Here is a 55243-nt window from a genome sequence, read left to right as displayed (position 1 = left end):
CTCGGTGGCGGAGGACTGCGTCCACGTCAGGGTGACATCCCCGGTGTTGTCCTTGGGTTTGGCCTGATTATAGGTGCCATCGTAAACAGTGGTGTTTGTTGTAACCGCACTTGCACCAGTAACGGAGGACAGGGTGCCCGTTGCCGTAATTGTTGTGGTCTGTGTGGGCCGGAAGGTGACGTTGGCAACGTTGATCTGGGTTACGCTGGATGTGTCCAGCGCGCCGGTCGTGGCGTCCACCATATAGCCATCAAGGTAGTAGCCGCTGGTGTTTTCGAGGTACCCGTCCTTGTCCTCATAGAATTCACCGTTGCGGGTGTAATACTGTTCAGAAGCAAAGTCGGCACCAGCCGAAGTGACCGCACCGGTCTTTTTGGAGACGTTGAACAGCCCGTTGCCCGAGATGGACATGGCCAGCCCGTCCGTGCTGGAGGAGGCGGTGCCCTGGGAGTTGACGTGCTGCACGGTTACGGCGGCCACGGAGTTGGCCACACCCTGTGCGAACGAGCCGGAGGTGGAGCCTGCGCCGGCCACAAAGTCCTGGAACGCGGTGGTGTCGGCCTTGTAGCCAACCGTCTGGCTGTTGGCGATGTTGTTGCTGAGGTTGGTAAACGCGGTGGACTGAGCGTTAATCCCGCTGACAGCCGTGGTAAGGGAGTTAAAAATAGACATGTGTCGTCCCTGCCTTGTGGATGCGCAGTTTTCTTACGCTGGCTGTCTGTGCCGTTCTGGGGCACGCGCATCAGCCACGGGGTTAATGGCGAACAGACTCAAGGGGCTTAAACCCGCCCCACCATTATGGCCTGCGCCTAAGTTACCCAACTGAGTAGCATGTAGGGCGTGGAACGCAAGTTTTTCCTGCATGAAAGAACTGTAAACCGCCGTTTTCGGGCGTTTAGCGCCGGAGCCGTGGCGCTTGCTGCGGGGGCTGCTGCACGGGGGGAGGGGCCGCACGCGCGCCGGGGGTCTTGAGCTTCATGACATAGGCAATAATGGCGGCTACGGGCTGGAAGTATTCGGCCGGAATTTCCGAATCCAGTGGCAGGGTGTACAGCGCGCGCGCCAGGGGCGGGTTGGGCACAATGGGTACGCGTGCTTCTTCCGCGGCCTCACGCATACGCGCGGCCAGTTCATCCGTGCCTTTGGCAACAATTTTGGGCGCGCTGTTTATCCCGTTTTCATATTGCAGGGCCACGGCGTAGTGGGTCGGGTTGGTAATGACCACGGTGGCCTCGTCCCTGACCGCCTGCACCATGCGGCGGCGGCGGCGCATGCGTATCTGCCGCTGGCGGGCCTTTACTTTGGGGTCCCCGTCCATTTCCTTGGTTTCGTCTTTGATTTCCTGAAAACTCATGCGCAGTTTCTGCAGCCGGTTCCAGCGTGTCCACACGTCATCAAGCACGGCAATAACGGCCTGCACCACCAGCACCACCAGTGTTGCGTACACAAACCACGAGACAAGTTCGTGCGTAAGGTGCAGCACACTCCACCGTTCGGAAACGGGGGCCACGCGAAGGGTTTCCTTGGCGACCCCAAACAGGACGCAGCCAAACACCACCAGCTTGATAAGGCTTTTGGCGGTTTCTACCAGATTGTTCTTGCTGAACAGGCGCGAGATCCCCTTGGCGGGGGACAGGCGCGTAATGTCGGGCATAATGGCCTTGGGGCGGAACAGGAACCCGCTCTGGACCACGCCAAAGGCCAGTGTAACCAACACCCCCGTACCCACCAGAGGGGCCGCCAGCCAGACCCCCTCCAGCGATGCCTGAACCGAGGCGCGGTAGAGGGAGGCACGGTCGAAGGGAATACTGTCAAAATGGGCCATGAGCCCATACATGTGCTTGGTAAACCGGTAAGCAGACAGGCCGGTGCTGGTGGTAAAAACAATCAGGAAGCCGCTCAGGATAATCAGGAGCTGCACCTCGCGCGACTGGGCAATATTGCCTTCCTCACGCGCGGTTTCCAGCCGTTTTCCGGTTGGGGCTTGGCTCTTTTCGCCTGAACTGTCGTCGGCCATGCGCGCTCGCTCCTAGTGGTGCGCGGGGGTGGTGCCAATACCGGGCAGGCCCAGCAGCATGTCGCCCGCACGCTCCTGCCATACACCACTCATGACCTGAATAAGAATGGCCAGCAGCAGCACGCCGCCCAGCAGCTGGGCAGGCATGGCCATGGAATAGACCTGAATGGACGGCATAAGCCGGTTGAGCACCCCCAGCATGGCAGGCCACAGGGTGCCGATCAGCACAAATGGGGCCGAAAGCTGGAAGGCCAGCATAAAGGTCTGGGACGTAACCTGCGTTACGCTGCGCGCCATATCCCCCACCATGGGAACATGGCCGGGAGGGAACACGCTGTAGGAGCCGGTAATGGCAGCCAGCGGCAGCGCATACAGCCCCGTGGACAGAAAAATAACCGGCACCAGAAAAGAGGCCATATGGCTGATGGCAGTACTGCCGGCACCCAGGTCCGGGTCGGGCTGGAGCACGCTGGCAAGGCCGGTAAAAATGGCCACGAACTGCATGGAAATACCCAGTGCAAGCGAGATCAGCCGCGCCAGCCAGCCAATAAAAATACCGTAAAGCAGTTCGCCCGCAATAATGGCAATGGCGCGGGCTGGCATGTGCAGCGCCTGCCCCGACACGTCCTTGAGTGCGTTCTGCTCAAGCGGCAGAATGGCAACGGTAATGCACAGGGCAATCCCTGCGCGGACCACCATGGGGGATGTGCTCTCCCCCAGACCGGGGGAGGCCATGACCAGCGCGCTCACCCGGCACAGCACCAGCAGGAACGTGGCGGCCAGCACCTGAATGGACCCGCCGGGGAACAGCAGGTAGTCGGTCATGCCCACGGGGTGGTGTGGGGGCCGGTCATGACCCGCCAACCATAATGACCTGGTCAAAAATGGTGCGGGCATAGGTGTTCAGGGTCGCGGCCATGTAGGAGCCGGTCAGCAGCAGGGCGGCCATGGCGGCCACAAACTTGGGCACGAAGGAGAGCGTGGCTTCGCTCACCTGTGTCATGGCCTGAAAGAGCGATACCAGAACACCCGCCACCAGCGAGGCCAGCAGGGAGGGTGCCCCCAGCTTGACCGCCACAAACAGTGTCTGGCGCAGAATGTCGTGGATATCGACCGTGTTATGCATGCGATGGGTCTTAGATCGACATTTTCATGACGTCCTGGTAGGCCTGCACCATACGGTCGCGCACGGTGGTTACGGTTTGCAGGGTCAGTTTGGCTTCTTCGACCGAGGTGGCGATATCGCTCATGTTGCCCTTGCCGGACAGGCCGGTTGCCGTCTGGGTTTCTGCCGTTTTGCCGGTCTGGATGGCGCCTTTGAGTGCGTTGTCCAGCGCGGACGTAAAGCCGGAAACAATATCGGCCCCTCCGGTGGAACCCGTGCCCTGCCCATCCGTTGTGGACTGCATGCTCTTCTGGGTCTGTCCGTAGGCGTTGAGCGCGTCGAGGCTGCGTGTGGTGATATCGCTGGTCATTGTGGCCCTGTCTGGCGCGGAGGGGGCATGCCGCCATGAGAGTGGTCTGGAACGTGGGGCTACTGTAATCCATTTGGCCCCTGCAAGGCCAGTGGCTTTTACGCCTGCCCGCCCAATCTTTGCGGATTACAGCACGTCCATTTTGGTGGCGGGGGAAATTACGTTAATGCCCCGTGTCACCGGCAGACTTGTCTCGCGCGAGGCGGGGGTGGCGCTGTGCGTGCTCATGCGCGCACCAAGGGGGATGAACGCCTGCTCGTTCAGCCTGTAGCCAATGCCCCACTGGGTTATAAATGGGTCGATAATACCAAAATCGCGCAGTTTCTTGCGGATTTTGCACACCATTACATCAATGATCTTGGCGTGTGGTTCTTCTTGCCCGGCATACAGGTTGTCCAGCAGGGCTTCCTTGCTGAGCACCTGTGTCTTGCGCAGGGTCAGCAGTTCCACCACGTCGTACTCGCGCGGGGTTAAGGGGAGGGGGCGGTCATCTATCAGGACCTGCCTGCGGTCCACGTTGACCACCATACGGCCGACATGCAGGCTCAGGCTGTCATGCCCGCCGGTGCGGCGCACAATGGCGCGCAGGCGGGCAAGCAGCTCCACCGGCTCTATGGCGGCACTGACGCAGTCATCCGCACCAATGGACAGGGTTTCCGCCACTTCCTGCGGGGTGGACGTGCGCACGATCATGATGATCGGGGTGGGAATGCGGGAATTGCGGATATGCCGCAGCAGGCGCGTATCGGGCCGGGCCTGCTGGATAACCGCAATATCGTACTGCGAGCGGCGCAGGGTTTCCACCACCCCTTCCGGGCCGGACATGGTCAGGGACAGCGCCCCCTCCACTGCGGCTTCCGCCAGGCCACGGTATGGGCGGATATCCCCCTGGGTCGAGGTGTCTCCGATACACAACAGGCGCATGTTTTTTTCCGTCTATCGGTTCTGTCGAATGCGTGTGCTTGATGCCGCAGGGAACTGCGGTGGACCAGCCCTGTCCGGCAGGCCGATGCACGGTGCTGGTCGGGTATTTGGGGTGCATTGGGGGCTGCGCAAGGGCAGACTCCAAAAAACACCTTGGCTAAGGCATGGCCATCCCATAATCTGAGCGCAAGATTTTTTCTTCCGGTTTGCATGCGGCGCTGCGGTGCGGCATACCGGCTTTGTGTTTCCTGTAAGCCCTGAAGAGGTTCCATACACATGGCAGATACCACGGTTGCCGCCCAGCTTGCCTCCAGCATGCGTACGGCTACGGCCAACATGGCTCAGGCGGCTCACCGCTCGGTCCAGCCCGAGCATATTGCCTCCAGCGCGCTCAAGGTTGCGTCCACCGGCCAGGACGGCTCTTCCTCCTCCATGCAGTTTGATGCCACGGGGCAGGTTGTGCCTTCAGGCAATACGCACAACAAGCATTCCGGTTCGGCAAGCTTCATCAACCTTCTGGCCTGATTGCGCATCGGGCCGGGTCTGCCCCGGCCCCATTGGGCAACAGGCCGGGACAGGGTCCTTATTTAACGCATGATGCTTCAGGGTATTGATGAGTGCGCAGCAGCGGCAGTGTCCGTTCTGGTCCTGCATGGCTGAGGGGTTCGTGTTTACTGCTCTGGCAGGCGGGCCGGTCAGCCACAGTTCTTCTGCACCCGCTACCATATGTGCAGAAGAGTCCCGCCCCATGGCAGGGCCATTGATCGTTCAGGATTAACCAGACGTGTATTTTAGCAGATCCGTTTGCATGAGACGCTGCCTTCTTCCCCTTGCCCTGCTTCTGTCCTGCTCCGCCATGACAACCGTGGCCGATGCGGCGCGGCGCACCCACGCGCCCCGCACCACTCAGGCGGCGCCCCCAAAGGGCAAAGGGCTTAACGCGGCAACGGCTGCAACCGCTGCCGCAGCAGCAGGCGTGGCCGCCACGGCTGGTGCCGCTGCTGCAACACCCGCCACCCCGGCCGACCCCGGCACCGCAGCAGATGCCGACCTGCTTAAAGGCCTGCCCGCACCGTGGAAAGCCACAGTGCTGGACGTGCCACTCCCCCCGCCAGCCCCCGCGCCGCAAACAGCAGGCAAGGGGCGTAAGCCGGGGCAAAAGGCAGGGCAGCCCGGTGGTTCCGGCTCCAGCGTTGCCGGGGGTGGTGGCTCCATTAACGTGCCCGCCACATCCACCAGCCGCGTGCTTATTCCCATATCCCCGCGCATGGGGCTGGCCGCCTTCCGCAGTGGCGACAGCTTTGTGATTGTGGTGGATAATGCTGAACCCATGGATACCAGCGCCCTGCACGGGGACGGTGTTTTTTCTACCCTGACCGTTACAACCCTGCCGGGTGCCACCCTGTTGCAGATCAAACTGCCCGACACGCGTGAGTTCTTTTTGTCCCAGCAGGCAGAAGGCTGGATACTGGGGGACAAGCCCCCGCCGGGTAATGTTTATGGCGACCGGCGCGTGATCAACCCGATTGTGGCAGATGGGGGGATTCTCTACCCCATGCGCAAGCCCGGCCGGGTGCTCAGCATTACGGACCCCGCATCCGGGCAGAAGCTGTTTGTTGGCACCTCCACCACGGATGACGGGGGGATTCTCTCCTTCCGTCATGGGGATGGGTATGACATCTGGCCCACGACCGAGGGCGTGGTTGTGGCCGCCAACTCGCCCGATGTGGGGCTACGCGCAACGCCTGAAGGCGCGTTGTTGACATCGGGTGAAAGCCCGCTCCCCGACAGCAAGGTGGCCGTGTACGCCAACACGGTTGATCTGGACTGGCTGGGCCTGCAAAAACTGCCCAATGAGCAGTTGGAAGCCCGCCTGCACAAAGCCCTGCTGGCCGCAGCCGATTCCGACCCCGCCCAGCGCTTTGCCGCCCGGCTGGAGGAAGCCCGCGCGGCCTTTGGCGTTGGTGCTTTTCTGGAAGCCCGCGGAATCCTGACCGTCGCGTTGGAAGATGACCCCGAAGAGGCCGTGCGGCCGGAGGTCAGCTTTCTGCTCGCTGCATCCGAACTGCTGAGCGGCAACATGGATGGCGCGTTCCTGCTTGAAGGCCCATGGCCCGATAACGAACAGCGTGCCACGCAGCTCTGGCGCGGTCTTTACCTTGCCTCCAAGGGTGGGCACGAGGCCGAGGCCGCCCACCTGCTGGCGCGCGACTTTACCCGGCTGGATAATTACCCCACCAGCGTACGCAGCGTGCTGCTGCCTTTTGCCGCCGAGCAGGTTGGCCGTTACGGCACGGCAGAGGACCTGAGCGTGCTGGACAAGCTGCCCGCAGGGTCCGTGTACAAGCTGGCCTCTGCCTTCCGCGACCTGCGTACGGGCAAGCGCACGCAGGCGTATGATGCGTTTAATGCGCTCTCGGTTGATCCGGACCCCGTGGTGGCGGAAAAGGCTCTGGAGCAGAAAATCTCGCTCGACATGTCCGATGGCAAGCTGACCCCGGTTGCCGCCGCGGAAATGTTTAACGGCCTTATGCCCGATGCCCGCCTTGCCGGGCGCGAGGCCACAGTGCGGCTGTTGCAGGCCGATGCCTACATGCGTGCGCGCAAATGGCCCGAAGCACTGGCCACGCTGGATATGGTCAAGGACACGCCCGAGCAGGTGTCCGAGCCTGTTCTGTCGCCCATGCTGTTCCAAACCCTTGCCGCTGTGGCCTCCGAAGTGGTCAAGGATACGGACCGCGATTCCATTCTGCATGGTGCGGCCATGCTGCGTGCCCACCTGTCTGCCCTGCAACCGGGCACCAAAAAGGGCGAAATCCTGATGGCTTACGGCAAGATGCTGCTGGGCCTTGGGCTGGCGGATGAGGCGCAGGAAGCGTTCTCCGATGCCGTGCCCATGCTGGATTCGCCCGAGCTCAAGGCACTCGCGGGGCAGGGACTGGCTGAATCCTACATTGCACTCAAGGACCTTGCGAGCGCGACCGACGTGCTCCAGCGCACGGACAGCCCCGACCTGCCGGATGACATGAAGGCCTCGCGCCGCCGCCTGCAGGCCCGCATTACGCTGGCCAAAGGCGACCAGACCGCCGCACTGGGCCTGCTGAACGGGGATAGTTTTTCCGACTCGTTGGATATGGCCGCCCGTATTCATGAAAGCCGGGGCGAATGGCCTGCCGCCGTAGCCAATGTGCGCAAAATGGCCGAGGCAGAGATTCCGCCCCAAGGCCCGCTGAGTGCTGCCCAGCAGACACTCGCCCTGCGTCTGGCCTCCGATGCGTCTCAGGCGTCGGATGCGCAGACGCTGGCATGGCTCGCCCAGCTGGTAGGGGACCGGAGCATGGATGGTGAGAGCGGGCGCGTCTTCCGCCTGCTGACACAGGTCGGGGGGCCAAAACCCGGTGCTGCCACGGCCGCCAAGCCCGCTACGGCGGCTGCCAAACCCTGATCTGCCAGTGTTGCCCCGGCCTGTATGGCTGGGGTTTGCTGCTTACGGGTGTTCTGCCCCGCCGGGTTAACCGCCCAGCAGAAACTGCACCCAGTGGGGCAGGGCGGGGCTGTTGCGGAGCAAAAATACCATTAGTAGCCCCACGGCGCAGGGCAAGGCTGTGGGGTAACGCCATACAGGCCGCGTGGCGGAGCAGACTGCTGCCTGCACCATGGGGGCACGCGTGCTGCGCCGCACTCCGCGCACGGCCCAGAGCCCAGCCCCAGCAAGCAGCAGAAAAGCCCAGAACCCACCCAGCCCTACCCATGCCCCGCATGCGCCAAACAACAGCACATCGGCCGCGGACATAAAATTACCCCGCCGGGTAATGGACAGGCCAAACAGGCCAGCCCCCCCCAGCACCCAGCCTGCACAGGCCCCCCCAATGGCGCTGCCCGCATAACCCAGAGCAGCCCCTGCCAGCAGGCCGCATAAGAGCATGGGCATGAGTATGGCGTTGGGTAGCCAGCCTTCGCGCCGGTCAAACTGTACCAGCAGGTTGGCAAGGTGGAGGGCCACTGCGTAAGCCAGCGTGACGAAGGGTGGGGTATAAATCAGCAGGGTGAGCGAGCAGGCCGCCACCAGCAGGCACCCAGCTACCAGCTCGTGCTGCTGTTGTGGGGGTGGTGCCTCCACATGGGGGCGCACGCCCGCTGCTACAGGGAGCCAGCGCAGCGCAAGTGCGCAAACCCGGACGGAAAGAGGGAACAGCAGGGCAATGCACATACCGGCAAGGGCTGCGGGTGCGGTGCGCGCCAGCAGGCTCCACGCCAGCATGGCCAGTGTTGCCCCGGCCTGAATGGTTGCATCGGTCATTCTGGGTGTGCGCATGCTCTGCTCGCTCTGGCAAAGGCGTGGTGTGCCGTACGGACCATGCCATAACGCCGTGCCGGGCGTCTGTCATGGGGCATTGGGTGGGGCTGGAAGGGGGGAGGCCAATAAATCTGTGGCAATCGGGGGGAAGGAACGCTATTTATGGTTGAACTGCCGTGAGCAGAGGAGGTCCAACCTACCCCTACGGCACCGCACAAACACAAGGGAGCTGGCATTTTCATGCTGGAGGCACTGTCATCCCAGACCGCGCTGACCCATAGCGGGACTGACCTGTTTTCATTGGCAGAGCGGCGCTTGCAGTGGCTGGAGTCGCGCCAGTCCGTTCTGGCAGGCAACGTAGCCAACGCCAATACACCGGGTTACGTCTCCAAGGATGTGGCACCGTTTGCAGGCGTGTTGCAGAACCAGATGACCATGGCCATGGTGCAGACCGAGCCAGGGCATATGGCCGGGCCGGGTAATATCGCCCTTGCGCGCAAAACCACGGGCGGCAACACATCCATTGATGGTAACGAGGTCCGGCTGGAAGATGAGCTGGGCAAAATAGCCGATACCAACGACCAGCAGCGCTTTGCCACCACGGTTTACACCCGTTACATGGGCATGTTCTCCACCGCGCTGGGCACCAGTTCGTAAGGACGGAAGCAGCAGATGGACTTTACCAATACAATTGGGATTTCCGCCGATGGCATGCGCACACAGGCCGAACGCCTGCGCGTGTCGGCCGAAAACCTTGCCAACAAGGATACAACCGGCTCCACCCCCGGTGCGGACCCATACCGCCGCAAAACCATTACCTTCCAGACAACGCTGGATCAGGCCACGGGCGCATCCAGCGTTAAGGTCAAGTCCATCGGGCAGGACCACACGCCGTTTGAAACACGCTACGACCCCTCCCACCCTGCGGCAGATGCCAAAGGGTACGTGAAGGTGCCGAACGTGAACACCATGGTCGAGATTATGGACACGCATGACGCCCAGCATTCGTACGAAGCGAATCTGAACACCATGCAGATCACCCGCTCCATGCTGACGCGCACCATCAATCTGATGAAATAAAGTCGGTCAGTAGAATATTTGAGTGTTTTGTCTATTCCAGTGCTTTGCACTTCTATGGTCTGTGGCACTTTGTATTGGTTCTGCCCCCGGCTGTAGCCGAGTATAAACATGAACGCTTTTGGTTTGTCCCCGCTCCTGCGGCAGTCCCTGCATGGGCAGGATATTACGCATTACCGGACTGAACTGCTCCAAAAGGCCGCGCAGGCTCCAACGGCGCAAACACTGCTCGATCTGGCGCTGGTCATGCAGTTGACCTTTGAGCCGGAGCAAGCCGAGGCGTTCTTGACCGAAGCACTCAAGGTGCAGCAGGTTTTTAACCTCGCGCATGCAGGGCGGGATGCTTTGCGCCTGCTGGTGGTTAAAACCCCCGGAGACCTGACCGCCAACACCCCCATAGAATGTATTCTGGAAAATGCACCCGTTCATATGGATGTGGTGTATGTTGGCCCCGGTCTGGCATGGCCGCAGACACTCCCCCCGCATGACCTCGTGTTTGTCGCGGTTGGGGAGGGGGACACCCATACCCCCGTATTGGCGCAACTGGCACAGGTGCTGGCACACAGCCCGGTGCCGGTGCTGAACAAGCCCCAGTATATTCCCCAGCTCTCCCGCTCTGCGGCGTTTGACCTGCTGCACACTGTGCCGGGCTTGCACATGGCACAGACATACCGGGTCGAGCGCGCTGCACTGGAGCGGTTAAGCACCGGGCATAATACGCTGGAATCTCTGGGCCTTAATCTGGCTTACCCGTTTATTGTGCGCCCCCTTGGGCTGCATGGCGGTATTGGCTTGAGCCGGATAGACCAACCGCAGGACCTTGCCGCCTATCTGGCGGATATTGGGGCAGAGCTGTTTTTTGTCGCCAATTTTGTCAACTACGCATCGGACGACCAGCTTTACCGCAAATACCGCGTGGTGATGGTGGAGGGTAAAGCCTATCTGGCACATATGGGTATTTCCACCCACTGGATGGTGCATTACCCCTACAGGGAAATGAAGGAGTTTGCCGCCCGCCGTGGGGAGGAAGCCCACGCCATGCTCCACTTTGATCAGGAGTTTGGCCAGCGGCATGCTGTGGCCCTGAACGGTATTTATGATGCGGTCAAGCTGGACTATTTTGGCTTTGACTGTGCCGAAACCAGAGATGGCAAACTGCTGGTGTTTGAACTGTCCAACGCGCTGATCATTCATGCCTGTGATGATCAGGCTGTTTTCCCCTACAAAATTCCCCAGATGCACAAAATCTTTTCGGCATTTTATGCCATGCTGCGCAACACGGTGGCGGTGCAGACAGCCTTCTGATGCGCTGGCTGGGGAGGCGTGGCCCATAACCGGGCCTGCCGCCCGGCCCACTTTGCTGCCTTGGGCAGCTAATCCAGCAAATACACCCCATGCACGCGTGATCGCGCACCGTCTGCTCTGGCAGGGGGATTGCGTGTTTTGGGTGGGAAGTGGAAGGCCCGTGGCCACCAAGGGTGCGGGTGTTTCCGTACGCCGTAGGGGCAGGCTGGCCTGCGTACCTTACGGGTTAGCCCAAGGACCAGTGCGTTGCGGTCCGGGCAAAAAAATACCCCCGGCTTTCGCCGAGGGCACTTTTCGTCAACTGTATCAGTAGGATTACTGGAACAGGGACAGGATGTTCTGGGACTGGCCGTTGGCGATCGAGAGGGACTTGATTGCCAGGGACTGCTTGGTCTGCAGGGAGGTCAGCTTTGCGCTTTCTGCGGACATGTCAGCATCGGTCAGGGCGCCAACGCCGGTCGTCAGGTTGTCAGAAACCGTCTGGCCGAAGGTGGTCATGTTGGCGATGTTCTTGGTGTTCTGACCCAGTTCAGAGGTCACGTTCGTCATAGCCGTGATGGCTTTCTGAACGGCTGCAATGGCTTTCGTCAGGTCGAAGGAGCCAGATGCGCCACCCCAGGAAGCAGCAAGGCTGCCATCGGTGGTGAGGAAGCCGTTGGCGGTTGCCAGGCCGTTGGTGTCAACGCCGGTGGACAGACCCAGAGCTTCGGACAGGGACGCGGTGGAACCCGTGCCGGTCACGCCGCTCACGCCGTTGATGATGTTGAACAGGTTGCTGATGGTAGCCGTGCTGCCCTGCAGACCGGTTACGTAAACAACGCTTGCAGCCGTGATGCCGTTGAAGGAACCCGTGGTGGATGCGCTAGCGGAGCTGACCAGCAGGTTCACGCCGTTGGTGGTGGCGTTGGTTGCAATGGTGTCGATCTGCTTCAGGTAACCCGTGATTTCGGTGTTGATCTGAGCGAGGGAGGTGGAGCTACCTTCGTTGCTGCCGATCGTGGTCACAGCAGCCTGAACTTCAGCCAGAACGGAAAGGATCTGGTTGGCGGCGCTGTTGGTGGAGCTGACAACGGTGGAAGCGAAGGACAGGCCGTCGTTCACTGCGCCCTGACCGGCAATGTTGCCGTTCATCTGAGAAGCAATACCGAAAGCAGCCGGGCTGTCAGAAGCGTTAGCAACTTTTTTGCCGGTGGAAACTGCGTTTTCGGTGGCGCTCAGCTGGGTCTGGGTCGCGTTCAGCGTTTCCAGAGCAACCATTGCAGAGGTGTTGGTGTTAATAGAAAGGCTCACGTTGTGATCTCCATTTCGAGTGGGCTTAGTGCCCGTGTTCAAGGATGAATAAACCCCCGAACGGCTAAGAGAAGGTTAACGCGATCATTTTTTTTTGAGGGGTGGGTAAAAAAAATCCACCACCGGGCCAGAACATGGTCACAAAAAGCAGATGGTGGTGGGGGGAATGGCAGTTATCCGCCAGTTTTTGCTTATTCTCCGCAAGGCATAAAAAAAGCCTCCGCCCATTAAAGGGAGGAGGCTTTGGCTGGAATCGGATGGAACTTTCTGCCGGAACGTTAATATCGGCCCTTAAACGTTAAGCACTTTCACGCTCGGGCGGGGTGCTCTGGCCCTTGCCAAGGGCGCGCAGGTAAGGCCGCTCTTTGGTCAGGGTTGCGGGCATGGGCATGTCCAGCGTGTCTGCAAACTGTGTGGGGGCAGGCTGGTCCGGCGTTGTGGATGACTGCTGCTCCACCGCCTTGGCTATGGCACTTTGCGCAGCCGTTGCACTCTCCAGCGCCGACTGCACAAGTTCCTGCGCGGTCTGCTGGGCTGTCTGGCTGGCCTGTTGCAGCTTTTCCAGCGTTTCCTCTATGGCCAGCCGTGCGGTTTCGGCCTGTTCGATCAGGCTTTCCATCCGCCGCTCCTGCGAGGGCACCTGTGTCAGCACCGAATCCAGCCGGTCGGCTACCGAATCGGCTTTAGTGGCCATGTCGTCCAGCTCGCTGCCGGTAACCTTGGCCTGTTCGATCATGCGGCTCAGGGGGCGGCCGCTGACCTCCCCTGCCACGCGCAGCTTGTCCACGCCTTCTTCGGCCTGGTTAACGCTGTTTTCAAGCTTGTCCACCAGTTCCAGCAGGCTGGTCCGGTCGCGCTTGAGGTTGCCCAGTACCCGCCCGAGGTAAAAACTGTAGATAATACCAAGGAACAGAAAGACGGAGAGCGTGATCTCAATGATCATCTGGATCTGTGTGAACATCATTCAGGAGATCCTCCAGTCTGATCCGGTGTGGGGTTTGCTGCGGGTGGGTGGGGTGGCTGCGGGGGCACGCCAAGGGGCGGTGGCAGGTGGTGTTCTTCCGGCGGGACCAGCCTGCGCTGGATCTTGACCGCGTTCTTGTTGCCCAGCTTGCCCAGACGGCCATCAAACAGTGGGGTCTGCCCGCATTGCAGGCGGATGGGGAAGGGCGCGCCCTGCTTGTGCGGGAAGGTCATGAGCGAGCCGATCTTGAGGTTCAGCACCTCGGAGAGTGGGACGATCTTTTCATCAAACACGGCAGAAACCTGGGCATCTGTTTCCAGAATCTCGGAAAACAGGTGGTCTTCCCAGATGGAGTCGCGGCCAAATTTTTCGCCCATGAACTGCTGCGAAAGCTGGTCGCGCACCGGTTCCAGCGTGGCGTAGGGAATGATCAGGTCCATGTTGCCGGTGCGGTCCTCCATATCAATATGGAGTTTGGCCAGCACCACAGCGTTGGAAGCGCGGGCAATGGCGGCAAACCGGGAACTGACTTCCAGCCGCTCAAACGTAAGGTCCACATTGCAGACCGGGTTGAACGCAATGGACAGGTCGTTGAGCGTGAGGGTGATCAGCTTTTCAATCAGCGCGCGTTCAATGGCGGTGTGGGGGCGTGTTTCCACCCCTGCATGCCCAACGCCGCGCGGCCCACCCATAAGAATGTCGATAATGGAGTAGGACATGGCCGAGTCCACAACGACCAGACCGTAGTTGTCCCACTGTACGGCCTTGAACACTGCAAACATGGAGGAGGAGGGAACCGCCCCCATGTAGTCCCCAAAACGTAGGGAGCGAATGCCCTCGATCGTTATTTCAACGTTATCATTGGTGAAGTTACGCAAGGTAGCGGAGAGGATGCGCACAAGCCGGTCAAAGACAATTTCCAGCATGGGCAGGCGTTCATAGGCCACGAACCCGGCCTTGATAACGCGCTCCATGCCGGTTTCTTCCGGCTCTTCAAACCCGCCAAAGGTGTGGCCGAGCAGATTGTCGATTTCCGACTGGTCCAGCAGGTGGCTGCCAAACGGGTCTTCCTCGGGGGTGGCTTCATGCTCGCCCTGTTCACCCTGTTCCGCGTGGGTGTCCTGCGCATCATGGGCGGTGGCATCGTCCTGCGCGTGGGCGTCTGCCGTGCCGGGTTCTGGCGCGGGGTCCGTGTGCTCAGCCGTTGTGTCGGCTGAGGCATCGGGTGTGTGATCCTCGGGTGCGGCACCACTTTCAGGCGCACTGGCCTGGGTGGCCTGCTCCTGTGCGGGGTCGTGCGCCTCCTCCGTATGCGGGGCGTCCGGTGCGGCGTCTGCTTCGGGTTCGTGGTTCCCGGGCCCTGATGCTGTGTCGTCTACATCCTGCATGTGGTCTGTCGCTACGGTTCCTGAGGGGTGTCGGTTTGAGCGGGTGTCAGAAGCCGGAGAGCTTTACTGGACAAGGAATTCAACAAGATACAGGTTTGTCACCTGCAGGGGGGCAAGCTGTGCGCGCAGGCGGCGCAGAATGGATTCGCGCAGCCTGTAAATGCCGTTCCCCCGAATGTCCTGCGGCCGGGTTTCGTGCAGGTAGGTCTGGAACACGTCCTGAATTTCCGCAATCCGGTCCTGCAATGCGGCCTCGTTAGGCACACCGCTGATTTCCACCTTGGCGGTCAGCTTGACATAAACCGGGTGACCACCGGATGTGTCGAGGTTGGAAACCATGGGCGGAATACCCAGCAGCACCGGCGGGTGCATGGCGGCCTCGGCCTTGCTGCCCACGTTCTGTTTGAGCTTGGATGTGAAGATTTTGTCCTTTTCCCAGAACACCCCACCGCCAATAAGGAGAACAAGACCGGCAGCGCCCGCCATCATCAGTTTCCGCTTGGACTTGGGGGCGTCTGCTCTGGGAACTGCTGCGGCAGCATCTGCTTCTCTTGCGCCGGTTACAGTCTCGCTCATGTCTGGTGGGCTCCGGAATGGTTAATCAGTCACACTGTTATCAGTTTAACTGCTGGCGCGCACCTACTCAATGGTGGAGAGGGGCGTATTGCATGGCTGTGTGTATTGCGTGCAGGGGCCGCGCTGGCAAGCGGGCTGGCCGCAGGTGGGGGTGCCTTAGCCCCCGGCCTGCTCCCGCAGTCTGGCCTGATAGATAAAATACAACTCCTTGAGCGGGTGCTCACACGACGCAACCCAGGGTTTGGCCTCGCCCGTAAAGTGGACAATCGCCGGGTTGGTGGCGGCATCATCCTGCTCCTGATCGGTATAGGCGACATCCTGCTCATTATGGCTATACAGGCGCCCCCCCGCGTTCCAGCGCAGGGGCAGGATCTGAATATCGTCCCTGAAGGCAATATTGATGATGTCCTGATCCTGCAGGGTGATGCTTTTGATGTTTTTTACAAAGGATTCCAGATAAAGGAATTTGAGGTTCCCGTATTTTTCTCTGGCAGCGGCAAGGTCAATAACAAGGATGCCGGCATTGATGTAGTTGGTATTGTAATTGCGTCCGAATAGCTTGCGCGAATGGGTTATGCCGCCTTCATCCATGCACCCGCCAAGGATTTTCCCCTTGAGGTCCATGTTCCACAAAAGCGTTATGTCGTCACAGAAAATCGTATCCAGATCAACATAGATCAGGCGCTTCAGCTCTGCTGGCAGCACCTCATGCATGATCAGCCTGTAATAGGTGTTGCGGCTGATATGCTGCCTGTTATGGGGCAGAAAATTGGAAAAACTGTCTGCACTGACATCATAAAAACTGAACTTTGAACCCGGAAATGTCTGCTGTGTCCTGTGGATGTTGGCCGGGCTGAGCCTCTGGTCATGCAGGACATGAAAATGGATGTGGCTGCCATTTTGGGTGTTGCTGAGCAGGGAGTACAGCGCGACAAGTGCGTGCACTGCGTAATTGTCATCAAACGAGATGGCAATATGTATGGTGCTGCCATACGCAATGGGGGTTTTTGCAGGCTCCGGGTTACAGATGGCCGCATTAATGCTGTACTGTTTGGCAAATTTTGGAACAATAATTTCCCCAGCCTGAAAAAACGCTTCTTTGCTCCCATGCATGAAATGCTTCATTAAAAAAACATTGCTGAGGAAAGCATAGAGAAACCTGAACACTTTTTTCTGGTACGGAGAGCGGCCGGAAGTGTCGATGACTTTTTCAAACGCAAACAGAACTGAAAAAACAAAGGTGCAGTATTCATCAAACACATCACGTTTCATGAGGATATTTTCATCATGAAATCTTGTGTCTATGTGTGCGGTAATCAGTGCTGTTTCGTAATACGCGCCAAACTCGTTTTTGATCAGTGTGAGCAGCAGATCAAGGTCCTGCTGGTCATGTTCAAAACAGTAGTTTTCATAAAATGTCTGAATATCGGATGCTGCGGAAGGGGGGTGGATTTTGGTAATGGGGGCGGTCAAAAACCTATGCTGGGAACAGCGCTCTTCGATATTCTGTGAACAGAAATCAATAAAATCCATCTGCTTGTTCAGCAGCGAAATCTGCTGGCGGCCATGCTCGGAAAAATTCAGGTAGGATTTTTCAGTATTCAGGCCCACATAGTCGTGGCGTGTGTTTTTCCATATCCAGTACAAGACAGTCAGTTCGCCCCAGTCCCTGTTTCTGGCAGAAATATTGTCGCCGGTATCATCCCCGATCATGCCTGCAAATTTTGTATCGGCAATGGAGCGGCCACCCTGAATGGGCTCAAAATAACGGTTTTTATTTATATTCGCATCAGCATGATGATAAACATAAATCCGGATATCCATTATTTAAATCCTGCCCAATTCTTTATGATCATTTGCAAACCACCCTGCGGCGGCGGATGTGTGTGTCAGGCCTGCTGCCTGATCTTGGCGCTCATGGATTGCCAGTGCCAGGAATCCCGGCACATATCGAGCAGGGTGCGTTTGGCAGACCAGCCGAACATGGTTCTGGCCAGAGCCGGGTTTGCGTAGCAGGTAGGGGCATCGCCGGGGCGGCGTGGGCCAATCTGGTAGGGAATGTTGATCCCGGTTGCGTTTTCAAACGCATGAACCAGCTCAAGCACAGAATACCCTGTGCCGGTGCCAAGATTAACGGCGTGGGTGCCCTCGGTGCCAAGGGCTTTTTCCACTGCGGCGCAATGGGCTTCGGCCAGATCCATGACGTGCAGGTAGTCGCGCACACCTGTGCCATCTGGCGTTGGGTAATCATCGCCAAAAATGGTCAGATGGTCGCGTTGTCTGGCGGCAACCTGGCACAGATAAGGCATCAGGTTAGCGGGAACGCCCCGTGGGTCCTCCCCGATCAGGCCAGAAGGATGCGCGCCTACCGGGTTGAAGTACCGCAGCAAAAACGCGGAGGACAGCATGCCAGTGCGCACGAGGTCGCTGATCATATCCTCCATGATCAGCTTAGTGCGCCCGTAAATGTTGGTGGCGTGCAGGGGGGCACTTTCTGCTATGGGGCAGTGTTCTGGCGCGCCATAAACCGTTGCGGAAGACGAAAAAACAATGCGCCCCACGCCTGCATGCCGCATGGCGGTAAGCAGTTTTAATGTTCCTGCAACATTCACATCAAAATAGTGCAGGGGGTTTTCTTCACTTTCCCCCACGGCCTTGAGTGCGGCAAAATGAATGACGGCATCATAGGGCTCTGCGGCAAAAACCCGTTGCATGGCGTCCATGTCGCGGATGTCCACGTCATGCACGGGGTAGTCTACCCCTGTAATTTCCTTGAGCCGGGCCGGGACCGAGCGGGAGGCGTTGGAAAAATTATCCAGCAGCACAACATCGTGCCCACGGCCCTGAAGTGCCACCGCAGTATGGGAGCCAATAAATCCGGCGCCACCAGTCAGAAGAATACGTGCCACGAGCTCACTTCGCCATAAAAGGACCAGAAGGCTGGATTATACTCAGCATTGCGGCCCAAGCCAATCATTGGATGCAAGGGGGCCGGTGGTGGCGCAGGCAGGCTGTGGCGCGTGCCCGGTTGCGACTTACCGGGCTTTGAGCATGGCAACCGTGCGGGCCAGATCATCCCGTTCTTTTTGCAGGTCCAGATAGCCTTTGCGGAAGGCATCAATCTTGCCATGAATGGCGTTAACCTGCTCCTGCAGGGCAGCATGGGCCTGCTCGGTTGCGCGCAGTTTCTGCAAAGCCAGAAGGTGCTGCTTCTGCAGTTCTGCAAAATTGTTTTTCAGTCTTTTTTCATTGTACAAAAGGAACTCTACGGAGTGTTCCTGCTTGGCGTCCTGCGTGTTGGCTGTCATGGCTCTGTTGCCTCTGTCTGGTAAAGTTTGCTGGTTTTAAAAAGAAGTTCGGATGGGGCGGGCCGCAGGTATCAACCCTGTGGGCTTTCCCCGAAAAGGGCTTCGATATTTCTGGTGTATTGTTCCGGCCCGTGCTGGCGTTCCAACTTGTTCAGGGCGTTCAGCGCCAGTTGTACGCGCTGCTCGGGGTTGCGTAGCAGCTCATTCAGGGCATGGGCGTAGGCGGTTATCAGGTCTTCATCTGTCAGGGTTGTGGAGGGGATAAGTTTGCCGGTGACGTCGTTTTCAATCACTTCATCAATCCCGCCCACGGCAGGTGCAACAATGGGCAGCCCTACAGACATGGCCTCCAGCAGCACGTTGGGGAGGCCGTCAAAACCGCTGGTGTAAAGGAAGCACGCATACCCCTGAGACGCGACCTTGATAAAGTCGGAGAAGGGGCCTTTGTAACTGATATTGGGGAGTGCCTCGAACACCTGCGTGTCAAAATGCCCCAGAACGTTAATGCCGTACACATCAATCTGGGCCTGTGGGTAGAGTGCGTGCAGAAGTTTGGAAATAGGCACCAGCAGTTCCGGCTTTTTTTCCGCGTCCAGTCGGCTGGCCCACAGGATGCGGGTCTGGGGCTGGCTGTTGCTGGCCTGTATGGCCTGGGGGGATGTATGGCTGGGCTGGCGAGCGTAAAGCAGCTTCCACTTCTGGTGCTTTGTGCCAACGTAGTAAAAATCGTTGTTAATGATGTTTTTGTTGTCAGAGAGCAGGAAGTCCACATCATCCAGAAGGGGCACGGCCGTAGTAAAGAAGTTCCTGTAAATGGGGAAATAGTCGGAGCCTGATTTTTCATCAGAAAATCTGTAGAATATTTTTTTGTTGTTTTTAAAAATCTTAAGGAACATCTGCGTAAAGCCATAAGCAAATGGACTTGGCTTGATGTGAATACGCGCCCCGTCCGCGCAGTTCTGGATCAGTTTGAGCACAATCAGGTTGCGTTCATGCCCGTTCAGGTTCGGGGCCAGTGCGGGCATGTCCACAATGGTTATATGCTTGGGCAGGCGTTCCAGGTCTGTCAGCGTGGATGGTTTTTCGCCTGTAATAATCAGGGTTCTGGTCTGGGGGGGCAGGGCCTCCAGCGTTTTGATGATTTCAAAAATATACTTTTCCGCACCACCAACAGACAGGAAGGGCAGAAGCAGGACATCTGTAAATGTCCTGTCCTGAATAATTTCACACGCCTCGTAATACGCAACGCCTATGGCGGGGTTCATGGCATCCAGAGAGGAAATAAAGGCGTTGTCTGTTAGCACATAGGGGTCAATCAACGGCTCTATTTTATTGGCGGCACAAAGCAGACCCCAGAAGACCGGGTCGCTCAAGGCCCCAATCCGCTTGAAGCCAAAGGTTTTCAGCAACTCTTTGCCCTGTGTTTTCCACAGCGGATATTTGTCTTTGCTGACACGTAGAAAATTGGGGGGCTCAAACAGGATGCACGGTGCAATCTGCCCCGGTGAACTGCTGGCCGCCTGAACGGAAAGGCTGCTGGCCCGCCGCCTGTAAAAAAAGATGGTGTCCGGGGTCGGGCGGATTGTGCAGCCTAGCGCTAGCGCTGTGGCATTGAAGTGCCAGTCCTCATACGCCAGACCGGAGGAGAGGGAATGGTCCACAAACTGCACGTTATCATACAGACTGCGCTGGAACATGATGCAGGACAGGTAAGGGTGTGTGCCAACAAATGGCAAGGGGGAGGTGGCGTCACTGTCCGGGTATTCGATAATGTGGTTCTGTGTGCCAAACGAGAACAGATACTGGCAGACCCTGACAGCCAATTTTCCGCCCTGCATCACATCGGCATAAAGGGCCGCCAGCGCGTTGAAGGAAATCAGGTCGTCTGCATCATGCAGCAGCACGCAGGTGCCGCTGGCGGCTTCAATGCCCGAATTGCGCGACAGGCCGAGCGAGCGGTGCGTAACATGCAGGCATGTTACGGGGCACAGGTCGTGCAGGCTGTTGTTATGGAAAACGGTTTCGGTTTCTTTGTCGCTGGAATCAAAAACGGCAATCAGCTCGCAGCTCAGGCCGGAGAGCTGTGCGTGACGTACGCAGCTTTCGAGGTTAATGAGCGTGCGTGCGAGAAAATTGGCTTCTTTATGGATATTGAGAACGATAGAAATATCCGGTTTGGAAATATTTTTTTCCTGAATCATGCTCACCATTCCCAATGACCCCATTTAGTATGGGGGTTTTATAATACATTCGGGAAGTCCAGAATATAAAAATATCAAGGAAATATGTGTGTATTGCCGCGCATGTGGCGGGCCGTTACGGGATAAGACTGTAACGTGCTTATCCCGTTTTGTGTTGTGGCGCTGTTTATGCTTTTTGCAGGAGGTTCAGAACATTAATTCCGGGCTGGAAAATGGTCTGGAAGCCGTTTTCCACATAAATGGATTTGGCATACTCCATCAGCACATCCTTCCGGTAGGCGGAAACATCGTTCCCGAACTGCAGAAGGAAATACTGGTCGTTAAGCGTGGCAACCAGTTCCTGTATGTTGCCCGGTTCCATGCATTGAATTTCAAAATGCATGACCATGGGGCGGCAGTTATGGGCAAAAATGTCGTCAATAATAATTTTATCCATTCCCTCGGCATCAATAATGAGCACATCAGGGGGAACAGCATTGGAGATAGCCAGAAGCTCATCAAAGCCGACAACATCAACTTCAATTTTTTCAATGCATGTATGGATTTTTCTGGTCGTCTGTTCGTCCGTTCCGCCCAGTCCACCAATGGCATTCTTGTCATTGTAAACGGAGGAGATGCCAAGAACCCAGCCCGGCAGACCTGCTTCCTTGACCTTTTGCGGGTTTATGGCGTTCAGGGTGAGTTTTTGCTTGTCCAGACTATAGGCACGCTGGATGATATTGGTGTTTGTATTGTTTTTGTAGTTTTCGGCCAGAAACGCAAACATATAGGGGTTGGGCTCCAGAAGGAGCGCATGCGGGTTGGCGTTGATCATGACATTGCGGATCGGGTCCACCAGAACGCCATCTGCCGCACCAATCTGCCAGATTACCTTGTCGGGGTGGTTTTTGAAAATCCAGTGTAGAACTTTAGAGATTTCAAAAAGTTTTGCGTCGCTGTCATTGAAGTTAACATTCTGTTCAATGGCCATGACAGATGTCAGGGTCTGTTCCCTGTGCCTGTGAATGCCATGAATGATGTTCTTCAGCTCATCAATGCCGTCCAGCATGTCCGCCAGTTTACGGGCTTCTTCAACATCCCCTGATTTGATGAGGGCGATTATTCTTTCCTTTTTTACCTCGGGGGAGAGCCATCCCCCGCCCCACACATGAATGCCATAGGTGGCATCAAGGTTTTTGGCAAAAATGGAGGAAAACGGCTGATTGTACTGGTAGGGGTAAAATGCAGCGGTTGGCAGGCGCTTGTGGGGGTGTTTTTTCAGATAACGGCCGAACAGGTGCGGGCCTGTTGTAATGTTGGGTTTTGTTTCGTCTATATCAGTGTGAATAATATGCTGGATCAGGTCATGGAAAAGGGCATGGCCGGGAGGGGCCGCAATAAAGCCGATGGAGCAGTATTCTTCAGAACCATCTTCATTACAGATGGTAAGCTGCTTTGTTATGTCTTCAAGATCCATATGGTTATAGGGCATCATGTCGCAGCCGATATAGATGCCGCCGTGCTGGTAAAGGATCTCGTACCGTGCAAGGTCCGCCCGGGATACGGGGCTGGAAAAGCTTTTCAGTTTTTCATGGGAAATGGTGAGTTTTTCCAGATCCTTGTCGGTCCATGTAATAAACTCGCATGACGGATGCTGGCGCTGCCATGCCTGCCAGAAGGCTTCATACGCATGGGGGATTTTCTTGCCCCCGAACCATATTCTATGAAATTTTTGTTTCATGTATATCATCCTGTCTATACTATTTTCATTCTTATATACGCAAAATCACGGCTTGAAAATTTTTTACAATGGTTAACTATAAAAAATAAAACTACAAAATATACGTTTAAAAATAAATATCAGGGTATTTGTCTGTATTTATGTAGGCACAAAAACGCGCAAACCCCCGCCAGAACAGGGCAATACAGATTGTTCTACAAAGGCAGTGTTGCCAATGTGCGCGCCGTGTATTGCATGCCCTGTTCTGGGCTGGCTGGCCCGGCTGTTGGGGAGCGTTTTACTTGTTCAGGCTCTGGGCTACGTCGTTATCTGTCAGGCAAAGCGGGGGCAGGGTGGTGTAGGCCTTGAGGTCCCGGTAATGGATGTTCATCAGGTGATCAACGGATGTGCTGGTCAGCAGGCGGCCAAGCCCGACATAAGGCACCTCGACCGATTTGAACGGCAGGCAGCGCTCAAGCAGGCGGGTGGCCCCACGGGGGGATATGGCATAGCCGCATATGCCAAAGGTCTGTGTCAGCCTGAACGGGCTGGAGGAGACATCCATGTTCAGGAAGTCGGGAATACCCTGCCGCACGGTGTCCTGGTTAAAAATGGCAACGCACTGCGTAATGCCGGGCAGGAGTTCAAACTCCAGAATACTGTCGTAGTTGTTGCCCCACAGGATAATGTCCCAGTCATGGGGCAGGGTCGCAATAATCCGGTCGCTTTCGCTTTCAAAGTTGCGGCACAGAAAAGCGTCATCTTCAAAAATATGCGCAGGCTGGCCACTCTGCGCCACCTTGGCCCAGAGTTTGACATGCGTCAGCCCCGACCCGATGGCCCCAGCCGTAAAGCCGCAGTTCGGCTCCATCAGCCCTTTGCTGATAATGGTGTCCCGGTCCAGCGTCTTGCCGTCCATGCCGGGCATCCATTCCAGGTCCTTGATGTGGGCATTGGCTTTTAAAAACCGCTCCGTCCGCTGTGGAGTTCTTTCGAGGCTGATGAAATACTTGTGCATCTGTGGTCCTGAGCAAAGGCCATAAAACAAAGCGGGCATGGCGCGGTTAATGCCCGCATTCTGCCAGCATAGCCTGTAATTGCAACCCGGTTTGGGCTGTGGCCCTGCCCCTGTTCAGGGCTGGGGGGCAAAAAAGGCGGGCAGGGCCTGCGCGCCATTGCTGGCAAGGATGCTTTCAATCTGCTCGCAGGCCAGAAGGGCCTCGTGGATGGTGACGTCCATATCCAGATAGCGGTAGGTGCCCAGCCGCCCGAGGAAGGAAACACCCGTGCTGGCGCGGGCAAGCTCCTCATACTTTTGTAGCAGAGGCTGCTCGCCGGTCAGGCGTATGGGGTAGTAGGGGGTGTCGGCTGCCTGTGCGGCTCTGCTGTATTCGCGGAAGCAGACGCTCTGCTCAAACTGTGCCTGTTCCCATGGGGCAAAATGCTTGTGCTCGGCAATGCGGGTGTAGGGCACGTCCGCATCGCAATAGTTCATGACCGCCGTGCCCTGATAATCAGGTTCGGGGCTGACAAAGCGCTCAAAATCCAGCGTCCTGTATTCCAGCCGCCCAAGGCGGAAGCCAAAGTAGCGGTCCAGCGGGCCGGTGTAGAACACGTGGTCAAAGGTTTCGGGCATATCCTCGAATGCAGCACCCAGACGGATGTCTATGCGCTGTGCAAACTCGGCCAGAATGTTGCGCACAATGGCCGTGTACCCGGCTTCTGGCATGCCCTGATAAGGGTGGTTGAAGTAGTTGTCGTCGTAATTGAAGCGCAGCGGCAGGCGTTTGAGAATGGAGGCGGGCAGGGTATCTGGCTCGCAGCCCCACTGCTTGCGGGTATAGCCTTCAAAAAAAGTCTCATACAGCTCCGAGCCGACCATGCTTAAGGCCTGCTCACGGAAGGTGCGGGGGTTGGTTATGGAGCGGTCTGCCTTGCTGGCAATAAAGGCGCGAGCCTGCGCGGGGCCAAATGTGGTTCGGAACATCTGGTTGATGGTCGCAAGGTTGATGGGCAGGCTGAATACCTGCCCCCGAGCTATGGCCCGGACCCGGTTGATATAGGGGCGGAACTGGCCAAAGCGCTGCACATAGGCCCACACGCGCTCGTTGGCTGTATGGAAAATATGGGGACCATAACGGTGGACCATAATGCCGGTCTGCCCGTCGCGCTCGGTGTGGCAGTTGCCACCCAGATGCGTGCGCTCGTCCACCACAACCACCCTGTGGCCCAGACTGGCAAGGTGCCGGGCAACCACGGCGCCGCTAAACCCGGCCCCAACCACGCAGAATGTCCTAGCCACCTTGGTCTGTTCCCCTCATGCCCGTCTGGATCAATGCGGGGGCACTTTACCGCCCTTTTGGCCCCGTGCCACGGTGCCGGTGCAAAAAACGGCAAAAAGTAACCTCCCTGCCCCATTTGGTGTGGGGCAGGGCGGGGTAAGGTTTAAGGCGCGCTGGCCTTAGTGCGCGGGGGGAATGGTCGCGTTAACCCGCTCGGCCAGCCGGATAACCAGCCCGCGCATAAGGGAGGCGACCTCGGCCGCGGAGCCAACATCCCCTGTGGCAACAAGGTGGGTGCGCTCGCGCGTGAGCGGCAGGTTGGGGTCACGCGGTAGCACGGCCCATGTGGCATCCAGCGTGGCCACGCCGTTTGTGTCCACATCAAAGCGCGAAATATCAATCTGCACGCGCATGGTGGCTACATCGGCCAGCGGCTGGTCGGTAATCAGTTCGGATGGGCGTTTGTTGGACAGCACATTGGTCAGCAGGTCGGTCACGCCAAGGGACAGGCGCGTGGCCCAGCGCGCACGCGCACTGCGCAGGATTTCCTCGCCCTGACGGGTAATGATGTCCTGCGAGTCCAGATAATCGGGCAGGATCACGCGGCTGATGGCAATGGTGGCCGCGCGGGAGGAAAGGTGCGGCTCGCCTATATTGGCGTCCGATGGCACGCCCAGTGTGTACAGCCGCAGCGGGGGAGACGCGCAGCCAGCAAGGGACAGGAGCGAGCAGCAGGCCATAACGGCAAGCAGCGTACGGCGTGGCGCGGGGGTCATGGGCGGCGTCCCATCAGCAGGAGTTGCGGGTTGCGTTCAATATCGGACGAGAAGCCACGCAAGGATGCGGCAGAGGCAGCAATATCGCGCAGGGCCGCGTCCAGGTTGGCGCGGTCGATCGAGCGGGGGGAGAGTATGTCCTGCAACGAGCCCAGCGTTTTGGTGGCAGAGGCCAGTGTGGCGTGCAGGTCCGCCCCGCGGGCGTTAAGCTGGGTGTTCCCCGTTTCCATCAGCTGGTCCATTTTGCTCAGGGTCACGTCCAGCTTGGCTTGCAGGTTTTTTATGGCCTCGGTCGTGGTTTTCAGCGTCTCGTGCGAGAGGTCTGTGGTCTGTTTGGCGCTCAGCAGCAGGGGGGGCAGGTCACGGTTCAGGCTGTCGCTCAGCTGGGTGACGGAGAGCAGGGCGGCATCCGCATGGTGGCTGATTTCCTTTATGGGAATCTGGCCCAGCGAATCCTTCAGCTTTTCCACGGCCGACATACGGACGGGAATTTCGGGCAGGCTGGTAATGCGTGGGTGCAGCACGGGCGGCACCGAGCGGTCAAAGTCCAGTTCGATGTTGGATTGCCCGGTTACAAAGCTGAGCAGGTTCAGCTCCGCACGCAGGCCAATGCCGATAAGTTCCTGAATGCTCACCTTGTCCCCGCCGGGTACGTCCTTGACCACGTGAATCTGGTCTGGCTCCAGCGTCAGCACCACGGGAATGTAGGCTTTGTGGTCGGCTGGGTCAAAGCGCAGGGTAATGCTTTTGACCGTGCCAACCTTGACCCCACGGAAGTTGACCGGCGCGCCAACGGACAGCCCGGTAATGGAGTTCTGGAACACCACCGCCGCCTCGCGCGAGGGGGAGAGGAAGCTCATATGCCCAAAGGCCATGACAATGAACAGGGCCAGAAAGCCGCCCAACAGCACGAAGGCCCCGATAACGGTTTTGCGGTTTGTGCTCTCAGACATGCTGGTTAGCCTTTGTCTCATCAGTCGGGGGGATGGTGGAGGAGCGGTTCATGAATGCCATGACTTCGGGAATGGTGCTGTGGTCGCGCAGGTCCCGCGGGGAGCCGTGGGCTATGGGCCGGTGGGTGCGCGCGTCCAGAAAAATGCCATCATCGGCAATGGCAAACAGGCTGGGCAGTTCGTGGCTGACAATCACAATGGTTGCGCCCAGCCCGTCGCGCAGGGTCAGGATCAGGTCATCCAGCCGGGCGGAGGTAATGGGGTCCAGCCCTGCGGAGGGTTCATCAAAAAACAGAATATCGGGGTCCAGTGCTATGGCGCGTGCAAGGCCTGCGCGTTTGCGCATGCCGCCCGAAATCTCGGACGGGAACAGGTCTATCGCCTGTTCCATGCCCACAAGCCCGAGCTTGAGCTCCACCAGCTTGCGCACCACATCGGGCGGCTGGGCGGTAAACATTTCCATGGGCAGGGCCACGTTCTCGCCCACGGTCATGGAGCTCCACAGCGCGCCGGACTGGAACAGAACGCCAAAGCGGTGGTTGATCTGGGTCCGGCGGTGTTCGTCCTGTGCCCAGTAATCCTCCCCACCAACCAGAATCCGCCCGGTGGTGGGGGGGAGCAGCCCGATCAGGCTTTTGAGCAGGGTGCTCTTGCCGCAGCCCGAGCCCCCCATCACGGCAAAAATGGAACCACGCTTGAGGTCGAACGAGACGTTCTGCTGGATAATCTTGGGGCCAAAGGACAGTTCCACGTCCCGCACGGAAATAAGGGTATCGCTCTCGGCCATTGCTCAGATTCCCAGCGCGTTGGCCATAACGGCAAACACCGCATCCATTGCGATAATGCCGACAATGCCAATAACCACCGCGCGGGTGGCGGCAATGCCAACATCGGCAGCACTGCGCCCCGCCTTAAGCCCTACGCGGCAGGCGGCAAGGGCAATAAAGCTGCCAAAGAAAAAGGCCTTGATAAACCCGAACACGAACTCCTTGAGCTCGACCCCGTTCACGGTGGAAATCCAGTACCCTACGGGGGAGACATCCATCATGCTCATGCTCACCACAAACCCGCCCAGAATGCCAATGAGCGTGCCGTACAGGTAGAGCAGGGGCATCATGAGCGAGAGGGAGAGAATGGCGGGGAGCAGGATATAGCCCGAAATGGGAATGCCAAAGACCTGCAGGGCGTCAATTTCCTCATTGCCCAGCATGGTGGCAATGCGGGCCGCATATGCCCCACCCGTGCGCCCGGCCATGATAATGGCGGTCATGATAGCCGAAATCTCACGCGCGCAGGCAATGCCCACAAGGTTGGTGACATAAATCTCGGCGGCAAAGCGGCGCAGTTCCACCAGCCCCACAAAGGCCAGAATGGCCCCGATAAGGAAGTTGACCACACCTACAATCAGCAGCGCATTGGGGCCTGCGTTCCACAGGTCCGTAATCAGGTCCTTGGTGCGCATGCGGCTTTTGCCGTGCAGGGCGTGCATGGCCCCGCGTGTGGTGTCCAGCGCAAGGGAGGCAACAACCCCGGTCTCGTTCAGGGTGCCAAGGGTCAGGTCACCGGTTTTTTCCAGCAGGTTCTGCTTGTGGCTGTCGTGGCGCGCAGGGGGCGCGGGGTTGGGGGGCAGCAGGGCCAGCAGGCGCTGGGCTGGGGCGGGCAGGCCGTCCTGCTCAAACGCCAGCCCGGCACTGGCCGCCGCCTGCTTGGCTTCCCACAGGAAGGAAATAAAGGACGAATCCCACGCCGTAATGCCCGCCGTATCCATGCTCAGGCTGGTGGTGCCGGGTGGAGGAGGCGGAATATCCGCCGCCGTAAAGGGCAGGACCCCGCCATTGGGCACAGTCCACGCGCCCCGCACACTCAGGCAGGGGCCGTGCGGCCCGGTCTGCAGGGACCAGACGGGCCGCGCGGCAGGCTCTGCCGTGGCGGTGGGGGGGGAGGGATCTGTTTGCTGGGTCATTGTTTGTGACAACATTAAGACAGGCCATGCCGGGCTGGCTAGTCCCGACATGGTGAGTGCTGGCCCGCATGGTACGCGGTCTGGGCGGGGTGTGCCATCTTGGTCTTGAGTTTGCTAATAATTTCCATGGTCAGGCATTTTCGTCAGCCCAGCATTGCACGGGCGCATTGCAGGGGGGCGCATGCTCGGCTAGATGCAGCCCTTGGTGTGCGCCGGGTGGGTCCGGGGCGGTAACCGGGAGCTGTGCAGGCCAGTGTGGCGCGCGCTCCCCCGCATACGGGAGTTGATATGCGACGCAGACGCGGGCGGCCACTTAACGGCTGGCTTATAGTGGACAAGCCCTCGGGCATGACCTCCACACAGGTAGTGGGGCGGGCCAAACGGCTGTTCGATGCGCAAAAGGTGGGCCATGGTGGCACGCTGGACCCGCTGGCAACCGGGCTTCTGCCGCTGGCTTTTGGCACGGCCACCAAAACCGTGCCTTATGTTATGGACGGCACCAAGGTTTACCAGTTTACCCTGCGTATGGGCGAAGCGCGCGATAGTGATGATGCCGATGGCGCAGTAACCGCCACATCGGATGTGCGCCCTACGGATGAGCAGCTCCGCGCGGCATTGCCTGCGCTTACGGGCAACATCATGCAGGTGCCCCCGGTGTATTCCGCCCTCAAGGTGGCGGGCGAGCGGGCGTATGACATGGCGCGTGATGGCCGCCCGCCAGACCTGCCCCCCCGGCCCGCCCGTGTGGACCGTTTTGAGCTGATCGCCCGCCCCGATGCGGATACGGCGGTGTTCGAGGTCGAATCCGGCAAGGGCGTGTACATGCGCGCACTGGCACGTGATGTGGCGCTGGCATGTGGCACGGTTGGCCATATTGCGGTGCTGCGCCGCCTGCGCGTGGGGCCTTTTACCGAGGCCGATGCAATTATGCTGGACAAACTCACGCCAAACGACGACAACGCCCATGCTTCTGCGGAACTGCTTCTTCCGGTCGAGACCGCGCTGGCCGACATCCCGGCGCTGGCCCTGACTGAGGAGGAATCTGTTCTTCTGCGCCACGGGCGGGCTCTGAGCCTTCTGGATCTGATGGGACGTATCCCCCAGACCGATGCCTCGGGGACCGTGCGTGTCATGGACGCAGGGCGTGTGCTTGGCCTTGGCCGCCTGGAAGATGGGCAGCTCAAGCCAGTACGCATTCTATGACATTTTTCTGATGGAGACATGTGATGTCGATTACCGCTGAACGCCGCACCGAGGTTATTGCTGAATACCAGACCGCCCAGGGCGATACGGGTTCCCCCGAAGTGCAGGTTGCAATCCTGACCGAGCGCATCAACAACCTGACCGACCACCTCAAGACCCACGCGAAGGACTTCCATTCCCGCCGTGGTCTGCTGATCATGGTTGGCCGTCGTCGCAGCCTGCTGGACTACCTGCGTGGTAAGAGCCAGAGCCGCTACGAAGCGCTGATCGCGCGTCTGGGTCTGCGCCGCTAATTTCCGGTTTTTGCCCGCCAGTCCGGCATTCTGCCGGGCCGGAGGGCAGGCCGGATGGTCTGTGGGGGTTTTTGTGCTGGTCATATGGCCGCCAAACCCCCATATACCGTTGTACGCCACAGGCTTTGGCACGCGGGCTTTGACGTTCCGGGTAAGGCCACGGCGTTTCCGACCACATGGCGCCTGGGCGGTGCTGCCGCCAGTCTCCATGCCGTCCGAGGCGCTGTCCGCCATTCGGTTCTGTCCCGCTGTTTGCCGTGGTTTTGAATAAAAACTGTGTCAACAGAAGATGAGAAGACAGAATGTTTAACTACTTCCGCAAAGAAATTGAGTGGGCTGGCCGTCCGCTGGTGCTCGAAACCGGCAAGGTTGCCCGTCAGGCCGACGGTGCGGTGCTGGTCACGTACGGCGAAACCGTGGTCCTGTGTACCGCTGTTGGTGCGCGTGACGTCAAGCCGGGGCAGGACTTCTTCCCCCTGACCGTCAACTATCAGGAAAAAGCCTACGCAGCAGGCAAGATCCCCGGCGGGTTCTTCAAGCGTGAAGGCCGTCCTTCCGAAAACGAAACTCTGGTCTCCCGCCTGATCGACCGCCCCATTCGCCCGCTCTTCCCCGAAGGGTTCCGTAATGAGGTGCAGGTCATCGCCACGGTGCTGACCCACGACATGGAAAACGACCCGAGCATTCCCGCCCTGATCGGCTGCTCGGCTGCCCTGACCCTGTCTGGCATTCCTTTCTTCGGCCCCGTGGGCGCTGCCCGCGTTGGCTTTGCCGATGGCGCGTTCATCCTCAACCCCACGCTGGAACAGCTCAAGGAAACCGACCTTGATCTGGTCGTGGCCGGGACCGCCGAAGGCGTGCTGATGGTGGAATCCGAAGCATCCGAACTGTCCGAAGACGTGATGCTCGATGCCGTGACCTTTGGCCACACCGCCTTCCAGCCCGTGCTGGATGCCATTATTGCGCTGGCCGAACACGCCGCCAAGGAACCTTGGGACCTGCCGAGCGAAAGCAAGGAAGAAGCCGCCCTGCGCAAGCAGGTGGACAAGCTGGGCCGCAAGCTGATTGCCGATGCTTACAAGGAAAAGCAGAAGCAGACCCGCTACGAAAAGCTCAAGGCCGCGCGTGACGCCATTGTGGAAAAACTGACAGCCGCCGAGCTGGACGTGTCCGCTGCCAAGCCCATGATCAAGGACCTTGAAGCCGACGTGGTCCGCACCTCGGTGCTCAAGACCAGCAAGCGTATTGACGGGCGTGACCTTGTAACCGTGCGCCCGATTGTACCCGAAGTGGGCGTGCTGCCCCGCGTGCATGGTTCCGCCCTGTTCACCCGTGGTGAAACGCAGGCTCTGGTTGTGACCACGCTGGGCACTGGCCAGGACGAACAGGTGATTGATGCGCTCGAAGGCGAATACCGCACCAACTTCCTGCTGCACTACAACTTCCCTCCCTACTCCGTAGGTGAGTGCGGCCGCGTAGGCTCCCCCGGCCGGCGTGAAATCGGGCATGGCAAGCTGGCATGGCGCGCCCTGCACCCGCTGATGCCCAACCGCAAGGAATTCCCCTACACGGTGCGTGTTGTTTCCGAAATTACGGAAAGCAATGGCTCCTCCTCCATGGCGACCGTTTGCGGTAGCTCGCTGGCCCTTATGGATGCCGGTGTGCCCCTCAAGCGCCCTGTGGCCGGTATTGCCATGGGCCTGATCAAGGAAGGCGACAAGTTTGCCGTCCTGTCCGACATTCTGGGTGATGAAGATCATCTGGGTGACATGGACTTCAAGGTTGCCGGGACCGAAGAAGGCGTGACCGCGCTTCAGATGGACATCAAGATTACGTCCATCACGCCCGAAATCATGAAGATCGCTCTGGGTCAGGCGCGCGATGGCCGCCTGCACATTCTGGGCGAAATGAGCAAGGCGCTGACCGAAAACCGCACGACCGTTGCCACCACGGCGCCGCGCATCACCACCATGAAGGTGCCGCGCGAAAAAATCCGTGATGTCATTGGTTCGGGTGGCAAGGTTATCCGCGAAATCGTGGAATACTCGGGTGCGAAGGTGGATATTGGGGACGATGGCACAATCACCATTGCCGCCACCGCCGAAGACCAGACCAAAAAGGCGCTTGAACGCATTAACGGCATTGTGGCCGAGCCCGAACTGGGCCGCATTTACGATGGTAAGGTTGTAAAGACCGCCGACTTTGGCGCGTTCGTCAACTTCCTTGGTGCGCGTGACGGGCTGGTTCATATTTCCGAACTGGCGCAGGGTCGCGTGGGTCGCACCACCGATGTGGTCAAGGACGGCGATGCCGTTAAGGTCAAGGTCATTGGTTTTGACGATCGCGGCAAGGTTAAACTGTCCATGCGCGTTGTTGATCAGGCCACAGGTGCCGACATTACGGAAACCGTGGGCGAAAAACCTGCCCGCGCACCGCGCCGGGATGCCGAATAAGGCATTTCCCCTGCGGAAGGGGGGCTTCCTCCCCCCTTCCGCGTCGCGGACCAGATACGGGTATCTTAGAGAAACGACAGGATAGTCATGAAGGCGATTAACACGCTTCGCATGGGGGGGACGGATGTTCTGCCGCTGGTAGAAGGCGGTAAGGGCGTTTCTGTTTCCACAGGTGCATCGGCCGGGGCATGGGCTGCTGCGGGGGGTGCGGGTACGATCTCCATCGTCAATGCGGATAGCTATGACGAGCAGGGTCACCCGGTGCCGCAGATTTACCATGGCCGCACCCGCCGGGAACGGCATGAGGAGCTTGTGGATTACGCCATTCGTGGTGGTATTGCGCAGGCGCGCATTGCGCACGAGGTTTCTGGTGGCAAGGGGCGCATTCACGCCAATATCCTGTGGGAAATGGCTGCCTCCGAACGGGTGATTACCGGTGTGCTCGAAGGGGCCAAGGGTATGATCCATGGCCTGACCTGCGGTGCGGGCATGCCCTACCGTCTGGCCGACATTGCCGCCCAGTTCGGGGTGCATTACTACCCTATCGTTTCTTCCGCCCGGGCCTTTAATGCGTTGTGGAAGCGTTCGTACAGCAAGGCATCCGACCTGCTGGGCGGCGTTGTGTACGAAGACCCGTGGCGTGCAGGCGGGCATAATGGCCTGTCCAACACCGAAAACCCCTTTGCTCCGGAAGACCCCTACCCGCGCGTGCTGGCCCTGCGGCAGGCCATGCGCGGCTTTGGGCTGGACAATACCCCCATTATCATGGCCGGTGGCGTCTGGTGGCTGGAAGAATGGCAGGACTGGATTGACAGTGAAGAGCTGGGGCCGATCGCCTTCCAGTTTGGCACACGCCCGCTGCTGACCACCGAAAGCCCGATCCCCGATGCGTGGAAGCGCCGGTTGCTGACCCTGAAAAAAGGCGATGTGTACCTCAACCGCTTCTCCCCCACGGGGTTCTATTCCTCCGCTGTGAACAACGGCTTCCTGCATGAACTGCGCCAGCGCGCCGAACATCAGGTTCCGTTTGCAACAGAAGCTACGGAAGAGCTGACAGCACCTTACGGTGTTGGCCCCCGCAAGCGCGAAGTGTTCCTTAAGCCTGAAGACGTGGCGCGCGTGCAGCAGTGGGAAAGCGAAGGCTTTGTTGAGGCCCTGCGCACCCCCGATTCCACGCTCATTTTTGTCACCCCCGACCGGGCGCGCATGATTGTGGCGGACCAGACGGACTGCATGGGCTGCCTTTCGGAGTGCAAGTTCTCTAACTGGAGCCAGCGTGGCCCCAGCTACAGTAACGGCCACCGGGCGGACCCGCGCTCCTTCTGCATCCAGAAAACGCTTCAGGCCGCAGCCCACGCCTCTGGCCCCGATGCGGACAAGGTGATGGATGAAAACCTGATGTTTGGCGGCACCAACGCGTGGCGCTTTGGCACGGACCCGTTCTATGCCAACGGGTTTGTGCCCACGACCAAGCAACTGGTCGAGCGGATCATGACTGGTAAATAACATGCCCCAGCCCGGTGCGTGCCCCGATGGGTCCGCACTCGGCGCGGGTATAAAAAAGGCGGCCCTGCCTTGCGGGGGCCGCCTTTTTTGTTGTGCGCAGGGCGTGTTGCCCCGCTGCCAGCCCTAGCTGCGGGAGGCGCGGCTCATGCGGGCAATCTTCTGGTCCGTTGTGTACTGGCTCAGGGCGTAAACCGACCAGATGGTGGCCGGAATCCAGCCGATAAGCGTAATCTGCAACACAAGGCAGGTAATCCCCGCAAAGGGGCGGCCAATGGTAAAAAACTGCAACCACGGCACAAGCAGGGCAAGGATAAGGCGCATCAGTCGTAAACTCCCAAGTTATGGGCCATGATGGGCATAGCTGGCCGTCCGGGGCAAGATAATCAGCACCATCTGTGGGTTTTATACCTGCCCAAACCCCTGCCGGCGCTAGGAGTTTGCGGGGTTTGGTGCTAGAAAATACACCGCACCGCGGCAACCGGTGTTCAGGTGGATTTGGCGGGGCGTGCGGGCACTAGCCCAGACAGCCGCGCAGCATGACAGAACGGATGAACCTTGACCGAGATTTCTGACCAGACCGGATCACCGCAGCCTTCAGACCTTCTGCCCGTGACCATTGAGGAGGAGATGCGCTCCTCCTACCTTGCGTATGCGATGTCGGTCATTGTCAGCCGTGCGTTGCCTGATGTGCGAGATGGTCTCAAGCCCGTGCACCGGCGTATTCTTTACGCCATGCACGAGAGCGGCTTTACTCACGACAAGCCTTACCGCAAGTCCGCCCGTGCAGTGGGTGAGGTCATGGGTAAATATCACCCCCATGGCGACAGCTCCATTTACGAAGCCATGGTGCGTATGGCGCAGTCGTGGTCCATGCGCGTCAAGCTGATTGATGGGCAGGGTAACTTTGGCTCGGTGGATGGGGACAGCCCCGCCGCCATGCGTTATACCGAGGCGCGTCTGGCCCGCTCCTCCACCTTTCTGCTGGGTGACATTGACCGCGATACGGTCGATTTTCAGCCCAACTATGATGAAAGCGAAAACGAACCCACGGTTCTGCCCGCCGCTTTCCCCAACCTGCTGATCAATGGCGCCACCGGCATTGCCGTGGGTATGGCCACCAACATTCCCACCCATAATCCGGGGGAAGTGGTGGATGCCACACTGGCCCTGATCGCCCGACCGGACATGACGCTCGAAGAGCTGATGGAAATTGTGCCCGGCCCGGATTTTCCCACCGGTGGTACCATTCTGGGGCGTTCTGGCATTCGCAGCGCCTATGCTACGGGGCGTGGCTCCGTAATTATTCGCGCCAAGGCCGATATTGAGGAAATCCGCAAGGACCGCAAAGCCATTGTGGTGAGCGAGATCCCCTATCAGGTCAACAAAGCCACCTTGCAGGAGCGTATTGCCGATCTGGTCCGCTCCAAGCAGGTGGAAGGCATTGCCGATATCCGCGACGAGTCCGACCGCTCGGGCATGCGCGTGGTGATTGAAATCAAGCGTGATGCCACGCCCGAAGTGGTGCTGAACCAGCTTTACCGCTTTACCCAGCTCCAGACCTCCTTTGGCGTGAACATGCTGGCCCTTGATGGCGGCAAACCCCGCCTGATGGGCCTGAAGGATGTGCTGGAGGCCTTTATTGCCTTCCGCGAAGAAGTAATCCTGCGCCGCTCGCGCCATGACCTGAACAAGGCGCGCGACCGGGCCCATATTCTGGTCGGGCTGGTTATTGCGGTTGCCAATATTGATGCCGTTATTGCCCTTATCCGCGCAGCGCCAGATGCCGCCACCGCTCGGGAATCGCTTATGGCAGCGCAGTGGAATGCTGCGGATGTGGAACCTCTGCTGGCCCTGATCCACGATGAAGGCAACGTGGTGGTGGATGGCAAGGTCCGCCTGACCGAAGCACAGGCACGCGGGATTCTGGAACTGCGCCTGCAACGCCTGACCGGGCTTGAGCGCGATAAAATCCAGAACGAACTGTCCGAAGTGGCGGTGCGGATTAACGAACTGCTCGAAATTATCAGCAGCCGCCCCCGCCGTATGGAAGTGCTGTGCGAGGAACTGGCCCGTGCCCGTGCCGAACTGGTAACCCCGCGCGTAACCGACATTACCGATTATGACGGGGATCAGGATGATGAAAGCCTGATCGAACCCGGCCAGATGGTTGTGACCATCACGCGGGAAGGCTTTATCAAACGCACACCGCTGGATGTGTTCCGCGCGCAAAACCGTGGTGGCCGTGGCCGCACCGGGGCAGGCACACGCGGGGATGATATTGTGGTGCGCTCCTTTAACGCGCACACGCACCAGTGGGTTATGTTCTTCTCCTCTGGTGGCAAGGTGTACCGCCAGAAGGTGTGGCGTCTGCCAGAGGCAGGCCCCGCCGCCAAGGGCCGCGCGCTGGTTAACCTGCTGCCTGACCTTGGAACAGACACCATTACCGCCGTGCTGCCCCTACCGCAGGACGAGGAACTGTGGGAAAGCCTGCACCTTGTGTTTGCCACCGCCAGTGGGGGTGTACGCCGTAACCGGTTGAGCGACTTCCGCAATATTCGTGTTTCCGGCATGATCGCCATGAAGCTCGATGACGGCGATAGCCTGATCGGCGTTGCCACCTGCCGCGATGGGCAGGACGTGTTCCTTGCCACCCGCAAGGCACGCTGCATCCGCTTCCAGATTACCGATGACACGGTGCGTGTGTTTGCCGGGCGCGGGTCGTCGGGTGTGCGCGGGATCCGTCTGGCCGAGGGCGACCGGGTGATCAGCCTTGCCGTGCTCAACCATGTTGAGGCCACGGTGGAGGAACGCGCAGCCTACCTGCGCATGGCCAACGCCAAACGTCGGGCCGAAAACGCAGCCGATACCGAGGATGATGCCGATGTATCCGTGGTGGATGGGGATGAGGATGAAGGTGCAACCGGCACCGAAGCCCTGACCCCCGAACGCTTCGCCCAGCTTGAAGCGGCAGAAGAAGTGCTGCTGATTGTGAGCGATGGCGGGTTTGGCCGCCGCTCCTCCGCCTATGATTACCGCGTAAGCGGGCGTGGCGGGCAGGGCATTACCAACATGACCTTCTCTGCCAACAAGCGCGGGACGGAGGTTTCGGCCACCCTGCCGGTGCTGCCGGGTACGGATGTCATGCTCGTGACCGATGCTGGCCGCCTGATCCGTGTGCCGGTTGACCAGGTGCGTATTATGGCCCGTCAGGCTAGCGGGGTGACCCTGCTGCGCCTGAATGATGCGGAACGCATTACCAGTGTATTCCCGGTCATGGATGATGGTGAGGACGAAGCAGGCGAGGCAGAAGATGCCGCTCCCCAGCCGTCCGCGGATGATGGTGCCGGTCCCGCAGCATGACCAGCCCTGCTGCCGCACCCAAACGTGTCGGGCTGTACGCTGGCACGTTTGACCCGGTAACAGTCGGCCATCTGGACGTGATCGAGCGGGCAAGCAGGCTGGTGGACCGGCTGATTATCGGGGTTGCCCGCAACCCCGGTAAAAGCCCGCTTATGCCGCTTGAAGAGCGGATCGAATGTGTGAGCGAGGCCCTGCCTGCCATCAAGGCGCGTACAGGGGGGGAGATGACGGTTGTCTCCTTCCACTCGCTTCTGGTGGAGGCGGTGCGGGCCAATGGGGCTACGCTTATCTTCCGTGGCTTGCGCGTTCTGTCCGACTTTGATTACGAAGTGCAGATGACGGGCGTAAACCGGCGGCTGGATAGCGGGATAGAAACCGTATTCCTTATGGCGTCGGAGCGCACGCAGTTTATTTCCTCCCGTATGGTGAAGGAAATTGCCAGCTATAACGGCGATATTTCGGAGTTTGTAACACCCTATACCCAGGCGCGCCTGCTGGCCCGTCTGGCTGAACGCACGGGCTGAACCGCGCATTTGGGCGGGTGTTGCCTTAACAGGAGAGTTTCTGATGTCCACAGAAGATAAAAAAGACCTGATTTACATGGATGTGCCCGCAGGCCGCGTGGTTATCCGCCTGCGCCCCGACCTTGCCCCCAAGGCGGCCGAACGCCTGCGCACGCTGGCCGAACAGGGTTTTTATGACAACGTGGCTTTCCACCGCGTTATCCCCGGCTTTATGGCTCAGGGTGGTGACCCCACGGGTACGGGCATGCACGGTTCCGACCTGCCGGACCTGCCCGCCGAATTTACCAACAAGGCCAAGTTTGAGCGTGGCACCATTGGCATGGCCCGCACCTCTGACCCGAACAGCGCGAACAGCCAGTTCTTTATCATGTTCGAACCCTCCCCCCATCTGGATGGCCAGTACACCATTGTGGGTGAAGTGGTTGAAGGCATGGAGAACGTGGACAAGATCAAACGCGGCTCCGGCATGTCCGGCGTGGTGAACGAGCCCGACCGGATTGCCAAAATGGTTCCGGCGGACAAGGCGGAAGCCTGATCCCACGCAAACGGCCCGCCCTAACCCGGCGGGCCGTTTTTGTATGGGCCTTAACAGGCTATGGCCGCGTATGTGCCCCAACGGGCATGATGTGGCACAAAGAGGCGGAAAAATGCCTTTGTGCGCTTGACGCAGGGGGTTAATCCGGTTAGGAACAGCCCCATCACGCACGGTCCATGACCGCCAGCGTGGTTCCATGTGTGAGCCGGTAGCTCAGCTGGTAGAGCATTCGACTTTTAATCGAATGGTCGAGGGTTCGAGTCCCTCCCGGCTCACCATTTCTCCCCAAAAAGCGCTAAAGACGGCCATTTTTTGAATGGTTAGAAAGTAGGGTTATAAAATCACGCTAGCGAATGACCCGCCTCTATATACTCGGGTCAATCTCTTTTCCCGCCTGCACCTCGGGGTCATTTTCAAAACTGTGGAGAGCGGCAGACCAGAACGCCCGCAGGGTTGGAAAACTGCCCCAATTAGATGGTTCTTCAACCTCTTCAGTAGGACTTATGGCGATCAAAGCAAAGCTTACATGGTCGATTTCTGCATCATTGCAAGCCAGTAAATTCTTTAATTCGTTGACTGTTTGCTGTTTGAACAGCAGGTCATGACCTTGCGGTGCATTTTCAATAACTTCCGCCAATGTATCGCCAAAAACATCAGCATCCTCGCCGAAGGAACTGGCGCCCAGATTTTTTATACGCGGGAATATGTCGCGAATATCATTATTTGTACATTCTAGCAGTTTGGACATAGTAAACTAACCCATTGTGTTCTTTTTTGATAATTGTAATGCGAATATACCGTGCAGTCTTACGCAGACGATCGGCTTTTTCAATGACAACAGTCCCCATTTCAGAGATATTTTGGTCAATCACCATTTCCGCTCCATCTTTGGCATTCTTGAGCCAGGTATCAATCTTGGAGGCGTTATTTCTGAGTACTTTATGAATAATACGTTCGGATGCTTGTTGTGTAGTAAAGAATGAAACTACTGGAAGTTTTTCTTTTTTAAACCGACGTTCAATATATTCGTCGCTGAGAGCGATGTGTTTTCGTAGTATATGGCCACCTACCTTGAGATTATGCGGTAGTGATTCATTACGGTCGCCATCAAAGCTTTTCTGCCAGTGATGTGAGATGAGATTCTGGTTTGCGCCTGATCTGGCTGGCTGAGACGCGTAAGGTGAAGGACGGTGGAAGTGTTCCCAAGTGATGTCAGCGTGCCTGAAGGTCAGTCGGTACGCATCTGCTGATGCCACGCGAATGGCCCGTGTTGCTGCAAAAGAGCTTACCGCATGCAGCAGGCTGCCAGGGATTAGGGCGTCTGCGGCTGCACCTGCCAGCCCCGCAACAGCGGGAGAAGCATGTGCCCTCAGGGCCGCGTTGCGGACGGCGCGTTCGGTCCGGGTTTGTGATGGTGTGCCTGTATTCCACGCACGCCGACCGGCAGCCATCATGTCAACGCCATGGGCAGCAAGGGCAACTCCTGCCACTTTACTGAATACGGGCTCAGGCGCGCCCAGAAGGCTAGTGGCTCCGGCCATTTCCGCCGCCCCAAAGCCGATCGTGGCTAGTCCTTCGATCCGGTTGAGAGTTTGTGGGTTTGGCAGATAGCGCCTAACGATGCTGATGAGTTGATGTTCGCTCATGACAAAAGTCAGAGCGGGATGTTGGTTGGTATTCGGCATGGCGTGTCCTGAAATGCAGACACAAAAAAGCCCGCCGGTGAGGGCGGGCTTTGCGTGTCGCAGGGGGAATCTGCGCTATGATCTATGCCATAGCGTTTTTTATGCGGGATCATAAGTTTGTGGAAAATCCAGATCAGTGAACACTACTATCTGAACTGTATTTAATATGTAGCAAAACCCGTGCGCAGATACCAGATGGAAAATAGGCCGCTCTGATCTCCATCAATGCTCAGTCTGACAAAATTTTCAGCCACTCACGAATATCCAATATGACGGTGGAGGTATAAATTTGTGCGGGCGAATGACCCGCCTTTATATATCTGAGTCAATCTCTTTTCCCGCCTGTACCTCGGGGTCATTTTCAAAACTGTGGAGGGTGGCAGACCAGAACGCCCGCAAGGTTGGAAAATTGCCCCAATTAGGTGGTTCTTCAACCTCTTCAGTAGGACTTATGGCGATCAAAGCAAAGCTTGCATGGTTGAGTTCTGCCTCATTGCATGCCAGTAAAGTCCTTAATTCGTTGACTGTTTGCTGTTTGAACAGCAGGCCATGACCTCGTGGTGCATTTTCAACAACTTCTGCCAACGTATCGCCAAAAATATCAGGATCCTCGCCGAAGGAACAGGCACCCAGATCGGCTAGACGCGGAAATATGGTGCGAATATCATGATTTGTACATTTTAGCAGTTTGGACATAGTAAACTCACGCGTAGGGTTCTTTTTGATCATTGCAATACGGATATACCGCGCAGTCTTACGCTCCATCTTGGGCATTCTTGAGCACTTTGTAAATAATATGTCCGGCAGGGCTTCCTGCATAGTAAAAATTAAATGACTGGATATTTTCCCTTTTTTAAACCGATGTTCCATATATTTGTTGGTTGGAGCAGCCTATTTTAGGAGCATATAGTCACCTACCTTGAGAGTGTGCGCTCGTGTTCTGCAGGAGTATCCCTCGTGTTATGGCTGGGTTTGCGCGGTGGGTGTTGTTGCTGGGATGTGTGGCAGAATAAAAAACAGTGTTTATGCGCGCAATGTGTGGCATAGGTTTTTTATCGTCGCCTATTCTGCGCCCTTTGGGACAACGCCCTAGCGTTGCGCCAGACATGCAAGACGCCCTTATAATCCCTTCCGCTGTATAATCCTTGAGCACCTGTTCCTGCCTGTCAGGGGCAGGTTTTTTTATATTCAGGGTATGGAAAAATCCCATATGCGGTATGTGGGTTGTGGCCTTGGGGCTGGCGGGCAGTGGGCAGACGACCAATCCGTTAAATGGAGGTTCTGAACATGGCCGATACAGGCCACAATGTGCCCGTTATGGGGGCAGTTACGCGCAATACCGCCAAGGTTGCTGCAATTGTTGCTTTTATTCCCTCGTTTTTTTCTGTTCTTCCGCCAAATCTGGCGCTTGTTATCTGCGCAGGTATGGTTACCTGTGCGGCCATAACCGCGGCTGTGCCCGCGCCCGTGCATGGGCGGCTGCTGGTTGTGCTGTACCAGATTGTGCGGGTAGCGGGGCTGGGGGTGCAGTACGCCGTGCCCTATATGGCGGCCCATCTGGTTAAGACCCCGTCTGCCAGCGTGCCTGCTGCGGAGGCCGGAGCTGCGGCCACGGAATGTGTGGTTGCAGGGAAAACCACACCTTAAAAATTTTCCTTTCAGGAACAATAAATATGAAAAATTATATCAAAGCAGGCAGCCTTGCGGTGCTGTGCCTGTTGTGTGCGTGCGCGCAAACCGCGCAGGGCAAGTTGCGTCAGGCCGTGTATGATACGGCCAGTGCATACCATCTGCTGGCCAGTCCCATGCTTGATATTATGGCAGGGCACGTGCCCGGTGTAAGCCTGAGTGCCGGGCAAAAAGCCCTTGCCCGCAAGGCCAGCCAGAGTGTGCTGGACGAACTGAGCGCACTTGAGCAGTCCATACAGGCCGGGAACACGCTGGTCGAAACAGCCGTTGCAGCCCTGCAGGCGGATTTTGCCGCGTTTTCCACTTGCTGGAGCGGGCTTACCGTAGGGAGCACTCCGGCTGCATGCACCATGGCCACAACGGCAAGCACGGCCACCACTGCCACGCAGGCCGATGCGGCTGTGTCCGTATCCACCAATGGGAAGGAATGAACCATGACCGCAGCAGAAATTAGCGTCATATTGGGTATTGTAGGGACTGTGGTCTCTTTGGCGGAAAAGTATGGCCCCGAAGCGTATGACACGGTTTTGAGCGCCATTGCGCAAAGCAAAAGTGGCACAGGCCCGAGTGATGCAGATATTGCGGCACTCTTTGCCAAATGTCAGGCTGACAACGCGGCTATTCAGGCATCATGAGTGTGGATTTTGAGTGCGGTATGGTGCTGGGTGGGGGACTTGTAGGGCTGGTGGGGGTTGCGCTGGCCGTAACCCTGCGCCTGCTCGCCCAGCGCGACGGTGGCTGGCCAGACTAGGCCGGAATAACGGGGGAGAGGGGAGTGCGGGCCGGGGCCTTATGCCGGTCCGGCTGCCAGTGTGGCATTACCCCAAAGGCTGTTGTTGGCGTTCCAGCAGGTCGCGCACGGTTTGTACAATCTCGCCTATGCTTTCCTCGCAGTAGCGGTGCTGGTCGGCGGCAAAGGTGGTGTTGGTGTAAAAAGGCCAATGCAGGCTGTGGCTGGCTGCGCGCAGGTGCAGTATGGCCTGCTCGTAACGGGCAAGCTCCTGCGCCGTGGCGCTGGGCAGCATATCGGTGCTGAACAGGCCGCGCCGGGCAGCGTGGGTATAGGCATCGACCTGCGCCGCGTGGCGGTGGTCGGGGCAGGGCGGGTGCGCTTCCAAAGTGTTCTCCCTCAACAACACGCGGCGAGTATGTGCGTAATAAACGCACAACGCAAGGCTTCATAACACGCATATGTGTGCGGGGGAGTGCGGGCTTATGGAGGGTTGGGCGTTACTTCCAGGTCCATTTGCCCACAACACGGCCGTTAATGCTGATTTCGTCCAGTGTGAGTTCGTAGGTGGAATAGGCGCTGTTAATGCTCATGATCCGCACCCGCCGGGGTTCCTCCATGCCGGGGATCAGTTCCAGCCGTTTGAGCACAAGGCCAAACCCGTCCCACAGAACATACACACCGGGGGGGGAGGGAATACGGTGGGCTGTGTCCACCAGCACCCTGTCTCCGGACTGGTAGTCCGGCTCCATGCTGTCCCCCGCCACGCGGACAATGGCCAGCGTGTCTGGTGTTTCGGAAAAAGCCGCAACGTAGCCACGCGGCAGGGTCCAGTGTTCCACCGGACGCAACCCGTCCTGCGGGGCGCACAGAACCGGCACACAGCCCGGCCCGGCCGATGTGATGACATCATACTCAGGTATGGCAATGCGGCCGGAGCCTGCCGGGGGCAGGGTATCGGGCTGGGGTGGGGCTGGCGCGGGCGTAGGCTGGGGGGTCATTTTGGCCACAAGGCCCGCTTCCCCCATGCTTACACCGGCAAGGTTCCATACCTCGTTGGCGGTAATGGGCGGGTCCCCCTTGCCATTGAGCAATGGCACCATGGATTTGACCATGGGTAAGGGCAGCACATCCTTTTTGTAGGAGGTCTCATACATGCGGTAGGAGGAAAACTTCTCTCCGTACCCCAGGTCGCGCGCAAACTCACGAATCGTATAACCGGCGCGCTCGCGCAGGGTTTTAAGCCTGTCCGTGATCCGATTCTGGTTCATGCCTGCATTGTGGTCAAAAGTGTCGTGCATGTCAGTGCGTAAAAACCGCTTGCAGTTTGTATTTTTAATACGCACATTATGTGCATGAACAACGCACATATCAGCCTGCCGGATGCGGTGCAAGAGCCGCCCCGGCCTTTTCCCGCCCCAATGACCCCACCGCAGAGCGATTTGCGGGGTCTGCCCTTTATGCCGCTCGATACCTGCCGCCTGCTGGATAGCGACCTGTTCGCCCTGAGCACGGGGGACGGGTTTAAATGCGCCGTAGCCTTGTGGTGCAAGGCATGGCAGCAGGTGCCAGCGGGCAGCCTGCCGCATAACGACCGGGTTCTGGCGCATCTGTCCGGCGCGGGTGGGCGGTGGCCCACGCTGCGCACGGTGGCCCTGCATGGGTGGGTCGTCTGCTCGGATGGGCGGCTGTACCACCCCGTTATTGCGCAAAAAGCCAATCAGGCCTGGAAGGCCCGTCTGGCCCAGCGTGCCCGTGCGGCCCGCCGCTGGGGGCATGCGCCGGAGGAGAGTGCTCCCCCCACACAGGCTTCGGCATGCCACGGCACAGCCCACGCAGATGCAAGGGAGAGTGAGAGGGAGAGCAAGAGTCGCTCACTGCGTTCGCGGGGGAATAATCAGGCGGATTTAGCGCGGGGGCGTTCCAGCAAGGCGCATGTGCCACACCCGCTGGAGGAGCAGGCCGCGCGGTTGAGGCAGCGCAGCGCGGCCCGCAAACAGGGGCGGGAGCCAGCGCGTAACACGCCAGAGGCACAGCCCCACATGGAGGGTGATGACAAACCCGGTGGTGCGGAATGTTGAGCCTGAACGCGCAGGGCCACGGCATGGCGGGCCTGCCCCAGCCCAGCCCCGCACTGGCTGGCCAGCTGGAGGCGTTCCGCCCCGGAGGGTTTGCTCCCCCAGCTGCCCTTGTGGACGAGGCACGTGCCCTTCTGCCAGCCTATGCCCGCGCCCTGTCCCCCCTACCTGTGCTGGAACTGACCAGCAGGGTAGAGGAGTTTGCCGAAATGCTGAACGCGGGCGTGGTTAACCCACTGCCCGGCGTGGCCCTGCAACTGCGTTGTGTGGCGCTGGTTACAGCCTGCGCCACAGTGCCAGCACTGGCATGGAGCGAGGCCACTGTGCGCCGTGCCCTTGTGGCGTTTACGTTTTTTCCATCCGCGGCACAGTTGGTGGCGTTGCTGGAGGCACAGTGTGGCGAGGCCCGCGCCACGCAGGGCCGGTTGCGCCTGATGGTGGCAGAGGCCGACCGGCGCATGGCGCGCGCACAGGCGCAGGAGCTGCGCTGGGCACAATGGGAGCAGCACCATGCGCCGCAGCCTGTGTACAACCCTGTGGATAATGTGGATTGTATGCAAAATCGGACCTGATTGCGCGCCACTTTACAAAAAATTGAACAGTTTATGGCCCGTTTTCCCCAAAAGGTGGAAAAGGCAGGGCAGGCAAGGATTTTATGCAAATGAATGCATCCTGTTGATTTTCACTGAGAACTGGGTTCTTCCGCACTTTTCGTGATGATGTTTTTTGATTATGCGGGCTGAAGGACACGCGCCCTGAGGAGTTCGAAGCCTGCTCTTCCGAACATGGTTCGCTTGATCATTTTCAGTCGGCTGATCTGTCCTTCAACCGGGCTGGTTGTCCAAGGTGTGACAAGAGACGCTTCAATGGCAGCCGCATCCCGTTCAAGCGCGGGAATCAGACGTGACAGCAGCGTCGTCTTTCCTTCTTCCAGCAGAGCCTTCAGATCGCCTCCCGTGCAGGTGTCACCCCTTTTACAGAGCAGGGTCTGCATTTTCCTGAGCCAGCAGAGTGTGACGGCAAGGTGCGGTTCAGCTTCCAGAAGGGCAGGAACCAGCAGTCCCTCCTGTCCGGCAGATAACGGATCCTCTGCGAGGAGAAGCCGCGCAAGTCTGCGTCCCCGAGGTGCAACGACATGCGCGGAAGGAACGGGTTTCGCGGAACATCCCTGTCGCGTCGCCACCCATTTCCAGACGGTGCCATATTGTCCTGCAAAGCCCTGCTCCAGGAGTTCCCGCCATAGCTGACGACTATTGCGACATCCTTCGGACCATCTCTTTTCCAGGTGGGCTGCGTAAGGCACGAGTATGCTGCGTAGCGGAACCGTCCTTTTCCATGGTGGTGCATGGCCCCGCTGAAACCAGCGCCGCACGGTTTTTCTCTCTACCCCGATCGTTGTGGCGATAGCCTGAATGCTGTGTCCCTCTGCTTTCAGGGCAAGAGCTTCCTTGAAAAGAATATCACGTCGTTCCCCAGAGGCTGACCTGACGACCGCCTGCGCCTCTTCTGGATGCGCTCTGATTGTTTCAGATATTTTGCTTACTGCCGTTGATACGTTCAGCTGTCGTGTCAGGGTCCTCACTGTTGTCGTAAAACGGTCCAGAATGCTGACAAAAGCGTCTGACAGGTTCTTCAGCAGATGCCAGCGGTCTGTCACCTGAAGAGCGGATGGTGCGCCTCTGCGGCATCCGTCTGCATAAGCACCGGCACGGTCTCTGGCAATGATTTCAATACCGGGATGGACCTGCAGCCATCGGGCAAGGGTATCAGCGTCCCGATCTGGCAGGAGGTCAATGACATCATTTTTCTCAAGATCAACCACAATCGTTCCATAGTGATGTCCCCGCCGCCATGCCCAGTCATCCACCCCCACCACACGTGTACGGGCCATGCCTTTTGTGGTGTTCTGCGCACGTGAGAGAAGACGGCGGACAAGAGTATCGGCGCTGATGGGGCAACACAGGCGCACGGTCATTCGTGCTCCAGCGGAACCGCCCAGGGTATGGGCGATATAATAATGAAGATCGGCAAGACGTGTGGTCTGTCTGCCATGACGCACGGTTATCCCCTCAAGGGGCATGACAAACGTCCGACGTGGACAAAGCATCGTCTGGCAGAAAAAGCGCGGCACAGAAACGATCAGCGTGGCTGGACGGCCCTGCCATGGAAGATCCGCGAGTTTTCTCTGATAGAAACTGTGAATGCGTCGTGTCGGGCACTGACAGTCCGGACACACTGCACTCCGCTTTCGCAGACTGACTTCGATCTCCACTCTGTTGTCCAGTGCAACAACACGACGAACGACGAGGGAACGGGGAAGATCAAGAGACCGAAGGCGTGACACTGGGGAATATCCATGAAAGTGAACGACTTTCTGGATTTCCCAGTTCCGGAACCTAAGTACAAGATACCCATCACGAAAAGTGCGGAAGAACCGTTCTCGGTTCTTCCGCACTTTTCGTGATGATGTTTTTTGATTATGCGGGCTGAAGGACACGCGCCCTGAGGAGTTCGAAGCCTGCTCTTCCGAACATGGTTCGCTTGATCATTTTCAGTCGGCTGATCTGTCCTTCAACCGGGCTGGTTGTCCAAGGTGTGACAAGAGACGCTTCAATGGCAGCCGCATCCCGTTCAAGCGCGGGAATCAGACGTGACAGCAGCGTCGTCTTTCCTTCTTCCAGCAGAGCCTTCAGATCGCCTCCCGTGCAGGTGTCACCCCTTTTACAGAGCAGGGTCTGCATTTTCCTGAGCCAGCAGAGTGTGACGGCAAGGTGCGGTTCAGCTTCCAGAAGGGCAGGAACCAGCAGTCCCTCCTGTCCGGCAGATAACGGATCCTCTGCGAGGAGAAGCCGCGCAAGTCTGCGTCCCCGAGGTGCAACGACATGCGCGGAAGGAACGGGTTTCGCGGAACATCCCTGTCGCGTCGCCACCCATTTCCAGACGGTGCCATATTGTCCTGCAAAGCCCTGCTCCAGGAGTTCCCGCCATAGCTGACGACTATTGCGACATCCTTCGGACCATCTCTTTTCCAGGTGGGCTGTGTAAGGCACGAGTATGCTGCGTGACGGAACCGTTCTTTTCCATGGTGGTGCATGGCCCCGCTGAAACCAGCGCCGCACGGTTTTTCTCTCTACCCCGATCGTTGTGGCGATAGCCTGAATGCTGTGTCCCGCTGCTTTCAGGGCAAGAGCTTCCTTGAAAAGAATGTCACGCCGTTCCCCAGAGGCTGACCTGACGACCGCCTGCGCCTCTTCTGGATGCGCTCTGATTGTTTCAGATATTTTGCTTACGACCGTTGATACGTTCATCTGTCGTGTCAGGGTCCTGACAGTCGTCGTAAAACGGTCCAGAATGCTGACAAAAGCGTCTGACAGGTTCTTCAGCAGATGCCAGCGGTCTGTCACCTGAAGAGCGGATGGTGCGCCTCTGCGGCATCCGTCTGCATAAGTACCGGCACGGTCTCTGGCAATGATTTCAATACCGGGGTGGACCTGCAGCCATCGGGCAAGGGTATCAGCGTCCCGATCTGGCAGGAGGTCAATGACATCATTTTTCTCAAGATCAACCACAATCGTTCCATAGTGATGTCCCCGCCGCCATGCCCAGTCATCCACCCCCACCACACGTGTAAGGGCCGTGCCTTTTGTGGTGTTCTGCACACGTGAGAGAAGACGGCGGACAAGAGTATCCGCGCTGATGGGGCAACACAGGCGCACGGTCATTCGTGCTCCAGCGGAACCGCCCAGGGTGTGGGCGATATAATAATGAAGATCGGCAAGACGTGTGGTCTGTCTGCCATGACGCACGGTTATCCCCTCAAGGGGCATGACAAACGTCCGACGTGGACAAAGCATCGTCTGGCAGAAAAAGCGCGGCACAGAAACGATCAGCGTGGCTGGACGGCCCTGCCATGGAAGATCCGCGAGTTTTCTCTGATAGAAACTGTGAATGCGTTGTGTCGGGTGTTGATTTTCACTGAGAACTGACCCGGGTAGGGCGGAAATTTTCATCGAGATTTGACCCATGCCTTCACACTCCCCGGCATCATCTGCTGGGGGGTTTTTGGAGTGATTGACATGGAGCTTCTGAGTGTGATCCGCCGGTGGCACTGCCGGGATCATCTTCCGATCCGCGAGATCGAACGCCGGACGGGACTGTCACGCAATACGATCCGGAAATATCTCCGGGCACAGAGTATTGAACCGCGGTTCCAGGTCCCCGAACGTCCCAGCCGACTGGACCCGTTTGCTGACAGGCTGAGGGGATGGCTGGTCCTGGAAGCCGCTCGCCCCCGCAAGAATCGGCGCACGGCGCGACGACTGCATGAAGACCTTGTGGCACTGGGTTATGATGGATCCTACGGACGGGTGGCCGCTTTCATCCGGCAGTGGAAACACGAACAGCACCAGGCACGCCAGACAACGGGTCGGGGTGTTTTTGTGCCCCTGTGCTTCCAGCCCGGGGAAGCGTTCCAGTTCGACTGGGGCGAGGACTGGGCGGTCATTGCCGGCCGTCGCGTCAAGCTGCAGGTTGCCCACACCAAACTGTCCTTCAGCCGGGCCTTCATACTCAGGGCCTATCCCCTGCAGACCCACGAGATGCTTTTTGATGCGCTGACCGAGGCCTTCCGCGTGCTCGGTGGCGTGCCACGGCGGGGTATTTTTGATAACATGAAGACCGCCGTGGACCGGATTGGCTCTGGCAAGGCACGTCAGGTCAATCTGCGCTTCATGGCCCTGGCCAGCCATTACCTGTTCGAGACGACCTTCTGCAATCCGGCAGCCGGATGGGAGAAAGGGCAGATCGAGAAGACCGTGCAGGATGCCCGGCGCCAGATCTGGCAGGATCTGCCTGCCTTTCCTGATCTGGGGGCGCTGAATGCCTGGCTGGAAGCCCGCTGCCTGGACTGCTGGGAACGGCTGCAGCATATCGAACTGGCCCGGAGCATCGCCGAGGTCCATGCTAGCGAGCGTCCTCACCTCATGGTGCCGGGGCGTCCCTTTGACGGGTTTGTCGAACAGACCAAGCGCGTCTCACCAACCTGCCTGATCCAGTTCGATGGCAACCGCTACAGCGTGCCGGCCTCCTTTGCCAATCGTCCGGTCAGCCTGCGGGTTTATCCCGACAAGCTGCGCATTATCGCCGAAGGGCAAGTTCTGTGCGTGCATGACCGGATCATCACGCGTTCGCATGGTGTGCCAGGCCGCACGGTGTATGACTGGCGGCATTATCTGGCGGTCATCCAGCGCAAACCGGGCGCCCTACGCAATGGCGCGCCGTTTACCGAATTGCCAGCCGCCTTCCGGACCCTGCAGGATCAACTGCTCAGGCGGCCTGGAGGCGACCGGGAAATGGCTGAAATCCTGGCCCTTGTGCTGCAGCATGATGAGCAGGCTGTCCTCTGCGCGGTTGAACTGGCACTTGAAGACGGCGTGGCGACCAAGACCCATGTTCTCAATACGCTTCATCGCCTGATCGATGCCAAGAGAACCGTGGTTCCCCGGCTCGATGCCCCACAGGCCCTGGTGCTCGAACACGAACCGTGCGCCGATACAGGGCGGTATGACATCCTGCGAAGGGACAGCCGCCATGCGTCATGATCCTGCGGCTGCTTCACTTGTGGTCATGCTCCGTGGATTGCGGATGTATGGCATGTCCCAGGCCACGGCCGACCTCATCGAGCAGGGGGCACCTGCCTTCGAGGCGGCCATCCCCATCCTCTCACAACTCCTGAAGGCGGAACTGGCCGAACGCGAAGTGCGCTCCATCGCCTACCAGACAAAGACCGCCCGGTTCCCCGCCTACAAGGACCTGTCCGGGTTCTCCTTTGCCGATACGCAGGTCAACGAGCCCATGATCCGCCAGCTCCATAGCGGGGACTTCATCGAGCGTGCTGAAAATGTCGTGCTGATCGGCGGTCCGGGAACCGGGAAAACCCACCTGGCGACCGCGCTGGCCATCCAGGCGATCACCCATCACCGCAAGAAGGCGCGCTTCTGGTCAACGGTCGATCTGGTCAATGCGCTCGAACAGGAAAAGACCGCCAACCGGGCCGGGCAGATTGCCGACAGGCTGCTCCGCCTGGATCTCGTGATCCTTGATGAACTCGGTTATCTCCCCTTCAGTGCGTCTGGGGGCGCCCTGCTGTTCCATCTGCTCAGCCGCCTCTACGAGCGCACCAGTGTCATCATCACAACCAATCTGAGCTTCAGTGAATGGGGAGACGTCTTTGGTGACCCGAAGATGACAACGGCGCTCCTCGATCGGCTGACCCATCACTGTCATATCCTCGAGACAGGAAATGACAGCTACAGGTTCCGCGCCAGCACCGCCGCGTCAAAAAACAGAAAGGACAGATCCTCTTCTTGACCGCCCGCCCGACTGTGCCTGAAATAGCATCTGGCTGGGTCAATTCCTGATGAAAAACCCGGGTCAGTTCTCGGTTCTTCCGCACTTTTCGTGATGGGTATCTTGTACTTAGGTTCCGGAACTGGGAAATCCAGAAAGTCGTTCACTTTCATGGATATTCCCCAGTGTCACGCCTTCGGTCTCTTGATCTTCCCCGTTCCCTCGTCGTTCGTCGTGTTGTTGCACTGGACAACAGAGTGGAGATCGAAGTCAGTCTGCGAAAGCGGAGTGCAGTGTGTCCGGACTGTCAGTGCCCGACACGACGCATTCACAGTTTCTATCAGAGAAAACTCGCGGATCTTCCATGGCAGGGCCGTCCAGCCACGCTGATCGTTTCTGTGCCGCGCTTTTTCTGCCAGACGATGCTTTGTCCACGTCGGACGTTTGTCATGCCCCTTGAGGGGATAACCGTGCGTCATGGCAGACAGACCACACGTCTTGCCGATCTTCATTATTATATCGCCCATACCCTGGGCGGTTCCGCTGGAGCACGAATGACCGTGCGCCTGTGTTGCCCCATCAGCGCCGATACTCTTGTCCGCCGTCTTCTCTCACGTGCGCAGAACACCACAAAAGGCATGGCCCGTACACGTGTGGTGGGGGTGGATGACTGGGCATGGCGGCGGGGACATCACTATGGAACGATTGTGGTTGATCTTGAGAAAAATGATGTCATTGACCTCCTGCCAGATCGGGACGCTGATACCCTTGCCCGATGGCTGCAGGTCCATCCCGGTATTGAAATCATTGCCAGAGACCGTGCCGGTGCTTATGCAGACGGATGCCGCAGAGGCGCACCATCCGCTCTTCAGGTGACAGACCGCTGGCATCTGCTGAAGAACCTGTCAGACGCTTTTGTCAGCATTCTGGACCGTTTTACGACAACAGTGAGGACCCTGACACGACAGCTGAACGTATCAACGGCAGTAAGCAAAATATCTGAAACAATCAGAGCGCATCCAGAAGAGGCGCAGGCGGTCGTCAGGTCAGCCTCTGGGGAACGACGTGATATTCTTTTCAAGGAAGCTCTTGCCCTGAAAGCAGAGGGACACAGCATTCAGGCTATCGCCACAACGATCGGGGTAGAGAGAAAAACCGTGCGGCGCTGGTTTCAGCGGGGCCATGCACCACCATGGAAAAGGACGGTTCCGCTACGCAGCATACTCGTGCCTTACGCAGCCCACCTGGAAAAGAGATGGTCCGAAGGATGTCGCAATAGTCGTCAGCTATGGCGGGAACTCCTGGAGCAGGGCTTTGCAGGACAATATGGCACCGTCTGGAAATGGGTGGCGACGCGACAGGGATGTTCCGCGAAACCCGTTCCTTCCGCGCATGTCGTTGCACCTCGGGGACGCAGACTTGCGCGGCTTCTCCTCGCAGAGGATCCGTTATCTGCCGGACAGGAGGGACTGCTGGTTCCTGCCCTTCTGGAAGCTGAACCGCACCTTGCCGTCACACTCTGCTGGCTCAGGAAAATGCAGACCCTGCTCTGTAAAAGGGGTGACACCTGCACGGGAGGCGATCTGAAGGCTCTGCTGGAAGAAGGAAAGACGACGCTGCTGTCACGTCTGATTCCCGCGCTTGAACGGGATGCGGCTGCCATTGAAGCGTCTCTTGTCACACCTTGGACAACCAGCCCGGTTGAAGGACAGATCAGCCGACTGAAAATGATCAAGCGAACCATGTTCGGAAGAGCAGGCTTCGAACTCCTCAGGGCGCGTGTCCTTCAGCCCGCATAATCAAAAAACATCATCACGAAAAGTGCGGAAGAACCCAGTTCTCAGTGAAAATCAACACCTTGCAACCCATGGCCATAGTAATCACCGTTAGCAACCAGCCCATATATTCAGGGGGGGCTGATGCTGAAGACAGCACTGAGTCTGCCAGCGTCTCACCAATGTCCAGCAGGTCTATATCGTCCTGGCACAATCCGTTCTCAGCCATAAACCGTTGCGCCTTCTCCAGCGCAAGGGCCGCCTCATGCTGGTTAGGCGATTTGGAGAGTGCGAGCAGCTTCTTCAGCCGCTCCATAATCTTTTCATCCATGTGACACCGTGCCTTTCTCCATCCGGCTCTTCCATGCCTTGAGGGCTTCAATCACCTTGCGGGCCTGTGGTTCGTCCAGGAACTCTGGCGCACTCACACTCACGCACCGCTCTACAAAGGCCCGCAGTGCCTCCGTGGAGCCATCCCCACGCAGCATGGGCCTCATTTCCCGCCACAGGGCATAGACCTTACGCACCCATGGCTTGTGGTCCGGTCTGGTTGCCTTGAAGCCCAGCCGCTTCATTTCGGCCAGCACATCATGCAACTGGCCAACAGAACAGGCCGTGCTGGAAACATGCCCCGTCACGCGCTGGAGCAGCGCGCGATAGGTCACATCATCCAGCCCCAACTGACGGCGGCCAACATGGACTTTCTTCACCATGTCAGAACGGCCCGGAGTGGCTTTTTCGTTGGAAAGCATGTGAGGTTTCCGGGTCATGATGCTTCCTCTTTCTTGGCAAAGCGCGGGCGAAACATATCTGTCAGCTTGCCAGTGCTGCGGTCCAGATGGCGGGCAATGCCCGCAACATCATGCAACAGGTTAAAATCGTCTGCGTTTTCCAGACGGGCGAAGTCCATAGGGCAGCCGTTGGAATGGACCGCGTTGAGGTCCATTTGAATATCAAGCATCACATCCATGGGGAGGATTTCCTCCCCCCGTGCCATATACAATTCCGCCACACGACGGCTAATGCGAGTGACGATCTCCCGTTCTTCAGGCGTAGCAGTGAATTTTACAGCCATCACACCACCTCCAGAGAAGAGAACTGGAGCCGGATCGGCTGCCAGTCCTGGTCCCGCGTTTCCCGCCAGTAAAAGCGCAGGTATGGCTTGCTGCTGGAAACCTCAATGCTGTTCGCCACGGCCTCCATAACATCAGGCCAGCGCGGGTGTGTCAGCCGCACTTTGCGGACCTGCTGCAAACGGTCCACGTTCACACGCCCTGTTCGTTCATCCGGTTCAAACGCAGCAGACAGCAGCAGGCGAATATCCGGGCTGACATTCTCGGTCAGATCGTCCAGAACTTCCCCCATCAGGGCTTGCGCCGCCATAATGTCAGACGTGACGCGCCGGAAGTCGGCAACCGACAATTCAACCTTAAAGCAGCTATCCAGACTCTCTGCCTGAAATGCCCCCCGTGACCCTTTGCGCTTTTTGACCCGATACTGTTCCAGCAAAGCGGTTTCATAGTTGCGCGCTTTTTCAAACATGCGCCGCTTCTGCTCAACCATCAGTTCGTGCAGGGCCTTGGCATCGTTCACCAGCTCAATGGCCAGATCATTGGACAACAGCGTGGTCGGAGCCATCCGTTCACGGGGCCACGGGCCAGAGCAGGTCATAACCATGCCTTCCATGTTAACGCTCATCCTACGTCTCTCCTGTTCATTCCCGAGTAATATGAAAAAAGGTCTTTGGAGGCCCCGGTCAGGCTCACACGCAGTTTCTCGACTGCTTCAAAAGCCTGCTGGTCGGGCATGAGGTCCGTCATGCCGGGCACGGCGTAAAACTCGCCGTTAAAAGCCCTGTGGCGCAGGTAGGCTTTCAGGGCGTCCCGTGTGCCGCAGCACAGCGGGAGCGCACCATCGGGAAAACCCACGCCGGGGTGCCACTCAATCTGCCCGTTCCGCTGGACCCACGCGGTGTAAATTTCACCAGTCACACGCGGTGCCATCAGTGCATCGTCCCTTTGTTAAGGTTGACCGGCAACAACCGCATGGTGCGCTCAATGTTCGCCTGAACCATGGAAAAATGGAGAACACTGACAACAGCCAAACTCCAGGCAGCGTCATGCAGCTCTTTCATCATGCCGCCATTGCCCTGCGTAATGCTGACAATCTGCGCCATATCCTCGCCAATGCGATCAATGACACTGGCGAGGGACAGCGTGGGGTTCTTCTTCGCCATGTCATCCAGCGCCTCTCCCATGCTTTCAAAAATGGCGGGCAGGTTCACAACTGCCGTGCAACTCCCGCTCATGGCCGCACCTCGACAAATTCCGCATCAATGATCTGCGGCATGGCCTGCACGGGAATGCGCAGCATGGTGAACGACCCTTCCAGTTCACTCGCCATCCGGGCCAGCCACTCCGCATATTCCTGCCGATCACCACTACTCAGCACAGTAAAATCCCGAGGCTGAGAAAAAAGCTGCGCCCCTACACGCATCTGACGCAACACGCGGTCAATGCACTGGATGGGTGTTTCGGTTCTTGCTTCAGGCATCACAGTGCCTCCATCT

58 protein-coding genes and 1 tRNA gene (2 of these 59 running past the window's edge) are annotated in these 55243 nt (G+C 58.3%); 21 read left to right on the top strand and 38 right to left on the bottom strand.

Translation table 11 applies throughout. The features are described from left to right. The 6 genes from LKE65_RS02060 to LKE65_RS02035 form a co-directional block, all read right to left on the bottom strand. A protein-coding gene (locus tag LKE65_RS02060) for a flagellar hook protein FlgE (protein WP_086646997.1) crosses the window boundary here: on the bottom strand, positions 1-672 show its 5' portion. It extends 648 nt beyond the left edge of the window; only the first 672 of its 1320 coding nucleotides appear in the window; its start codon is at positions 670-672; the stop codon falls past the left edge of the window. Positions 673-895: 223 nt separating this feature from the next. Then, on the bottom strand, positions 896-2017 hold the full coding sequence (locus tag LKE65_RS02055) for an EscU/YscU/HrcU family type III secretion system export apparatus switch protein (protein ID WP_086646998.1): 1122 nt from the start codon (positions 2015-2017) through the stop codon (positions 896-898). Between the two features lie 12 nt (positions 2018-2029). Next, positions 2030-2881 (bottom strand): flagellar biosynthetic protein FliR, encoded by an 852-nt coding sequence (locus LKE65_RS02050; protein ID WP_278740275.1) that lies wholly within the window; start codon positions 2879-2881, stop codon positions 2030-2032. Next, entirely contained in the window at positions 2868-3143 is a 276-nt protein-coding gene (locus tag LKE65_RS02045) for a flagellar biosynthetic protein FliQ (RefSeq protein ID WP_086647000.1), read from the bottom strand. The genes LKE65_RS02050 and LKE65_RS02045 overlap by 14 nt, the downstream gene beginning before the upstream one ends. A gap of 10 nt (positions 3144-3153) precedes the next feature. Continuing rightward, positions 3154-3492: a flagellar hook-basal body complex protein FliE gene (locus LKE65_RS02040; protein WP_086647001.1), complete on the bottom strand. Its 339-nt coding sequence runs from the start codon at positions 3490-3492 to the stop codon at positions 3154-3156. Between the two features lie 126 nt (positions 3493-3618). After that, positions 3619-4416 carry a response regulator transcription factor gene (locus LKE65_RS02035; protein WP_086647002.1) on the bottom strand — a complete coding sequence of 266 codons (798 nt, stop codon included), beginning with the start codon at positions 4414-4416 and terminating at the stop codon, positions 3619-3621. A 276-nt stretch (positions 4417-4692) separates the two neighbouring features. Between LKE65_RS02035 and LKE65_RS02030 the strand changes: the two genes are divergently transcribed. Continuing rightward, positions 4693-4941: a hypothetical protein gene (locus tag LKE65_RS02030; protein ID WP_086647003.1), complete on the top strand. Its 249-nt coding sequence runs from the start codon at positions 4693-4695 to the stop codon at positions 4939-4941. Between the two features lie 283 nt (positions 4942-5224). Next, complete coding sequence (locus tag LKE65_RS02025) at positions 5225-7861, top strand: tetratricopeptide repeat protein (RefSeq protein ID WP_278740273.1); 2637 nt, start codon at positions 5225-5227, stop codon at positions 7859-7861. 66 nt (positions 7862-7927) lie between these two features. On the opposite strand, the gene LKE65_RS02020 is transcribed toward LKE65_RS02025, so the two are convergent. Beyond that, positions 7928-8731 (bottom strand): hypothetical protein, encoded by an 804-nt coding sequence (locus LKE65_RS02020; protein ID WP_278740272.1) that lies wholly within the window; start codon positions 8729-8731, stop codon positions 7928-7930. Positions 8732-8953: 222 nt separating this feature from the next. On the opposite strand from LKE65_RS02020, the gene LKE65_RS02015 reads away from it, so the two are divergent. From LKE65_RS02015 to LKE65_RS02005, 3 genes are all read left to right on the top strand, one after another. Continuing rightward, positions 8954-9370, top strand: coding sequence for a flagellar basal body rod protein FlgB (locus tag LKE65_RS02015; protein ID WP_278740271.1), 417 nt, complete (start codon positions 8954-8956; stop codon positions 9368-9370). 15 nt (positions 9371-9385) lie between these two features. Continuing rightward, a complete protein-coding gene (gene flgC / locus LKE65_RS02010) occupies positions 9386-9793 on the top strand; it encodes a flagellar basal body rod protein FlgC (protein WP_086647008.1) in 408 nt (135 codons plus the stop codon). Between the two features lie 108 nt (positions 9794-9901). Continuing rightward, positions 9902-11095 carry an ATP-grasp domain-containing protein gene (locus LKE65_RS02005; protein ID WP_278740269.1) on the top strand — a complete coding sequence of 398 codons (1194 nt, stop codon included), beginning with the start codon at positions 9902-9904 and terminating at the stop codon, positions 11093-11095. A 315-nt stretch (positions 11096-11410) separates the two neighbouring features. Here the strand turns inward: LKE65_RS02005 and LKE65_RS02000 are convergent, their stop codons facing one another. The 15 genes from LKE65_RS02000 to LKE65_RS01930 form a co-directional block, all read right to left on the bottom strand. Then, entirely contained in the window at positions 11411-12385 is a 975-nt protein-coding gene (locus LKE65_RS02000; RefSeq protein ID WP_086647010.1) for a flagellin, read from the bottom strand. 298 nt (positions 12386-12683) lie between these two features. After that, positions 12684-13349, bottom strand: coding sequence for a DUF6468 domain-containing protein (locus LKE65_RS01995; protein WP_086647011.1), 666 nt, complete (start codon positions 13347-13349; stop codon positions 12684-12686). Beyond that, positions 13346-14737 (bottom strand): flagellar motor switch protein FliM, encoded by a 1392-nt coding sequence (fliM, locus tag LKE65_RS01990; protein WP_278740266.1) that lies wholly within the window; start codon positions 14735-14737, stop codon positions 13346-13348. Before fliM ends, LKE65_RS01995 begins: the two co-directional genes overlap by 4 nt. Positions 14738-14800: 63 nt before the next feature. After that, a complete protein-coding gene (locus tag LKE65_RS01985; RefSeq protein ID WP_086647012.1) occupies positions 14801-15313 on the bottom strand; it encodes a flagellar basal body-associated FliL family protein in 513 nt (170 codons plus the stop codon). A gap of 156 nt (positions 15314-15469) precedes the next feature. Next, positions 15470-17137: a DUF4422 domain-containing protein gene (locus LKE65_RS01980; RefSeq protein ID WP_278740265.1), complete on the bottom strand. Its 1668-nt coding sequence runs from the start codon at positions 17135-17137 to the stop codon at positions 15470-15472. A 65-nt stretch (positions 17138-17202) separates the two neighbouring features. Continuing rightward, entirely contained in the window at positions 17203-18222 is a 1020-nt protein-coding gene (gene galE / locus LKE65_RS01975) for a UDP-glucose 4-epimerase GalE (protein ID WP_095350009.1), read from the bottom strand. Positions 18223-18348: 126 nt separating this feature from the next. After that, positions 18349-18621 (bottom strand): hypothetical protein, encoded by a 273-nt coding sequence (locus LKE65_RS01970; RefSeq protein WP_086647015.1) that lies wholly within the window; start codon positions 18619-18621, stop codon positions 18349-18351. 71 nt (positions 18622-18692) lie between these two features. Further along, a complete protein-coding gene (locus LKE65_RS01965) occupies positions 18693-20822 on the bottom strand; it encodes a glycosyltransferase (protein WP_278740264.1) in 2130 nt (709 codons plus the stop codon). Between the two features lie 166 nt (positions 20823-20988). After that, positions 20989-22542 (bottom strand): glycosyltransferase, encoded by a 1554-nt coding sequence (locus tag LKE65_RS01960; protein ID WP_278740263.1) that lies wholly within the window; start codon positions 22540-22542, stop codon positions 20989-20991. Positions 22543-22819: 277 nt separating this feature from the next. Then, positions 22820-23539 (bottom strand): glycosyltransferase family 25 protein, encoded by a 720-nt coding sequence (locus tag LKE65_RS01955; RefSeq protein WP_095350013.1) that lies wholly within the window; start codon positions 23537-23539, stop codon positions 22820-22822. 114 nt (positions 23540-23653) lie between these two features. Then, positions 23654-24823, bottom strand: coding sequence for a UDP-galactopyranose mutase (glf, locus tag LKE65_RS01950; protein ID WP_278740262.1), 1170 nt, complete (start codon positions 24821-24823; stop codon positions 23654-23656). A gap of 159 nt (positions 24824-24982) precedes the next feature. After that, complete coding sequence (locus LKE65_RS01945) at positions 24983-25579, bottom strand: PqiC family protein (RefSeq protein WP_095350015.1); 597 nt, start codon at positions 25577-25579, stop codon at positions 24983-24985. Beyond that, positions 25576-26532, bottom strand: a complete 957-nt coding sequence (locus tag LKE65_RS01940; protein WP_086647021.1) for an MlaD family protein — start codon at positions 26530-26532, stop codon at positions 25576-25578. The genes LKE65_RS01945 and LKE65_RS01940 overlap by 4 nt, the downstream gene beginning before the upstream one ends. After that, a complete protein-coding gene (locus LKE65_RS01935) occupies positions 26525-27319 on the bottom strand; it encodes an ABC transporter ATP-binding protein (RefSeq protein WP_086647022.1) in 795 nt (264 codons plus the stop codon). The genes LKE65_RS01940 and LKE65_RS01935 overlap by 8 nt, the downstream gene beginning before the upstream one ends. Before the next feature lie 3 nt (positions 27320-27322). Then, a complete protein-coding gene (locus LKE65_RS01930; protein ID WP_278740260.1) occupies positions 27323-28495 on the bottom strand; it encodes an MlaE family ABC transporter permease in 1173 nt (390 codons plus the stop codon). Between the two features lie 288 nt (positions 28496-28783). Here LKE65_RS01930 and truB point away from each other — a divergent pair, with 288 nt between their 5' ends. The 4 genes from truB to LKE65_RS01910 all read left to right on the top strand — a co-directional run bounded on the left by truB (position 28784) and on the right by LKE65_RS01910 (position 33950). Continuing rightward, entirely contained in the window at positions 28784-29698 is a 915-nt protein-coding gene (gene truB, locus LKE65_RS01925) for a tRNA pseudouridine(55) synthase TruB (RefSeq protein WP_086647024.1), read from the top strand. Between the two features lie 23 nt (positions 29699-29721). After that, positions 29722-29991, top strand: coding sequence for a 30S ribosomal protein S15 (gene rpsO, locus LKE65_RS01920; RefSeq protein WP_086647025.1), 270 nt, complete (start codon positions 29722-29724; stop codon positions 29989-29991). Between the two features lie 302 nt (positions 29992-30293). Next, positions 30294-32444 (top strand): polyribonucleotide nucleotidyltransferase, encoded by a 2151-nt coding sequence (gene pnp / locus LKE65_RS01915; protein ID WP_095350017.1) that lies wholly within the window; start codon positions 30294-30296, stop codon positions 32442-32444. Between the two features lie 87 nt (positions 32445-32531). After that, positions 32532-33950, top strand: a complete 1419-nt coding sequence (locus tag LKE65_RS01910) for an NAD(P)H-dependent flavin oxidoreductase (RefSeq protein WP_086647028.1) — start codon at positions 32532-32534, stop codon at positions 33948-33950. Positions 33951-34073: 123 nt separating this feature from the next. Here LKE65_RS01910 and LKE65_RS01905 read toward each other — a convergent pair whose 3' ends face one another. Next, complete coding sequence (locus tag LKE65_RS01905) at positions 34074-34271, bottom strand: YqaE/Pmp3 family membrane protein (protein ID WP_086647029.1); 198 nt, start codon at positions 34269-34271, stop codon at positions 34074-34076. A gap of 234 nt (positions 34272-34505) precedes the next feature. On the opposite strand from LKE65_RS01905, the gene gyrA reads away from it, so the two are divergent. The 4 genes from gyrA (at position 34506) to LKE65_RS01885 (ending at position 38647) form a co-directional block, all read left to right on the top strand. Beyond that, positions 34506-37310, top strand: a complete 2805-nt coding sequence (gene gyrA / locus LKE65_RS01900; RefSeq protein ID WP_095350018.1) for a DNA gyrase subunit A — start codon at positions 34506-34508, stop codon at positions 37308-37310. Then, positions 37307-37834 carry a pantetheine-phosphate adenylyltransferase gene (coaD, locus tag LKE65_RS01895; RefSeq protein ID WP_086647031.1) on the top strand — a complete coding sequence of 176 codons (528 nt, stop codon included), beginning with the start codon at positions 37307-37309 and terminating at the stop codon, positions 37832-37834. The genes gyrA and coaD overlap by 4 nt, the downstream gene beginning before the upstream one ends. A gap of 43 nt (positions 37835-37877) precedes the next feature. Beyond that, positions 37878-38369, top strand: coding sequence for a peptidylprolyl isomerase (locus tag LKE65_RS01890; protein ID WP_086639914.1), 492 nt, complete (start codon positions 37878-37880; stop codon positions 38367-38369). A 202-nt stretch (positions 38370-38571) separates the two neighbouring features. Beyond that, positions 38572-38647 (top strand) — tRNA-Lys (locus tag LKE65_RS01885). A gap of 86 nt (positions 38648-38733) precedes the next feature. Here the strand turns inward: LKE65_RS01885 and LKE65_RS01880 are convergent. The 3 genes from LKE65_RS01880 to LKE65_RS01870 form a co-directional block, all read right to left on the bottom strand. After that, positions 38734-39117 (bottom strand): hypothetical protein, encoded by a 384-nt coding sequence (locus LKE65_RS01880; RefSeq protein ID WP_278740257.1) that lies wholly within the window; start codon positions 39115-39117, stop codon positions 38734-38736. Continuing rightward, positions 39089-40054, bottom strand: a complete 966-nt coding sequence (locus LKE65_RS01875) for an RNase A-like domain-containing protein (protein WP_278740255.1) — start codon at positions 40052-40054, stop codon at positions 39089-39091. The genes LKE65_RS01880 and LKE65_RS01875 overlap by 29 nt, the downstream gene beginning before the upstream one ends. Positions 40055-40366: 312 nt before the next feature. After that, positions 40367-40750: a hypothetical protein gene (locus tag LKE65_RS01870; RefSeq protein WP_278741731.1), complete on the bottom strand. Its 384-nt coding sequence runs from the start codon at positions 40748-40750 to the stop codon at positions 40367-40369. Positions 40751-41341: 591 nt separating this feature from the next. On the opposite strand from LKE65_RS01870, the gene LKE65_RS01865 reads away from it, so the two are divergent. From LKE65_RS01865 to LKE65_RS01855, 3 genes are read left to right on the top strand one after another with little or no spacing between them, the layout of a single operon-like run. Then, a complete protein-coding gene (locus tag LKE65_RS01865) occupies positions 41342-41701 on the top strand; it encodes a hypothetical protein (protein WP_278740253.1) in 360 nt (119 codons plus the stop codon). Positions 41702-41727: 26 nt separating this feature from the next. Beyond that, entirely contained in the window at positions 41728-42174 is a 447-nt protein-coding gene (locus LKE65_RS01860) for a hypothetical protein (RefSeq protein WP_278740252.1), read from the top strand. A gap of 3 nt (positions 42175-42177) precedes the next feature. Continuing rightward, positions 42178-42378, top strand: a complete 201-nt coding sequence (locus tag LKE65_RS01855) for a hypothetical protein (protein ID WP_278740251.1) — start codon at positions 42178-42180, stop codon at positions 42376-42378. A 183-nt stretch (positions 42379-42561) separates the two neighbouring features. Here the strand turns inward: LKE65_RS01855 and LKE65_RS01850 are convergent, their stop codons facing one another. Both LKE65_RS01850 and LKE65_RS01845 read right to left on the bottom strand, forming a co-directional pair. Then, complete coding sequence (locus LKE65_RS01850) at positions 42562-42861, bottom strand: hypothetical protein (protein WP_278740250.1); 300 nt, start codon at positions 42859-42861, stop codon at positions 42562-42564. Positions 42862-42973: 112 nt separating this feature from the next. Continuing rightward, positions 42974-43774, bottom strand: coding sequence for a S24 family peptidase (locus LKE65_RS01845; protein ID WP_278740249.1), 801 nt, complete (start codon positions 43772-43774; stop codon positions 42974-42976). Between the two features lie 54 nt (positions 43775-43828). On the opposite strand from LKE65_RS01845, the gene LKE65_RS01840 reads away from it, so the two are divergent. Together LKE65_RS01840 and LKE65_RS01835 are read left to right on the top strand one after the other, a co-directional pair. Further along, positions 43829-44554, top strand: a complete 726-nt coding sequence (locus LKE65_RS01840) for a DUF1376 domain-containing protein (protein WP_278740248.1) — start codon at positions 43829-43831, stop codon at positions 44552-44554. Further along, on the top strand, positions 44548-45123 hold the full coding sequence (locus tag LKE65_RS01835) for a hypothetical protein (protein ID WP_278740247.1): 576 nt from the start codon (positions 44548-44550) through the stop codon (positions 45121-45123). Before LKE65_RS01840 ends, LKE65_RS01835 begins: the two co-directional genes overlap by 7 nt. A gap of 158 nt (positions 45124-45281) precedes the next feature. Here the strand turns inward: LKE65_RS01835 and LKE65_RS01830 are convergent, their stop codons facing one another. Beyond that, the gene (locus LKE65_RS01830) at positions 45282-46895 is read right to left on the bottom strand and encodes an ISL3 family transposase (RefSeq protein WP_075624942.1); all 1614 of its coding nucleotides are present in this window, start codon (positions 46893-46895) and stop codon (positions 45282-45284) included. 133 nt (positions 46896-47028) lie between these two features. Then, positions 47029-48576, bottom strand: coding sequence for an ISL3 family transposase (locus LKE65_RS01825; RefSeq protein ID WP_434734878.1), 1548 nt, complete (start codon positions 48574-48576; stop codon positions 47029-47031). Between the two features lie 51 nt (positions 48577-48627). On the opposite strand from LKE65_RS01825, the gene istA reads away from it, so the two are divergent. The 3 genes from istA to LKE65_RS01810 all read left to right on the top strand — a co-directional run bounded on the left by istA (position 48628) and on the right by LKE65_RS01810 (position 52698). Next, entirely contained in the window at positions 48628-50151 is a 1524-nt protein-coding gene (gene istA, locus LKE65_RS01820; RefSeq protein WP_165926476.1) for an IS21 family transposase, read from the top strand. Continuing rightward, on the top strand, positions 50141-50920 hold the full coding sequence (istB, locus tag LKE65_RS01815) for an IS21-like element helper ATPase IstB (RefSeq protein ID WP_025437151.1): 780 nt from the start codon (positions 50141-50143) through the stop codon (positions 50918-50920). The genes istA and istB overlap by 11 nt, the downstream gene beginning before the upstream one ends. 164 nt (positions 50921-51084) lie before the next feature. Next, positions 51085-52698, top strand: a complete 1614-nt coding sequence (locus LKE65_RS01810; protein WP_075624942.1) for an ISL3 family transposase — start codon at positions 51085-51087, stop codon at positions 52696-52698. Positions 52699-52711: 13 nt separating this feature from the next. Here the strand turns inward: LKE65_RS01810 and LKE65_RS01805 are convergent, their stop codons facing one another. The 8 genes in view from LKE65_RS01805 to LKE65_RS01770 are tightly spaced (at most 20 nt apart) and all read right to left on the bottom strand, a layout consistent with a single transcriptional unit that may run on beyond the window. After that, positions 52712-53005, bottom strand: a complete 294-nt coding sequence (locus LKE65_RS01805; protein WP_278740246.1) for a DUF2786 domain-containing protein — start codon at positions 53003-53005, stop codon at positions 52712-52714. Beyond that, positions 52998-53444: a gp16 family protein gene (locus tag LKE65_RS01800; protein WP_278740245.1), complete on the bottom strand. Its 447-nt coding sequence runs from the start codon at positions 53442-53444 to the stop codon at positions 52998-53000. The genes LKE65_RS01805 and LKE65_RS01800 overlap by 8 nt, the downstream gene beginning before the upstream one ends. Next, positions 53441-53749 carry a DUF6874 family protein gene (locus LKE65_RS01795; protein WP_278740244.1) on the bottom strand — a complete coding sequence of 103 codons (309 nt, stop codon included), beginning with the start codon at positions 53747-53749 and terminating at the stop codon, positions 53441-53443. The genes LKE65_RS01800 and LKE65_RS01795 overlap by 4 nt, the downstream gene beginning before the upstream one ends. After that, positions 53749-54372, bottom strand: coding sequence for a DUF3164 family protein (locus LKE65_RS01790; RefSeq protein ID WP_278740243.1), 624 nt, complete (start codon positions 54370-54372; stop codon positions 53749-53751). The genes LKE65_RS01795 and LKE65_RS01790 overlap by 1 nt, the downstream gene beginning before the upstream one ends. Then, positions 54369-54677, bottom strand: coding sequence for a hypothetical protein (locus LKE65_RS01785; RefSeq protein WP_278740242.1), 309 nt, complete (start codon positions 54675-54677; stop codon positions 54369-54371). The genes LKE65_RS01790 and LKE65_RS01785 overlap by 4 nt, the downstream gene beginning before the upstream one ends. After that, positions 54677-54958, bottom strand: coding sequence for a hypothetical protein (locus LKE65_RS01780; protein WP_278740241.1), 282 nt, complete (start codon positions 54956-54958; stop codon positions 54677-54679). The genes LKE65_RS01785 and LKE65_RS01780 overlap by 1 nt, the downstream gene beginning before the upstream one ends. A gap of 20 nt (positions 54959-54978) precedes the next feature. Further along, positions 54979-55227, bottom strand: a complete 249-nt coding sequence (locus LKE65_RS01775; RefSeq protein ID WP_278740240.1) for a hypothetical protein — start codon at positions 55225-55227, stop codon at positions 54979-54981. After that, positions 55227-55243, bottom strand: the end of a protein-coding gene (locus tag LKE65_RS01770; RefSeq protein WP_278740239.1) for a hypothetical protein. Its footprint extends 265 nt past the window's final position; 17 of the gene's 282 nt are visible here — the last part of the coding sequence; the start codon falls outside the window, past its right edge; it ends in the stop codon at positions 55227-55229. The genes LKE65_RS01775 and LKE65_RS01770 overlap by 1 nt, the downstream gene beginning before the upstream one ends.

Origin of the sequence: Acetobacter fabarum (genome assembly GCF_022483405.1) — a bacterium.
GTDB classification, from domain to species: domain Bacteria; phylum Pseudomonadota; class Alphaproteobacteria; order Acetobacterales; family Acetobacteraceae; genus Acetobacter; species Acetobacter fabarum.
This window is presented reverse-complemented; position numbering and strand designations above follow the sequence as displayed.

Excerpts from the sequence above, each read along its gene's own strand:
- coaD (WP_086647031.1), top strand. The coding sequence starts at position 37,307 with ATGACCAGCCCTGCTGCCGCACCCAAACGTGTCGGGCTGTACGCTGGC.
- LKE65_RS01860 (WP_278740252.1), top strand. The coding sequence starts at position 41,728 with ATGAAAAATTATATCAAAGCAGGCAGCCTTGCGGTGCTGTGCCTGTTG.
- LKE65_RS02020 (WP_278740272.1), bottom strand. The coding sequence starts at position 8,731 with ATGCGCACACCCAGAATGACCGATGCAACCATTCAGGCCGGGGCAACA.
- LKE65_RS02025 (WP_278740273.1), top strand. The coding sequence starts at position 5,225 with ATGAGACGCTGCCTTCTTCCCCTTGCCCTGCTTCTGTCCTGCTCCGCC.
- LKE65_RS01940 (WP_086647021.1), bottom strand. The coding sequence starts at position 26,532 with ATGTCTGAGAGCACAAACCGCAAAACCGTTATCGGGGCCTTCGTGCTG.
- LKE65_RS01985 (WP_086647012.1), bottom strand. The coding sequence starts at position 15,313 with ATGAGCGAGACTGTAACCGGCGCAAGAGAAGCAGATGCTGCCGCAGCA.
- LKE65_RS01875 (WP_278740255.1), bottom strand. The coding sequence starts at position 40,054 with ATGCCGAATACCAACCAACATCCCGCTCTGACTTTTGTCATGAGCGAA.
- LKE65_RS02045 (WP_086647000.1), bottom strand. The coding sequence starts at position 3,143 with ATGCATAACACGGTCGATATCCACGACATTCTGCGCCAGACACTGTTT.
- LKE65_RS01945 (WP_095350015.1), bottom strand. The coding sequence starts at position 25,579 with ATGACCCCCGCGCCACGCCGTACGCTGCTTGCCGTTATGGCCTGCTGC.
- flgC (WP_086647008.1), top strand. The coding sequence starts at position 9,386 with ATGGACTTTACCAATACAATTGGGATTTCCGCCGATGGCATGCGCACA.
- LKE65_RS01775 (WP_278740240.1), bottom strand. The coding sequence starts at position 55,227 with ATGCCTGAAGCAAGAACCGAAACACCCATCCAGTGCATTGACCGCGTG.
- LKE65_RS01825 (WP_434734878.1), bottom strand. The coding sequence starts at position 48,576 with ATGGGTCAAATCTCGATGAAAATTTCCGCCCTACCCGGGTCAGTTCTC.
- LKE65_RS01960 (WP_278740263.1), bottom strand. The coding sequence starts at position 22,542 with ATGAAACAAAAATTTCATAGAATATGGTTCGGGGGCAAGAAAATCCCC.
- LKE65_RS01910 (WP_086647028.1), top strand. The coding sequence starts at position 32,532 with ATGAAGGCGATTAACACGCTTCGCATGGGGGGGACGGATGTTCTGCCG.
- LKE65_RS01795 (WP_278740244.1), bottom strand. The coding sequence starts at position 53,749 with ATGGCTGTAAAATTCACTGCTACGCCTGAAGAACGGGAGATCGTCACT.
- LKE65_RS02005 (WP_278740269.1), top strand. The coding sequence starts at position 9,902 with ATGAACGCTTTTGGTTTGTCCCCGCTCCTGCGGCAGTCCCTGCATGGG.
- LKE65_RS01965 (WP_278740264.1), bottom strand. The coding sequence starts at position 20,822 with ATGATTCAGGAAAAAAATATTTCCAAACCGGATATTTCTATCGTTCTC.
- LKE65_RS01845 (WP_278740249.1), bottom strand. The coding sequence starts at position 43,774 with ATGCACGACACTTTTGACCACAATGCAGGCATGAACCAGAATCGGATC.
- LKE65_RS01800 (WP_278740245.1), bottom strand. The coding sequence starts at position 53,444 with ATGACCCGGAAACCTCACATGCTTTCCAACGAAAAAGCCACTCCGGGC.
- LKE65_RS01790 (WP_278740243.1), bottom strand. The coding sequence starts at position 54,372 with ATGAGCGTTAACATGGAAGGCATGGTTATGACCTGCTCTGGCCCGTGG.
- LKE65_RS01995 (WP_086647011.1), bottom strand. The coding sequence starts at position 13,349 with ATGATGTTCACACAGATCCAGATGATCATTGAGATCACGCTCTCCGTC.
- LKE65_RS01855 (WP_278740251.1), top strand. The coding sequence starts at position 42,178 with ATGACCGCAGCAGAAATTAGCGTCATATTGGGTATTGTAGGGACTGTG.
- LKE65_RS01970 (WP_086647015.1), bottom strand. The coding sequence starts at position 18,621 with ATGACAGCCAACACGCAGGACGCCAAGCAGGAACACTCCGTAGAGTTC.
- LKE65_RS01890 (WP_086639914.1), top strand. The coding sequence starts at position 37,878 with ATGTCCACAGAAGATAAAAAAGACCTGATTTACATGGATGTGCCCGCA.
- LKE65_RS01980 (WP_278740265.1), bottom strand. The coding sequence starts at position 17,137 with ATGGATATCCGGATTTATGTTTATCATCATGCTGATGCGAATATAAAT.
- fliM (WP_278740266.1), bottom strand. The coding sequence starts at position 14,737 with ATGCAGGATGTAGACGACACAGCATCAGGGCCCGGGAACCACGAACCC.
- istB (WP_025437151.1), top strand. The coding sequence starts at position 50,141 with ATGCGTCATGATCCTGCGGCTGCTTCACTTGTGGTCATGCTCCGTGGA.
- rpsO (WP_086647025.1), top strand. The coding sequence starts at position 29,722 with ATGTCGATTACCGCTGAACGCCGCACCGAGGTTATTGCTGAATACCAG.
- LKE65_RS01880 (WP_278740257.1), bottom strand. The coding sequence starts at position 39,117 with ATGTCCAAACTGCTAGAATGTACAAATAATGATATTCGCGACATATTC.
- LKE65_RS01930 (WP_278740260.1), bottom strand. The coding sequence starts at position 28,495 with ATGACCCAGCAAACAGATCCCTCCCCCCCCACCGCCACGGCAGAGCCT.
- LKE65_RS01785 (WP_278740242.1), bottom strand. The coding sequence starts at position 54,677 with ATGGCACCGCGTGTGACTGGTGAAATTTACACCGCGTGGGTCCAGCGG.
- LKE65_RS01805 (WP_278740246.1), bottom strand. The coding sequence starts at position 53,005 with ATGGATGAAAAGATTATGGAGCGGCTGAAGAAGCTGCTCGCACTCTCC.
- istA (WP_165926476.1), top strand. The coding sequence starts at position 48,628 with ATGGAGCTTCTGAGTGTGATCCGCCGGTGGCACTGCCGGGATCATCTT.
- truB (WP_086647024.1), top strand. The coding sequence starts at position 28,784 with ATGCGACGCAGACGCGGGCGGCCACTTAACGGCTGGCTTATAGTGGAC.
- LKE65_RS01835 (WP_278740247.1), top strand. The coding sequence starts at position 44,548 with ATGTTGAGCCTGAACGCGCAGGGCCACGGCATGGCGGGCCTGCCCCAG.
- LKE65_RS02035 (WP_086647002.1), bottom strand. The coding sequence starts at position 4,416 with ATGCGCCTGTTGTGTATCGGAGACACCTCGACCCAGGGGGATATCCGC.
- pnp (WP_095350017.1), top strand. The coding sequence starts at position 30,294 with ATGTTTAACTACTTCCGCAAAGAAATTGAGTGGGCTGGCCGTCCGCTG.
- LKE65_RS01905 (WP_086647029.1), bottom strand. The coding sequence starts at position 34,271 with ATGCGCCTTATCCTTGCCCTGCTTGTGCCGTGGTTGCAGTTTTTTACC.
- LKE65_RS02030 (WP_086647003.1), top strand. The coding sequence starts at position 4,693 with ATGGCAGATACCACGGTTGCCGCCCAGCTTGCCTCCAGCATGCGTACG.
- LKE65_RS01955 (WP_095350013.1), bottom strand. The coding sequence starts at position 23,539 with ATGCACAAGTATTTCATCAGCCTCGAAAGAACTCCACAGCGGACGGAG.
- LKE65_RS01935 (WP_086647022.1), bottom strand. The coding sequence starts at position 27,319 with ATGGCCGAGAGCGATACCCTTATTTCCGTGCGGGACGTGGAACTGTCC.
- LKE65_RS02040 (WP_086647001.1), bottom strand. The coding sequence starts at position 3,492 with ATGACCAGCGATATCACCACACGCAGCCTCGACGCGCTCAACGCCTAC.
- LKE65_RS02055 (WP_086646998.1), bottom strand. The coding sequence starts at position 2,017 with ATGGCCGACGACAGTTCAGGCGAAAAGAGCCAAGCCCCAACCGGAAAA.
- LKE65_RS01840 (WP_278740248.1), top strand. The coding sequence starts at position 43,829 with ATGAACAACGCACATATCAGCCTGCCGGATGCGGTGCAAGAGCCGCCC.
- LKE65_RS02015 (WP_278740271.1), top strand. The coding sequence starts at position 8,954 with ATGCTGGAGGCACTGTCATCCCAGACCGCGCTGACCCATAGCGGGACT.
- LKE65_RS01865 (WP_278740253.1), top strand. The coding sequence starts at position 41,342 with ATGGCCGATACAGGCCACAATGTGCCCGTTATGGGGGCAGTTACGCGC.
- LKE65_RS01870 (WP_278741731.1), bottom strand. The coding sequence starts at position 40,750 with ATGTCCAAACTGCTAAAATGTACAAATCATGATATTCGCACCATATTT.